The 57,671-nt window shown below is 60.6% G+C and carries 50 protein-coding genes, 2 rRNA genes and 1 riboswitch (2 of these 53 cut by a window edge); of the genes, 35 read left to right on the forward strand and 17 right to left on the reverse strand.

The annotated features are described in order from the left end of the window. The 3 genes from ABIE52_RS31905 to ABIE52_RS31915 all read left to right on the forward strand — a co-directional run. Positions 1 to 1,408 (forward strand): 23S ribosomal RNA (locus ABIE52_RS31905) (it extends 1,728 nt beyond the left edge of the window). A gap of 153 nt (positions 1,409 to 1,561) precedes the next feature. Beyond that, a 5S ribosomal RNA gene (gene rrf, locus ABIE52_RS31910) occupies positions 1,562 to 1,678 on the forward strand. 521 nt (positions 1,679 to 2,199) lie between these two features. After that, complete coding sequence (locus tag ABIE52_RS31915) at positions 2,200 to 3,489, forward strand: plasmid pRiA4b ORF-3 family protein (protein ID WP_238592677.1); 1,290 nt, start codon at positions 2,200 to 2,202, stop codon at positions 3,487 to 3,489. Positions 3,490 to 3,570: 81 nt separating this feature from the next. Here ABIE52_RS31915 and ABIE52_RS31920 read toward each other — a convergent pair whose 3' ends face one another. After that, a complete protein-coding gene (locus tag ABIE52_RS31920) occupies positions 3,571 to 4,146 on the reverse strand; it encodes a TerD family protein (protein WP_003940660.1) in 576 nt (191 codons plus the stop codon). Between the two features lie 113 nt (positions 4,147 to 4,259). Then, positions 4,260 to 7,442 (reverse strand): DEAD/DEAH box helicase, encoded by a 3,183-nt coding sequence (locus ABIE52_RS31925; RefSeq protein ID WP_064444046.1) that lies wholly within the window; start codon positions 7,440 to 7,442, stop codon positions 4,260 to 4,262. A gap of 112 nt (positions 7,443 to 7,554) precedes the next feature. Between ABIE52_RS31925 and ABIE52_RS31930 the strand changes: the two genes are divergently transcribed. Next, positions 7,555 to 8,682 (forward strand): alpha/beta hydrolase, encoded by a 1,128-nt coding sequence (locus ABIE52_RS31930; RefSeq protein WP_031333643.1) that lies wholly within the window; start codon positions 7,555 to 7,557, stop codon positions 8,680 to 8,682. A gap of 52 nt (positions 8,683 to 8,734) precedes the next feature. Here ABIE52_RS31930 and ABIE52_RS31935 read toward each other — a convergent pair whose 3' ends face one another. Together ABIE52_RS31935 and ABIE52_RS31940 are read right to left on the reverse strand one after the other, a co-directional pair. After that, positions 8,735 to 9,094 (reverse strand): excalibur calcium-binding domain-containing protein, encoded by a 360-nt coding sequence (locus tag ABIE52_RS31935; RefSeq protein ID WP_003940648.1) that lies wholly within the window; start codon positions 9,092 to 9,094, stop codon positions 8,735 to 8,737. Between the two features lie 172 nt (positions 9,095 to 9,266). Further along, positions 9,267 to 10,640, reverse strand: a complete 1,374-nt coding sequence (locus ABIE52_RS31940; RefSeq protein ID WP_003940669.1) for a dicarboxylate/amino acid:cation symporter — start codon at positions 10,638 to 10,640, stop codon at positions 9,267 to 9,269. A gap of 339 nt (positions 10,641 to 10,979) precedes the next feature. Here ABIE52_RS31940 and ABIE52_RS31945 point away from each other — a divergent pair, with 339 nt between their 5' ends. The 3 genes from ABIE52_RS31945 to ABIE52_RS31955 all read left to right on the forward strand — a co-directional run bounded on the left by ABIE52_RS31945 (position 10,980) and on the right by ABIE52_RS31955 (position 14,794). Further along, positions 10,980 to 11,885 (forward strand): phosphodiesterase, encoded by a 906-nt coding sequence (locus tag ABIE52_RS31945; protein ID WP_192713382.1) that lies wholly within the window; start codon positions 10,980 to 10,982, stop codon positions 11,883 to 11,885. Positions 11,886 to 11,963: 78 nt separating this feature from the next. Then, a riboswitch (SAM riboswitch) is annotated at positions 11,964 to 12,077 on the forward strand. After that, on the forward strand, positions 12,060 to 13,406 hold the full coding sequence (locus ABIE52_RS31950; protein ID WP_154100322.1) for an LLM class flavin-dependent oxidoreductase: 1,347 nt from the start codon (positions 12,060 to 12,062) through the stop codon (positions 13,404 to 13,406). It overlaps the preceding riboswitch by 18 nt. A 20-nt stretch (positions 13,407 to 13,426) precedes the next feature. After that, on the forward strand, positions 13,427 to 14,794 hold the full coding sequence (locus ABIE52_RS31955; protein WP_064444048.1) for an NtaA/DmoA family FMN-dependent monooxygenase: 1,368 nt from the start codon (positions 13,427 to 13,429) through the stop codon (positions 14,792 to 14,794). Between the two features lie 51 nt (positions 14,795 to 14,845). Here ABIE52_RS31955 and ABIE52_RS31960 read toward each other — a convergent pair whose 3' ends face one another. Next, positions 14,846 to 16,339 carry a stealth family protein gene (locus ABIE52_RS31960; RefSeq protein ID WP_020970156.1) on the reverse strand — a complete coding sequence of 498 codons (1,494 nt, stop codon included), beginning with the start codon at positions 16,337 to 16,339 and terminating at the stop codon, positions 14,846 to 14,848. Positions 16,340 to 16,618: 279 nt separating this feature from the next. Here ABIE52_RS31960 and ABIE52_RS31965 point away from each other — a divergent pair, with 279 nt between their 5' ends. Beyond that, positions 16,619 to 16,852, forward strand: coding sequence for a hypothetical protein (locus ABIE52_RS31965; RefSeq protein ID WP_064444049.1), 234 nt, complete (start codon positions 16,619 to 16,621; stop codon positions 16,850 to 16,852). A 3-nt stretch (positions 16,853 to 16,855) separates the two neighbouring features. Here ABIE52_RS31965 and ABIE52_RS31970 read toward each other — a convergent pair whose 3' ends face one another. Then, a complete protein-coding gene (locus tag ABIE52_RS31970; RefSeq protein WP_238592678.1) occupies positions 16,856 to 17,404 on the reverse strand; it encodes a nuclear transport factor 2 family protein in 549 nt (182 codons plus the stop codon). Positions 17,405 to 17,515: 111 nt separating this feature from the next. On the opposite strand from ABIE52_RS31970, the gene ABIE52_RS31975 reads away from it, so the two are divergent. Then, positions 17,516 to 18,490: a TauD/TfdA dioxygenase family protein gene (locus ABIE52_RS31975; protein WP_003940665.1), complete on the forward strand. Its 975-nt coding sequence runs from the start codon at positions 17,516 to 17,518 to the stop codon at positions 18,488 to 18,490. Here the strand turns inward: ABIE52_RS31975 and ABIE52_RS31980 are convergent, their stop codons facing one another. Together ABIE52_RS31980 and ABIE52_RS31985 are read right to left on the reverse strand one after the other, a co-directional pair. Next, positions 18,491 to 19,333 carry a hypothetical protein gene (locus ABIE52_RS31980; RefSeq protein ID WP_064444050.1) on the reverse strand — a complete coding sequence of 281 codons (843 nt, stop codon included), beginning with the start codon at positions 19,331 to 19,333 and terminating at the stop codon, positions 18,491 to 18,493. It lies immediately after the preceding gene. A 31-nt stretch (positions 19,334 to 19,364) separates the two neighbouring features. Next, positions 19,365 to 21,158, reverse strand: a complete 1,794-nt coding sequence (locus tag ABIE52_RS31985) for an alanine racemase (RefSeq protein WP_064444051.1) — start codon at positions 21,156 to 21,158, stop codon at positions 19,365 to 19,367. A 160-nt stretch (positions 21,159 to 21,318) separates the two neighbouring features. On the opposite strand from ABIE52_RS31985, the gene ABIE52_RS31990 reads away from it, so the two are divergent. Beyond that, positions 21,319 to 22,764: an amino acid permease gene (locus ABIE52_RS31990; protein ID WP_007729264.1), complete on the forward strand. Its 1,446-nt coding sequence runs from the start codon at positions 21,319 to 21,321 to the stop codon at positions 22,762 to 22,764. Then, positions 22,761 to 23,681: a universal stress protein gene (locus ABIE52_RS31995; protein WP_003940649.1), complete on the forward strand. Its 921-nt coding sequence runs from the start codon at positions 22,761 to 22,763 to the stop codon at positions 23,679 to 23,681. Before ABIE52_RS31990 ends, ABIE52_RS31995 begins: the two co-directional genes overlap by 4 nt. Before the next feature lie 42 nt (positions 23,682 to 23,723). On the opposite strand, the gene ABIE52_RS32000 is transcribed toward ABIE52_RS31995, so the two are convergent. Then, complete coding sequence (locus ABIE52_RS32000; RefSeq protein WP_058037188.1) at positions 23,724 to 24,725, reverse strand: MBL fold metallo-hydrolase; 1,002 nt, start codon at positions 24,723 to 24,725, stop codon at positions 23,724 to 23,726. 296 nt (positions 24,726 to 25,021) lie between these two features. Here ABIE52_RS32000 and ABIE52_RS32005 point away from each other — a divergent pair, with 296 nt between their 5' ends. From ABIE52_RS32005 to ABIE52_RS32035, 7 genes are all read left to right on the forward strand, one after another. After that, on the forward strand, positions 25,022 to 26,122 hold the full coding sequence (locus ABIE52_RS32005) for an LLM class flavin-dependent oxidoreductase (RefSeq protein ID WP_054825837.1): 1,101 nt from the start codon (positions 25,022 to 25,024) through the stop codon (positions 26,120 to 26,122). A gap of 109 nt (positions 26,123 to 26,231) precedes the next feature. Next, positions 26,232 to 28,355 carry a hypothetical protein gene (locus tag ABIE52_RS32010; RefSeq protein ID WP_238592679.1) on the forward strand — a complete coding sequence of 708 codons (2,124 nt, stop codon included), beginning with the start codon at positions 26,232 to 26,234 and terminating at the stop codon, positions 28,353 to 28,355. Then, positions 28,348 to 29,865: an ATP-binding protein gene (locus ABIE52_RS32015; protein WP_064444053.1), complete on the forward strand. Its 1,518-nt coding sequence runs from the start codon at positions 28,348 to 28,350 to the stop codon at positions 29,863 to 29,865. Before ABIE52_RS32010 ends, ABIE52_RS32015 begins: the two co-directional genes overlap by 8 nt. Beyond that, positions 29,862 to 32,786, forward strand: coding sequence for a Z1 domain-containing protein (locus ABIE52_RS32020; protein WP_064444054.1), 2,925 nt, complete (start codon positions 29,862 to 29,864; stop codon positions 32,784 to 32,786). Before ABIE52_RS32015 ends, ABIE52_RS32020 begins: the two co-directional genes overlap by 4 nt. A gap of 33 nt (positions 32,787 to 32,819) precedes the next feature. Continuing rightward, positions 32,820 to 33,674: a ParA family protein gene (locus tag ABIE52_RS32025; RefSeq protein WP_042447943.1), complete on the forward strand. Its 855-nt coding sequence runs from the start codon at positions 32,820 to 32,822 to the stop codon at positions 33,672 to 33,674. Then, a complete protein-coding gene (locus ABIE52_RS32030) occupies positions 33,671 to 34,162 on the forward strand; it encodes a hypothetical protein (protein ID WP_042447940.1) in 492 nt (163 codons plus the stop codon). The genes ABIE52_RS32025 and ABIE52_RS32030 overlap by 4 nt, the downstream gene beginning before the upstream one ends. A gap of 175 nt (positions 34,163 to 34,337) precedes the next feature. Continuing rightward, the gene (locus ABIE52_RS32035; RefSeq protein WP_054825839.1) at positions 34,338 to 35,333 is read left to right on the forward strand and encodes an HNH endonuclease; all 996 of its coding nucleotides are present in this window, start codon (positions 34,338 to 34,340) and stop codon (positions 35,331 to 35,333) included. Between the two features lie 45 nt (positions 35,334 to 35,378). Here ABIE52_RS32035 and ABIE52_RS32040 read toward each other — a convergent pair whose 3' ends face one another. Continuing rightward, entirely contained in the window at positions 35,379 to 35,969 is a 591-nt protein-coding gene (locus tag ABIE52_RS32040) for a T3SS (YopN, CesT) and YbjN peptide-binding chaperone 1 (protein ID WP_042447934.1), read from the reverse strand. Between the two features lie 381 nt (positions 35,970 to 36,350). On the opposite strand from ABIE52_RS32040, the gene ABIE52_RS32045 reads away from it, so the two are divergent. The 5 genes from ABIE52_RS32045 (at position 36,351) to ABIE52_RS32065 (ending at position 42,144) form a co-directional block, all read left to right on the forward strand. Then, positions 36,351 to 37,607, forward strand: a complete 1,257-nt coding sequence (locus ABIE52_RS32045) for a plasmid pRiA4b ORF-3 family protein (RefSeq protein WP_192713388.1) — start codon at positions 36,351 to 36,353, stop codon at positions 37,605 to 37,607. A gap of 388 nt (positions 37,608 to 37,995) precedes the next feature. Beyond that, positions 37,996 to 39,648, forward strand: coding sequence for a sodium:solute symporter family protein (locus ABIE52_RS32050; protein ID WP_172827044.1), 1,653 nt, complete (start codon positions 37,996 to 37,998; stop codon positions 39,646 to 39,648). Between the two features lie 27 nt (positions 39,649 to 39,675). After that, entirely contained in the window at positions 39,676 to 39,807 is a 132-nt protein-coding gene (locus ABIE52_RS32055; protein ID WP_003941363.1) for a putative transporter small subunit, read from the forward strand. Between the two features lie 85 nt (positions 39,808 to 39,892). After that, on the forward strand, positions 39,893 to 40,354 hold the full coding sequence (locus ABIE52_RS32060) for a MarR family winged helix-turn-helix transcriptional regulator (RefSeq protein ID WP_080726576.1): 462 nt from the start codon (positions 39,893 to 39,895) through the stop codon (positions 40,352 to 40,354). Continuing rightward, positions 40,351 to 42,144 (forward strand): AMP-dependent synthetase/ligase, encoded by a 1,794-nt coding sequence (locus ABIE52_RS32065; protein ID WP_125051541.1) that lies wholly within the window; start codon positions 40,351 to 40,353, stop codon positions 42,142 to 42,144. Before ABIE52_RS32060 ends, ABIE52_RS32065 begins: the two co-directional genes overlap by 4 nt. Here ABIE52_RS32065 and ABIE52_RS32070 read toward each other — a convergent pair. Then, positions 42,141 to 42,521: a helix-turn-helix domain-containing protein gene (locus tag ABIE52_RS32070; RefSeq protein ID WP_064444057.1), complete on the reverse strand. Its 381-nt coding sequence runs from the start codon at positions 42,519 to 42,521 to the stop codon at positions 42,141 to 42,143. The two genes, ABIE52_RS32065 and ABIE52_RS32070, sit on opposite strands and share 4 nt — an antisense overlap. A gap of 222 nt (positions 42,522 to 42,743) precedes the next feature. On the opposite strand from ABIE52_RS32070, the gene ABIE52_RS32075 reads away from it, so the two are divergent. The 3 genes from ABIE52_RS32075 to ABIE52_RS32085 all read left to right on the forward strand — a co-directional run bounded on the left by ABIE52_RS32075 (position 42,744) and on the right by ABIE52_RS32085 (position 45,023). Continuing rightward, the gene (locus ABIE52_RS32075; RefSeq protein ID WP_020908376.1) at positions 42,744 to 42,989 is read left to right on the forward strand and encodes a hypothetical protein; all 246 of its coding nucleotides are present in this window, start codon (positions 42,744 to 42,746) and stop codon (positions 42,987 to 42,989) included. A 124-nt stretch (positions 42,990 to 43,113) separates the two neighbouring features. Next, complete coding sequence (locus ABIE52_RS32080; RefSeq protein WP_192713380.1) at positions 43,114 to 44,703, forward strand: FAD-dependent oxidoreductase; 1,590 nt, start codon at positions 43,114 to 43,116, stop codon at positions 44,701 to 44,703. Next, positions 44,700 to 45,023 (forward strand): 4Fe-4S dicluster domain-containing protein, encoded by a 324-nt coding sequence (locus ABIE52_RS32085; RefSeq protein WP_134999619.1) that lies wholly within the window; start codon positions 44,700 to 44,702, stop codon positions 45,021 to 45,023. Before ABIE52_RS32080 ends, ABIE52_RS32085 begins: the two co-directional genes overlap by 4 nt. Here ABIE52_RS32085 and ABIE52_RS32090 read toward each other — a convergent pair. After that, positions 45,013 to 46,068 (reverse strand): 2,3-butanediol dehydrogenase, encoded by a 1,056-nt coding sequence (locus tag ABIE52_RS32090; protein WP_003941279.1) that lies wholly within the window; start codon positions 46,066 to 46,068, stop codon positions 45,013 to 45,015. The genes ABIE52_RS32085 and ABIE52_RS32090 overlap by 11 nt on opposite strands. Positions 46,069 to 46,244: 176 nt before the next feature. Between ABIE52_RS32090 and ABIE52_RS32095 the strand changes: the two genes are divergently transcribed. The 4 genes from ABIE52_RS32095 (at position 46,245) to ABIE52_RS32110 (ending at position 48,053) form a co-directional block, all read left to right on the forward strand. Then, positions 46,245 to 46,739 (forward strand): DUF3558 domain-containing protein, encoded by a 495-nt coding sequence (locus ABIE52_RS32095; RefSeq protein ID WP_192713379.1) that lies wholly within the window; start codon positions 46,245 to 46,247, stop codon positions 46,737 to 46,739. A 30-nt stretch (positions 46,740 to 46,769) separates the two neighbouring features. Next, positions 46,770 to 47,123, forward strand: coding sequence for a hypothetical protein (locus ABIE52_RS32100; protein ID WP_270008971.1), 354 nt, complete (start codon positions 46,770 to 46,772; stop codon positions 47,121 to 47,123). A 68-nt stretch (positions 47,124 to 47,191) separates the two neighbouring features. After that, positions 47,192 to 47,683, forward strand: a complete 492-nt coding sequence (locus tag ABIE52_RS32105; protein WP_257216585.1) for a DUF3558 domain-containing protein — start codon at positions 47,192 to 47,194, stop codon at positions 47,681 to 47,683. A gap of 43 nt (positions 47,684 to 47,726) precedes the next feature. After that, the gene (locus ABIE52_RS32110) at positions 47,727 to 48,053 is read left to right on the forward strand and encodes a hypothetical protein (RefSeq protein WP_058227705.1); all 327 of its coding nucleotides are present in this window, start codon (positions 47,727 to 47,729) and stop codon (positions 48,051 to 48,053) included. A gap of 1 nt (position 48,054) precedes the next feature. Here the strand turns inward: ABIE52_RS32110 and ABIE52_RS32115 are convergent, their stop codons facing one another. The 3 genes from ABIE52_RS32115 to ABIE52_RS32125 all read right to left on the reverse strand — a co-directional run bounded on the left by ABIE52_RS32115 (position 48,055) and on the right by ABIE52_RS32125 (position 51,601). After that, positions 48,055 to 48,408: a UBP-type zinc finger domain-containing protein gene (locus ABIE52_RS32115; RefSeq protein ID WP_058227704.1), complete on the reverse strand. Its 354-nt coding sequence runs from the start codon at positions 48,406 to 48,408 to the stop codon at positions 48,055 to 48,057. 70 nt (positions 48,409 to 48,478) lie between these two features. Then, positions 48,479 to 49,915, reverse strand: a complete 1,437-nt coding sequence (locus ABIE52_RS32120) for an ATP-binding protein (protein ID WP_192713378.1) — start codon at positions 49,913 to 49,915, stop codon at positions 48,479 to 48,481. A 9-nt stretch (positions 49,916 to 49,924) separates the two neighbouring features. Then, positions 49,925 to 51,601, reverse strand: a complete 1,677-nt coding sequence (locus ABIE52_RS32125) for an NAD(P)/FAD-dependent oxidoreductase (RefSeq protein WP_019749255.1) — start codon at positions 51,599 to 51,601, stop codon at positions 49,925 to 49,927. 180 nt (positions 51,602 to 51,781) lie between these two features. Here ABIE52_RS32125 and ABIE52_RS32130 point away from each other — a divergent pair, with 180 nt between their 5' ends. Both ABIE52_RS32130 and ABIE52_RS32135 read left to right on the forward strand, forming a co-directional pair. After that, entirely contained in the window at positions 51,782 to 52,309 is a 528-nt protein-coding gene (locus ABIE52_RS32130) for a DUF3558 domain-containing protein (protein ID WP_270008973.1), read from the forward strand. 160 nt (positions 52,310 to 52,469) lie between these two features. After that, a complete protein-coding gene (locus tag ABIE52_RS32135) occupies positions 52,470 to 52,676 on the forward strand; it encodes a hypothetical protein (protein WP_270008974.1) in 207 nt (68 codons plus the stop codon). 56 nt (positions 52,677 to 52,732) lie between these two features. Here the strand turns inward: ABIE52_RS32135 and ABIE52_RS32140 are convergent, their stop codons facing one another. Next, entirely contained in the window at positions 52,733 to 53,194 is a 462-nt protein-coding gene (locus tag ABIE52_RS32140) for a 6,7-dimethyl-8-ribityllumazine synthase (protein ID WP_007726074.1), read from the reverse strand. A gap of 46 nt (positions 53,195 to 53,240) precedes the next feature. Then, a complete protein-coding gene (locus ABIE52_RS32145; RefSeq protein WP_003941343.1) occupies positions 53,241 to 53,753 on the reverse strand; it encodes an Lrp/AsnC family transcriptional regulator in 513 nt (170 codons plus the stop codon). A gap of 219 nt (positions 53,754 to 53,972) precedes the next feature. Between ABIE52_RS32145 and ABIE52_RS32150 the strand changes: the two genes are divergently transcribed. The 3 genes from ABIE52_RS32150 to ABIE52_RS32160 all read left to right on the forward strand — a co-directional run. Continuing rightward, positions 53,973 to 55,088 (forward strand): Glu/Leu/Phe/Val family dehydrogenase, encoded by a 1,116-nt coding sequence (locus ABIE52_RS32150; RefSeq protein WP_030536821.1) that lies wholly within the window; start codon positions 53,973 to 53,975, stop codon positions 55,086 to 55,088. A gap of 129 nt (positions 55,089 to 55,217) precedes the next feature. Further along, complete coding sequence (locus ABIE52_RS32155; protein ID WP_192713377.1) at positions 55,218 to 56,336, forward strand: methyltransferase; 1,119 nt, start codon at positions 55,218 to 55,220, stop codon at positions 56,334 to 56,336. Positions 56,337 to 56,449: 113 nt separating this feature from the next. Further along, positions 56,450 to 57,671, forward strand: partial view of an acetamidase/formamidase family protein gene (locus ABIE52_RS32160; protein ID WP_192713376.1) — the 5' portion only. Its footprint extends 146 nt past the window's final position; the window shows 1,222 of its 1,368 coding nt (coding positions 1-1,222); it begins with the start codon at positions 56,450 to 56,452; its stop codon lies off the right edge, out of view.

Below are 57,671 nucleotides of genomic sequence, written 5' to 3' on the forward strand. Positions count from 1 at the left end.
ATCCGGGTCGCACATAGCCTGAGACGTGATGCGTAGCCGATTGAGGCGAATTCAGTGATCCTATGCTGCCGAGAAAAGCCTCTAGCGAGCTTTCACACGGCCCGTACCCCAAACCGACACAGGTGGTCAGGTAGAGAATACTAAGGCGATCGAGATAACTATGGTTAAGGAACTCGGCAAAATGCCCCCGTAACTTCGGGAGAAGGGGGGCCCTGTCTGGTGACGACATTTACTGTCTGAGCTGGGTGGGGCCGCAGAGACCAGTGAGAAGCGACTGTTTACTAAAAACACAGGTCCGTGCGAAGTCGTAAGACGATGTATACGGACTGACGCCTGCCCGGTGCTGGAAGGTTAAGAGGACCGGTTAGTTCCTTCGGGAGCGAAGCTGAGAATTTAAGCCCCAGTAAACGGCGGTGGTAACTATAACCATCCTAAGGTAGCGAAATTCCTTGTCGGGTAAGTTCCGACCTGCACGAATGGCGTAACGACTTCTCAGCTGTCTCAACCGTAGACTCGGCGAAATTGCATTACGAGTAAAGATGCTCGTTACGCGCGGCAGGACGAAAAGACCCCGGGACCTTCACTACAGCTTGGTATTGGTGTTCGGTTCGGTTTGTGTAGGATAGGTGGGAGACTGTGAAACGGTGACGCCAGTTATCGTGGAGTCGTTGTTGAAATACCACTCTGATCGAATTGGACCTCTAACCTCGGACCATGATCTGGTTCAGGGACAGTGCCTGGTGGGTAGTTTAACTGGGGCGGTTGCCTCCCAAAATGTAACGGAGGCGCCCAAAGGTTCCCTCAGCCTGGTTGGCAATCAGGTGTCGAGTGCAAGTGCACAAGGGAGCTTGACTGTGAGACTGACAGGTCGAGCAGGGACGAAAGTCGGGACTAGTGATCCGGCACCGGCAAGTGGAAGCGGTGTCGCTCAACGGATAAAAGGTACCCCGGGGATAACAGGCTGATCTTCCCCCCAAGAGTCCATATCGACGGGATGGTTTGGCACCTCGATGTCGGCTCGTCGCATCCTGGGGCTGGAGTAGGTCCCAAGGGTTGGGCTGTTCGCCCATTAAAGCGGCACGCGAGCTGGGTTTAGAACGTCGTGAGACAGTTCGGTCTCTATCCGCCGCGCGCGTTAGAAACTTGAGGAAGGCTGTCCCTAGTACGAGAGGACCGGGACGGACGAACCTCTGGTGTGCCAGTTGTTCCGCCAGGAGCACCGCTGGTTAGCTACGTTCGGAAGGGATAACCGCTGAAAGCATCTAAGCGGGAAGCCTGTTCCAAGATGAGGTTTCTCACCCCCTCGAGGGGGTAAGGCCCCCGGCAGACCACCGGGTTGATAGGCCAGAACTGGAAGTGCAGTAATGCATGCAGGTGACTGGTACTAATAGGCCGAGGACTTACCACAAAGAAGCTACGCGTCCACTGTGCGGTATCTGAAACAACACACAGATACTGATGAGAAACCCTGTTTTCTCCATCCCCCAACACCAGAAACTGGTGTTGACGGGTGGTGAAACCAGGTGATCAGAAGAAGGTTACTGTGACAGTTTCATAGAGTTACGGCGGTCATAGCGAAGGGGAAACGCCCGGTCCCATTCCGAACCCGGAAGCTAAGCCCTTCAGCGCCGATGGTACTGCACTCGACAGGGTGTGGGAGAGTAGGACACCGCCGAACACACATTAGAGAAGCCCCCCAACCAGTACTGGTTGGGGGGCTTTCTCGTACCCAAAACACCCCACCCCGCCAACACCCGAAAGCACCCCCGCCGGCACCCCCGACTTCGAGCGAACAGCACTGTCGTCGCCTCAGATCGACCGAACGTACCGTTCGCACGATCGAAGGGGGAGCATCCCCGCTGGCATCCCCGCATCGAGTGAACGGCACTTTCGTCGCCTCAGATCGACCGAACGTGCCGTTCACCATCAGGGCAGGAATTGGGCGAGGAAGATGCCGCCGCCGACGCACGTAGCGACTTGTTAGCCAAGGTATTAGGTTGTGAACCGTCTCATAAGTCCGAAGTACTCTCCGATTTTGTGCCTTCGTCCCTAGCACTTTGGCCTAGGCTGAGTCTCATGGTGGGGTTGAGCAGCTCGAGGGTGTCGCATTTGCGACTCGTTCCGACGGAACCTGAAGAACTGCAAAGGTTTGTACAAGAAGCTGGCGGAGGGCGTGGGGGCATTCAGATTGCGCGATCGTTGCGTTCGAAGAGACGCGCGGTACCGGCGCAATACGCGATACGTATCAGTGTCGACAATGTTTCCACTCAGATCTGGCGACGAATCCTCGTCGCGTCGGATCTGAATCTGGATGACCTGCATTCGGTGGTTCAACGGGCAATGGGGTGGAGTGACCGTCAATCGCACGCGTGGTCCAAGTCCGGCAGCCGATTTCCCGGCGAGGTCGAAGAGTACGTAGCTTCCGGGAGCAACGCAGAGCAGCGTCGCGCCGGCCGAGCCGCGATCGTAGAGTCCGCGGTACGCCTGGACGAGGTCATGGTCTCGCCTGGCGATGAAATCAGTTATCGCTACGGACGCTTCGGGAACTGGCGCCACACGCTGACACTTGAATCTTCCGAAGTACTGCCCGACGGGTTCCAAGTTGTGTGTGCCGCGGGTCGCGGTGCTTGTCCGCCGGAGGAATGTGTCGGACCTGACGAGTACGAGCAACTCCTCGGTGTTCTCGCTTCGGAGAAGCTGCGCTCCCATGAATGGACCCTCGAATGGCCGCAAACTGAATTCGAGCCGACACGATTCGAGATCGCTGAGGTCAATAATCGACTGCATAGTCCTAAACCGGACGAGATCGCTGCGTCGTACGACATTGCAAAGCTCGTCGAATGCCTGGGACCCTCGCGAGTCCCGGAACTGCACGCGGTCCTCGCCCAAGCAGGCATTGACGATCAGTCGGCAATCGGGGAGTTGGTCCACGTCGAGGCGGGCCAACGCATTCAAGCGGTTCTGGCTCTGATCGGTGTCGAAGGGATCGGTGCCGATGATTTCTTCACGACGGTCGACGCGATGCTCGACGAACCTGAACTGGGACCTGTAAACCTTCCACAAGGGCGATCACTCTTCGCAGTGCTCAAGAAGTTCGGCCTGGTGCGAAAGCACAAAGGGCAGATTGTTCTGACGAAGCGGGGACAGTCGGCAGAGCGGGACGCGTCAATGACGTGGTCGGTGATCGTCGAGGGAGTTCCGGTTGCGCCCGGCGGCTCGCAGAGAGCGGTGGAACTCCTCGTCCTCCTTGCCGTAGCCGCCGGCATGTCCCCGGCGGATCGTCATCGTTTCGTCGCGGGAGCGCTGGAGTCGATTCGGTCGTCGAGCATCCTGATGGCTGGAGCTCAGACTTCCAGACGTGACACGTCCGGGAGCACCGTAGAGGTGCTCGGATTGATCGGCGCTACGGGGTACGAGCTGGGGAAGTTCGGCAGCAAAGCGGACTCGCCCTGGGCTGTTCACCTCGCGAGGGCGATCCTGCGGCGTTAACTCGCGCGTCGACGCAGACAACCGAAACGGGGTTCGATCCGGCAATGCCGAATCGAACCCCGTTTCGTGTACCGATAGAGATCAGATGTTCACGCCGTAGTCGCGGGCGATTCCGGCCAGTCCCGATGCGTATCCCTGTCCGACTGCACGGAACTTCCATTCGCCATTGTGGCGGTAGAGCTCACCGAAAAGCATGGCTGTCTCGGTGGATGCATCTTCGGAGAGGTCGTAGCGTGCCAGTTCGGAGCCGTTCGACAGATCTACGACGCGGATGTAGGCGTTGGTGACCTGTCCGAAGGACTGGAGTCGCGCATCGGCGTCGTGAATCGAGACGGGGAAGAAGATGTTGGTGACGTTGGGCGGTACAGCCGGGAGGTCGACGTTGATGACCTCGTCGTCGCCGTCACCTTCACCGGTGAGGTTGTCGCCGGTGTGCTCGATGGATCCGTCGGGCGAGCGAAGGTTGTTGTAGAAGACGAAGTGAAGGTCGGAAAGGACCTTGCGTTCCGGGCCGGTGACCAACGCGCTGGCGTCGAGGTCGAAGTCGGCACCACTGGTGCTGCGTGCATCCCAGCCGAGACCGACTGCGACCTTGGTCAGATTGGGTGCGGCCTTCGACAGAGATACGTTGCCGCCCTTGGCAAGTGTGACGCCCATTCAGGTTCCTCTCGTTCGAACGAAGTGGATTTCTTCGTTCGGGAGTTCTGTGTTGTCCGTTCGCGACTCACATTACCGTGAGCGGGTAGGTGCGGTTCGACCGAATAGGCACCTCACTCGAACAGCGCGCGAAGATCCTCGGCGTCGAGTCCGGTGCCCAGTGTGCCTTCGGCGTCCATGACATTCGAGAACAATGCCGACTTCTTGGCTTTGAGCGCCATGACCTTCTCTTCGATGGTGTCTTTGGCAATGAGGCGGTAGACCATGACGTTTCGTGTCTGCCCGATGCGGTGAGTACGGTCGACCGCTTGTGCCTCGGCGGCCGGGTTCCACCAGGGGTCGAGAATGAAGCAGTAGTCGGCCTCGGTGAGATTGAGGCCGAAGCCACCAGCCTTGAGGCTGATCAGGAAGACGGGGACTGCACCAGACTTGAACTCCTCCAACACTTCACCGCGATTGCGCGTCGAACCGTCGAGATAGCTGTACGGAATTCTTTCCTCGTCGAGTCGGTTGCGGACAGAACCGAGGAACCCGGTGAATTGGCTGAAGATCAACGCACGGTGTCCGCCGGCAATGACGTCGTCCAATTGCTCGACGAGAGCGTCGACCTTGGCCGATGGGACGGGTCCGCTTTCCTCGTCGACCAGCGAGACGTCGAGACTGAGTTGGCGTAGCAGCGTCAGCGATTGCAGGATCGTGAACCGATTCTTGTCGACGTCGTCGAGCAGTCCGAGAATCTTCTGCCGTTCGCGTTGCAGGTGGGTGTCGTAGATCGCGCGATGGCTCGGATGCAACTCGATCTCGAGTACCTGCTCCTGCTTGGGCGGCAAGTCCGCAGCCACCTGTTCCTTGGTGCGCCGCACCATCAGCGGTTTGACGCGTCGTCGCAGTTGCGCCAATCGCTCTGTGTCGCCTTCCTTTTCGATGGGAGTGCGGTAGAAATCGGTGAAGGTGGTGGGGCTGGGAAACAGTCCTGGTGCAGTGATTGCGAGGAGCGACCACAACTCCATGAGATTGTTTTCCATGGGTGTTCCGGTGATCGCGAGTTTGAAGGGTGCGTTCACTGCCGTCGCACACTTGTGGACCTTGGACTTGTGGTTCTTGGCGAATTGGGCTTCGTCGAGCACCAGTCCGGACCAGCGGCCGGCGGAATACGCATCGGTGTCGAGGCGAAAGAGAGCGTACGACGTCACGACGATATCCGCCCCGTCGACGAGTGTTGCCAGGTCGGTTCTTCTGCGCCGCAGAGTATCCGTGATGACAGCGGTGTGGAGGGTCGGTGCGAACTTCGCCACTTCGGACTTCCAGTTGGAGACCACGCTGGTGGGAGCGACGATCAGAAAGGGAGGCGCGGCCGGATTCGATTGCCTTGCAGCGCAGATCATTGCGAGGGTCTGCAGGGTCTTGCCCAGGCCCATGTCGTCGGCGAGTATGCCGCCCAAGTTGTGCAGTCGGAGGAAATTGAGCCAACGGAATCCGTCGACCTGATAGGGACGTAGCGTTGCCGTCAACGTGTCCGGGACTTCGACGGGATCGATGCCCGAACTGCCGAGCAATCCTGCGATCTGCTTCTTCCAAGCTGCTGCTTGATGTTCCACCCTTCCGAGCGCCGTCAATTCTTCCCACAGTCCGGCCTGAAATTTGCTGATCCCGAGTTTGCCGGTAGGCCGATCGAGTAGCGACCGCGCTTCGGTGATGAGACGGTGCAGGCCGAGTAGTTCAGGTGCGTCGAGCCGAAAGAAGGCGCCGTCCGGTAGCAGTATGTGAGTCTCGCCCTTGCTCAGAGCAGAGAACAGTGTTGTGAACGGAACGCTTTGTCCCGCAACATCGACGGTGACATCGAGGTCGAACCAGTCGGATCCGCTGTCCCCGTCGGGGGCTGATGTGCTGAGGCCGATCACGACAGCGTCGTCTGCAGGCCGGTAGTCGGCGGGGGTTCCTGCAACCGTGAGGTCGATGGCGTCGTGCGCTTCGAGTTGGGGCAGGAGGTCGAGTGTGAACTGCATGGAATCGAGGCCGGTCAAAGTTCCCGCGAGAGTGGCCTTCGCCGCGGCCGCACCGAGGCTCTTGGCAATGGCATCTTCGGCAACGTGGTTGCGGATCTCGGACTCGTCGGTGGTTGTGTCTGCGGTAGAAATGATCAGTTCGTCGGCATCGACGGTGTACTTCCATGCCGATTCGATGTCGATGCGGTGGTTGTCCGCGTAAGTGGCCATCAGTTGTAGCCGAGGACCGGACACAGTCGGTGGGTTGTAAGCACCGTCGGAAGATATGACGGGAGCGAGGTTTCCGAGTTTGAACACGAACCGCGACGTGAATGCATCCCGATGCTCGGCGGGTATGTCGACCGATTTTCCGGAGTCGATCAACTGCCTCAATTGGTGAGTTATCGGCGTGTGCAGTGGTGCGAGAGTGATCGCGTTGGCGGCGTCGAGCGCGAAGACGCCATGTGCCGGCGTGCCGACCAGTCCCCAGTCGGAATGAGTCACGATGTGCCCATCGGTCTGAATTCGGGGAGTGAGACGGAGGTTGTTGTCTTCCGCTCCGTGGACGTCGAGGCAGATGTTGGCGTCGTAGAGTAGGGAGATGTTGCCGAGGCCGGCTTTCGAGTGAACGAGTGAAACGCCGACGCTGAGGGCCTCACGAAGAAGCGACCAGAGTTGCGGGCTCGCGAACCCGGCAAGATCGATTTCCGCGGCATTTTGATTTCGGTAGTAGTTGCCGGCGCTGTGGAGGAGATGTATGTCGCGTAGAACCCGGAGGTGATCTGCGGGGAACTGAAAAGTGCTTCCGAGTTTGTTCCAGGCGAGCCCGCCGGAGATCCACCCTCTCGCTCCTGGTTGTACGGGTTTGATGATGAGCCTTGTCGATGCGCCCTTGGTTCGGGTGGTGAATTGAATGCCAAGTCCACGTGTAGTGCGGCCGGCCAGGTCTGGTCGGAGCAACTCCTCGAGCGAGCTGTCCCATCCGAGGTGTTGTGGAGTCTTGTTCGCCTCGGCAACCGCTGCGAGCACCAACGCGACTACGTGCTTGCAGTTCATCCGCACGGGACACGTGCAGAGGCCACGCGTGAACGTTGCTGTACCGGCCGCGCCGCGACTTACCGAAATCGTGCAGGTGTACGGCTCTCGCGCAGTTCCCGATACAGCGCCGGTCAAGATGTCAGCGGTGTCGTTCCATCCGATGGATTCGACTGCATTCTCCCGCAGGTAGACAAGTCCGCGGTCGTAGGTGGTTGTGCCCACGACAGCGCGAATTCGGTCGAGGTCGAGGGCCCTGACTGAATCCGGTTGCACGGGGGCCAGCCTAGTAGCGGCGACCGACAGATCTTGTCGTGGTCGTTTGTCCAAGAAAGTCCGAACTGCACGGTATGTTCACGGAAACATCTTTGACTGGTTTGGGAGTTTCATGAGGACTGAGCGGCGTGCGTGGATTCGATCTGCGCGCACAGGTGCGGTGTGTTTGGCCGTCTGTGCACTTTCTTTGCAATTGGGCGGACTGTCGACGGCAGCGCCGAGTTCCGGAAGCTCGGGTAGTTCGGGAAGCTCGGGAAGTCTGGGCAGCGTCGAGGGAAGCGTGAGCTCGGGGTCGACGATCCCGGGACCACTTCAGGAGGATCCGGGCCCCAAACCGGACCTGCGCGACGACATCGTCGTCCCGGCCATCGTCGGCGAGAAGGTGACCGCACCACAAGCGATCAGGCTGACGGTGGCGTCGCCCGCACTTCGACGCGAGGTCGGCGTCGAGATTTTGCTACCCGCTGACAATTCGGTTCCGCGCCCAGCGCTGTACATGCTCGAGGGTGTCGACGCCGGAGAGAAAAGCAGCGGATGGATGACGATCGGCGGCGCCCCGGCGTTCTTCGCCGACAAGAACGTCAACGTCGTGATGCTCAATGGCGGAATCGCGAGCCTGTACTCGGACTGGGAGAATCCGGATCCGCGGCTGGGACTGCACAAGTGGGAAACCTTCATCACCGAGGAGTTGCCACCGCTGATCGACGCGCGACTCGAGACCAACGGAATCAACGCGATTGCCGGCAATTCCATGGGCGCGATGGGTGCAATGATGCTCGCCCAACGCTTTCCGGACATGTATCGCGGCGTTGCCGTGTTCAGCGGCTGTTATTCCACGATGGATCCGCTCGGCCGAACTGCCGTCCAGGCCACGATTTCTTCTCGAAGCGGAGATCCGGCCAACATCTGGGGTGTGCCAGGGGGCCCGGAGTGGGAGGCACACGATTCGTTGATCAACGCAGAGAAGTTGCGTGGCAAGGAAATCTACGTGTCGACGGCAAACGGTCGTCCCGGATCTGACGAGACGCTGCAGACTCCTGAACTGCTCGAGCGTCTGGTGATCGGCGGCGGCATCGAGGTTGCCGCCCACGCCTGCACCAAGATGTTCGACGCTCGGTTGCAGGAGCTGAAGATTCCGGCGCAGGTGGATTACGAGCCGAACGGCACGCACGCGTGGGCGTATTGGCGTGAACGACTGCCGAAGGCGTGGCCGACTCTGTCCCGGGCATTGGGCGTCTGACGGTTCGACAACAGTGCTCGGGTTGTGGATGCACCACAACCCGAGCGTTGGATCACTCGCAGGCGATGCCGTCGTTGTCGCGGTCGAGATGCGGGGCGTATCCGTTCTGGCCCCGGTACAACGGAGCTGCGCCGGCATTACGAACGGCTGTGCAGTTCTGGTAGTACCGCGCTGGTGCGGGAGTGTTCTGCGGCGCCGGCTGGTTCTGGGGCGCTTGCGGAGCGGGCGGCGCCGGCGGTGCGAAGACCGGGGGAAGGAACGGCTGGACTGCGTCGGCAGAGCCAGTCGGAATCATGCGTGCGATCTCGATCGGTAGGAAATCGAAAACCGTGGATGCCTGAGCGGCGGGTGCGGCAACCAGAGTGATTGCGGCGCAACCTGCGACGCTGAATGCCAGACGGCGGAGCTTCATGTGACCTCGTGTTCAACTGGGCAGCCCTTCCACTTCTGAGGGCTGTGCCGGCTGAGCATACTGGTCATAACGACCAAATGGTTTATTTCGGTAAGGGTGAAATCTGGGGTGAAAAGCAGCGTCCCCGCACCGTATTGCTCAGGTGCGGGGACGCTGCTGTTGTCATCGAGGGTTACGCGTCGACAAGTTCCTCGGCGAAGGGATCACCGTTGCGGGGAGCGTCGAAGCGCTCCTTGTCGAGGATTCCCTCACGCTTTGCGACGATGACCGGAACCAGAGCCTGGCCGGTGACGTTGACTGCGGTGCGGCCCATGTCGACGATCGGTTCGACTGCGAGGAGCAGTCCGACGCCGGCAAGGGGAAGACCCAGGGTGGAGAGCGTGAGTGTGAGCATGACTGTCGCACCGGTGGTTCCGGCCGTTGCTGCCGAGCCGATGACCGAAACGACGACGATCAACAGGTAGTCGGTGAAGGTCAACGGAACGTCGTAGAAGCCTGCGACGAAAATCGCCGCGATCGCGGGATAGATTGCGGCGCAACCGTCCATCTTCGTGGTGGCACCGAGCGGAACGGCGAACGAGGCGTACTCACGAGGAACACCGAGGTTGCGTTCGGTGACGCGTTCGGTCAGAGGCAGAGTGCCGATCGACGAGCGCGAGACGAAGCCGAGTTGAGTTGCGGGCCAGACACCGGAGAAGAAGCTTCGGACCGAGAGGCCGTGCGCGGCAATCAGGATGGGGTAGACCACGAAGAAGACGATGGCCAGACCGATGTAGATGGCGGCAGTGAAGACGCCCAGCGAGCCGATTGCATCCCAGCCGTAGGTGGCGACAGCGTTGGCGATCAGTGCGGCCGTACCGATTGGGGCGAGGCGAATGATCCACCACAGGACCTTCTGGACGATCGCGAGCAGCGAAGCGTTGAACTCGAGGAACGGCGCAGCCTTGGGACCGATCTTGAGTGCAGCAATACCGATTGCACCGGCGATGACGAGCAGCTGCAGGACGTTGAAGCTCAGCGATGTAGTCGCCACGCCTTCGGCGACGGAAGTCTTTGCACCCAACCCCAGGAAGTTGTTCGGAACCAGTCCGGTGATGAACGCCCACCACGAGCCGGAACTCTTGGGTTCCTTCGCGGCTTCGGCGGCGACGTCGGTCCGTGAACCGGGATCGGTGATCAGGCCGACGATGATGCCGATGATCACAGCGATGAAAGCGGTGATCGCGAACCAGAGCAAGGTCTGCACGGCCAGACGAGCGGCGTTGGCGACCTGGCGCAGATTGGCGATGGAGCTGACAATGGCGGTGAACACCAGCGGGATCACCGCAACGGTGAGCAGCTTGACGTAACTCGAACCGATGGTCTGCACGGTGCCGACCAACCAGTTGACATTGCCGTCGGCCGCATCAGGCATTGCCCGGGCGACGAGACCGATGATGACACCGAGTACGAGACCGGCGACGATCTGCGGTCCGAATGCCGTCGCCCAGGACGGAAAACGGGACGTGGACTTTTCCGGCACGCCGGTGGAGGTGGAGCTGGGCATGACTATGCCTTTCGAAAATCAAGGGAGCGAAACGCAGCGCGGCACCAGAGGCCGGGCAGATTCGAAGAAATGTTTCCTGGTACGCGTCAGGTCAGAGCGAGCGCGTACACATTGCGCTCGCCTGCAGGCGAAGGTCGACGTAACGCCGACTGGTCAGGAACAACACTGTCCACACACTACTCGCAGCTTCAACTACTCGATCCCGAGGGTCGCCGCGGGAGTTCGCTTCGTGTTCGTCGGGCGTGCCCCGATCAGTCACTGTTGGTCGGTTGACTAGTCTCGACGATCAGTAGGTGCCGCACCGGCGCCTACGCGTCGGCAAGCGGAAGCGAGAGACCGATGAGCGTTCGGAATGCCGAGTACCCGCGTCCGAAGCATTTCCTGGTGCACCTCAGTGACACGCATCTGGTGGCTCAGGGGGAGTTGTACGACGCCGTGGATGCGTCGACGAGATTGCGGGAAGTGCTCAGCGGGATCGTGGCCTCGGGCGCACGCCCGGATGCACTGATATTCACCGGCGACCTGACCGACCAGGGACACCCCGACGCATACGCGGAACTGAAAGCCATCGTGGAACCCGTGGCGGCCGAGATCGATGCGCAGGTCGTCTGGGCGATGGGCAACCACGACGACCGCCCTACGTTCAGATCTCTGCTGTTGGGCGAGGATGCCACCGATCATCCCATCGACAACGTCTACGACCTTGACGGACTGCGGGTGATCACCCTGGATTCGTCGGTTCCCGGTCATCACTACGGTGAGATCTCGGATCGTCAATTAGACTGGCTACGAACAGAATTGACGGTGCCGGCGCCCGACGGAACAATTCTGGCGCTGCATCATCCGCCGGTTCCGTGCATTCAGGATCTCGCGGTTCTGGTGGAGTTGCGCGATCAGTCCCGGTTGGCAGACGTCTTGCGTGGCAGCGACGTCCGGGCGATTCTTGCCGGGCACCTGCACTATTCGACGACGGCGACGTTCGCCGGCATTCCGGTTTCCGTGGCGTCGTCGACGTGTTACACCCAGGACTTGAACGTGGAAGTCGGTGGTCAGCGTGGTCGTGACGGGGCTCAGGGGTGCAATCTGGTGCACGTGTACGACGAGACAATTGTTCATTCGGTCGTTCCACTCGGTGCGCACATGACGGTCGGTGAGCCCGTCGACGCGGCCGAGGGTGCCCGGAGGCTCAGTGCTGCCGGCATTCGAATCCTCGAGAGCGAAAAGGCGGCACGCTCGATCATCTGAGGTCGCAGGCGGTTTCCGGCACCCACGCGCAGTTCCGGGTGATTGCCGGGCGGTCGCGTACTCACTACCGTCGAGGTAGGTGCAGAGCTCCAGCAACAAGGACCGGCTAGCTGGACGGCAACCCTTCATGCCGATGGGGTGCCCCGGAATCACACCTGGCGATACGCGCGGTGCGTGTCGCAAGCGGCAGTCGCCACGAGAACCGTCAGTCGGGTGCTGACGGTTTCTGCGGTCGGCACTGTGCGCTCCCGAGTAGTTCTCGAACAGGAGTATGCGCCGATGACCTCCACCCCTTCTTCTCATCTTGCTCCGTTGCATCTCGCCGTAGCGCTGGACGGTGCCGGTTGGCACCCAGCGGCCTGGCGAGAGCCGCACTCGCGCCCGAGTGAGCTGTTCAGCGCGTCGTATTGGACTGACGTGGTGACGATCGCCGAGCGTGGTCTGCTCGATTTCGTCACCATCGAGGACAGTCTCTCGGTGCCGGCCAACCCACTCGAGCCCGTCGACGACGCGGTTGATCGGGTGCGCGCTCGGCTCGACGCGCATCTCGTAGCCGCCCGACTGGCACCGATCACGAGCAACATCGGCTTGATCCCGACCATCACCACCATTCACACCGAGCCGTTTCACGTGTCCAAAGCCGTTGCCACGCTGGATTACACCTCACGCGGTCGCGCCGGATGGCAGGTGAAGGTTTCGGCGTCGGAATCCGAGGCAGCACAGTTCGGGCGTCGCGACATCCCAGCGCTCACCGATGCCGACCGTCAGTCGATCGTTTCAGGCGTCCTCCCGGACTTCGTGCGCGACCTGTTCGACGAAGCTGCGGAGGCGGCTGACGTAATCCGGCGACTCTGGGACAGTTGGGAGGACGACGCCGAGATCCGTGATGTCGAACAGCGTCGATTCATCGACCGGGACAAGTTGCACTACATCGACTTCGAGGGAAAGTACCTCTCGGTCCGTGGACCGTCGGTGACCCCGCGCCCGCCGCAGGGGCATCCCGTCGTTACCGCGTTGGCACATCAGCGGGTCGCGTACGAACTGGCGGCGCGGACGGCCGATCTGGTGTTCGTGACGCCGTTCGACGAGGAGCAGGTCACGGCAATCCTGGGTGAAGTGCGAGCAGCCGAAGAACACGTGCAGCGCACCGGCGAACCTCTTCGGGTCTTCACCGACATCGTCGTCTTCTTCGATACGCCGGAAGAAACCGGAAAGGAACGGCTCGCTCGCCTCGACGCGCAGGCCGGCGCCGAATACCGTTCGGACGCACTGACCTTCACCGGCTCTGCTGCGGAGTTGGCGGATCTTGTTCTCCGGTGGCAGCAGTTGGGAATCGACGGCTTCCGTTTGCGGCCGGGCGTTGTCGTGGACGACCTCGACGCCATCGCAGGTGAGCTGGTGCCTGAATTGCAGCGACGCAACGTATTCCGCACCGAATATCCGCAGGCGAATCTTCGCGGACTCCTTGGTCTACCCATCGACGTTCCCAACCGCTACGCCGCCGGTACTCCGGCCGCCTGACAGACGAGGAATAGATTCTCATGAGTTCTCAGAAGCGTAAGCAGGTCATCCTGGGTGCCTACCTCGGCGGCGTCAACCATCACACTGCGTGGTGGGATCCGCAGGCGGGCAGCCAGATAGAGTTCGATACCTTCGAACACACCGCTCGAACCGCCGAGCGTGGGAAGTTCGACTTCTTCTTCCTCGCCGAAGGCCTCGCCCTTCGTGAGCGTGCGGGACAGATTTTCGACCAAGACATCATCGGTAGGCCGGACACCTTCACGGTCCTTGCATCGTTGGCGGCGGTAACCGAACACCTCGGATTGGCCGGCACTATCAATGCCACGTTCAACGAGCCGTACGAACTGGCCCGCCAATTCGCGACGCTCGATCAGTTGTCCGGAGGGCGTGCCGCCTGGAACGTCGTCACCTCGTTCGACGCATTCACCGGCCAGAACTTTCGCCGCGGCGGATACCTCGACCGCGCGCAACGATACGAGCGTGCGGAGGAGACCGTAGCGCTGGTGCGTGAACTGTGGGATTCGTGGCGAAGCGACGACATCGTGGCAGACAAGGCATCAGGGCGCTTTCTCGCGCGACCGGATGCCGGTGAATTCGTCTTTCATGGATCGCATTTCGACGTGAACGGCCGATTCACAGTGCCGCGTAGCCCGCAAGGGCGCCCGGTTATTCTGCAGGCCGGGGTGTCGCCGCAGGGGCGCGATTTTGCTGCCGGCAATGCCGACGCGATCTTCTCACCGTACGGTCAGTTGCCCGAGGCGGCCGATTTCTATCGCGATATCAAAGCACGTGCCGTCGCGGCCGGACGTGACCCGGGTGACATCAAGATCCTGCCGTCGGCGAGTTTTGTTCTCGGCACCTCGGAGGCAGATGCGATCGAGAAGTACCGAGAGATTCGCGACCAGCAGGTCACCGGCCAGACCGCTTTGGTTCTGCTCGAACAGATCTGGAATCTCGATCTGTCGAAGTACGACCCCGAAGGACCACTACCCGATATCGCTCCGGATCCCGAGGCTCCGCCGATCATCCAGGGCCGCGCCTTCATTCACCAAGATCGTTTCGCGACCGTCGCAAAACTGCGCGCGGTAGCGGAGAGCAAGAAGTTGAATCTGCGCGAAGTGGTGATCGATCAGTTCGAGCGTGGACCGATCGTCGGTACACCGCAGCAGGTTGCCGAGAAAATAGATTCGTTTGTCAGCAACGACGGTTCGGATGGGTTCATCCTCGGGTCGCACCTTGTGCCGACCGGCCTCGACGAGTTCGTCGACGACGTGGTGCCGCTGCTGCAGGATCGAGGTGTTCTCCGCAGTGACTACGAAGGAACGACGTTGCGTGACAATCTCGGTCTGCCCATTCCGGTGCAACGGGAGCATGTGACAGCACGCTGATCGACCGAAGTAGCAAGGGCCCAGCCGAAATCGGCTGGGCCCTTGTTTCGTCTAGGCTTCCCAGGGCGCCGGGATGGGGTAGTAGCTCTCCAGGAACTCCGTGATCTTGCGTGTCCGAAGTTCCAGATCGATCTCCGGAGCGCTGCCGTCGTTGAGGCAGAAGAAGTCCATGGAGCGCTTGGCGAGCAGTGAGTCCATGTCGCGCAAACCGGCCTTGACCGTCGTGTCGACGTATTTGACGGCGGCGGACTTCTGCACCACCGACCGTCCACTCATGAGCGTGTAGTAGTGGTACAGCGAATTGGTCACCGAGATATTGGAACTCGCGCGGAAGGTGCTTGCTGCAGTGGCCGCGAAGTCTTCGGCGAACTCGCGTTCCATCTCGGCCATCACGCTCTTGCGTAGTGGCGTCGCTGCGTGCTCCAGATGTCTGGTGGTCATCAGACCGAAGCGGTCCTGTAGCAGACGGCGGTTGACGCGAGCCGCATTCTCGAACCCGCTGCGGTCGTTGTCGTTGTGTCCCAAACCGATTCTGGTGTCGGCCTCGATGAACATGCTGATCCCGCCGGGGGAGAAGAACATATCGGGGCCGACGGGGCGACCGAAGAACATGTCGTCGTTGGAGTAGAGGAAATGCTCCGCCAGACCCGGAATATGGTGCAGCTGGCACTCGACAGCTTGAGAATTATGGGTGGGCAACACACTTGGATCGGCGAAGAACTTTTCGCTGGGCATGAACGTGACTCGCGGATCGTCCGCAAGCCAGTCCGGACGATCGGAATCGGTTGCGACGAAGATCCGCCGGATCCACGGCGCGTACATGTGGATGGATCGAAGCGCGTATTTGAGCTCGTCGATCTGACGGAAGCGCGCTTCTGATTCGTCGCCCTCTCCGACGATGTAGTTCTGCATGCGCTTGGCGCGCTGAGCCTGAAACTCCTTGGAAGAGCCGTCGACCCAGGAAAAGACAAGATCGATATCGAAGCTGATATCGGAGGCATGATCGGCGAACATGTTCTCGATGGTCGGCCAGATCCGGCCGAATCGCTCGACGGTTCCTCGGACCGCTTCTTCAGGGAGGACGGTTCGTCGTGTCAGTGAGTTCTCGACGGGTAGGACGATTTCTTCGTCGGAAATCGACCACAATTCGATTTGAACGCCGATGTTCGCGCCGTAGTTCATACCGCTTGCGACGTGAACCCTCGGACGGAACAAGCGGAAGATCCGTGACTTGTTGGTTTTCGACAGGGCACCGTCCGCGACAAGGAGAGCTGGGCTCTTCTTCGCGTCGACGGTTTTGGAATAGAAGGGTGCGTTTGCGCATCCCTCGACAAGTGCCTGCCGCAGGTTTTTGCGCTCGGTCCAGCTCACCGCGATCACGGGGCGCTCGTCGTTTCCGCGGACGAGTAGATACTCGATTCCTGCGGCGTCGAGGATGTCGCGGATGAAGAGGAGATCTTCGACCATCGCCTCGAGCGGCGTGGTGGTCGTGATCGCGAGGGCAAAACGATTCTTGAATCGGACGGTCTCGGGTAGCTCGCCCATCCGTGCGCGTGACGCGGCCGACGCCGGCTCCACAGGATTGGGGCTGTCCTGCTCCGGGGGTACGAAGTAGATGTCGTGCGGAGCGGGAGATTCTGTAATGGGATGCCTTCCGATTCTGATCCAGCTGTGTATCTGTCGCCCCGACGCTGCGAGAGCGTGGTGGCGACGAGCTCAGTCTATGCCGTCGGCGCCGAAAGTCGGACATGAGTGACGGCGATGGGTAGGGCGGGCCGAGTCGGGTACCCCGAGGACCGAAGCGAGAGTGAAGGAGGAGAACCGATGCGTGTGAAAGCGATGGTCGGAACAGGCGCGATGGCGGTTGCGCTGGCCGCCGGCCCAGTTGCGACAGCGTCTGCGGAGGGAACCGAGGCAGCGGGGTCGGAGGGTTCACCGGAGATGCTGACCTGCGAGGTGGTCTTCGATGCACTCGAAGACATGAGCCCCGAATGGACGGAAGAGGGGATCGATCAGGTCGAAGACTGGTGTGAGGCGATCACCGGCGAAGAAGACTGAGCGTCAGCCGCGCGAAATCACCCGTCGCGAGAGTCGCCACCGCCCATCTTCGAGTTCGAACTCGTCCGCGTAGCTCCCGACGCCGCTGAGCTTGGGGGTTGTGGTCGTGTCGACGTAGAACGTCCACACCGCATCCGCGCGGGCTGTCGTTTCCGAGGTCACGTCCACGGCGATCGCCGTGGTGACGTGGCGTGTGAATGTGCCCGGGCCTTGTATGCCGGCGGCTCGACGCTCGACTACTCCAGCAGCAATTTCTTCGCGGCCACGTCGTACCTGTGCGGGGATACCGCGATCGGGATTGGCGGGCATGTTCCATTCGGCCTCGCGGGTGAACTGCTCCACGTAATCCTCGACCGAGCCGGTGTCGGCAAGATGCGCGATGCGAGCGAGCGTTGAACGAATCTGTTCGGCAGGGCCCTCGGGTTGCATGCTGTCCTCCGTAGACGTGGGTGCGGCAGATCGCACGCTACAGCTCATGACGACAACGACGACGGCCTCGTCCCAGTGAGCGGCAGTATTCTCCGACGAGGGAGCGGTGAACTTTGAGATCACCTCGAGTTCAACCGTATTCGAGCCCGCAGCGTAAATGATTGAGTGTTCACAGTAGGCGGCGCCATGACGACTGCCGCGCCCGTAGGCTTGACCGACTCACAGGAGATCGCCATGTCCGTCACCGAACTCGAACGTGTCACCCAGACCCCGGAGCAGATCTACGCTGCCGGCGGAATCACTGTCCACAAGGTCGGTGAGCTGATCGGCGCCCGCATCGACGGCGTACACCTCTCGGGGGATCTGTCCGAAGAGACCGCCTACGCGATCAACTATGCGCTGGCAGCGCACAAGGTTGTGTTCTTCCGTGGGCAGCATCATCTCGACGACACGTCGCAGTACGAATTCGCCGGAACCCTCGGCACCCAGACCACCCCGCATCCGACGGTGAAGTCCAGGGGCGACAAGCTGTTGGTGCTCGACCGAGCCGCCAACAGTTGGCACACGGACGTGACGTTTGTCGACCGCATCCCGAAAGCCTCGATTCTGCGAGCGACGACCATTCCCGAGTACGGCGGAGCGACCACGTGGGCGTCGACCACCGCCGCGTACGACCAACTGCCGTCTTCACTCAAGGTCTTGGTCGAGAATTTGCGGGCCGTTCACACCAATGCCTACGACTATGCCGAGGTTGTCGATCAGGCGAACCCGGTAGACGCGCAGCGCCAGGCCTACTACGCCGAATTCACCCGTGAGATCTACGAGACCGAACATCCGGTGGTGCGTATCCATCCGGCGACGGGGGAGAAGACCCTCCTGCTCGGTCACTTCTTCAAGGAGTTCGTCGGGCTCAAACCGTCGGAGTCGGTAGCTCTTTACCAGATCCTGCAGGCACGAATCATCAAGTTGGAAAACACTGTTCGATGGAACTGGTCGGCCGGCGACCTGGCGATCTGGGACAACCAGGCGACTCAGCATTACGGTATCGCCGACTACGGGACTCAGGCGCGCAGTGTGCACCGAGTGACATTGGCCGGCGACGTCCCCGTCGACGTCCACGGCGAGCAGAGTCGAATCCTCCAGGGTGACGCCGCGGAGTATTCGATCATCGCGGACATCGATCGGCTTCCCGGCTTCGCCGCGAACTGATCAGTCGTGCTGCGGGTGATCCGGCGGGAACATCTGTCCCCATGAGTGACTGCACGCTCGGCACGTCCATTCCGGGGTGTCCGGTCCCACGACGCAGCCAGTTACGGCGAGCCACGGTAGGTGATCGAACGGATGGACCGGCATCCCCGGTGCACACTGAGCGGTTCTGTGTGCACCGCAGAGTGGGCACGACGGATTCTTCGCCAGCATGTAGTCGATGAAGTTGGTGTGCCCAGACGTGGCCATCCTTCCGGTGCACTTGCGGCACAGGACGGCTGGGTAGTCGTCACCAGGTTCAGCCTGCCTGAAGATCCGTGATGCGGAATGAAAGTGAAGGCGATCGCTGCTGTTGAACTTTCGCAACGGCATCGGTGAGCTGCAACCTGTGCAGTTGCCCCGCTCGTTCATCAACGTTCGGGCGTGGGCAGCTGTGGACGTCGGATCCAGCGTGTCGATGTCGCCGAAGTAGTGCGCATAGTGTGACTGGCCGGCCGTGAGAATCCGGTCGGCCAGTGCGTCGTCGACCGGCCCAGGATCCGTGGGAAACGTGATGGACCATCGTTGTTCGAGTTCTGGAACGGTGGGCAAACCGTGGAGTTCGTACGGGCGTTCATCGACTTCCATCGGCGACGTGCCGTCGAAGGGCGCAGCCACGGTCTCGATGCAGAGCACCGCGCGAGGAGTGGTGTCGAGAACCGTGACCAGCAGGTCACCGATGGCCATCTTTCCGCGCATGATCCAGGGATCGACACGGGCCCGGGGTTCGAGAAACGCGACCACAGCATCGATCCATGGCGTGCCGAGTGCGATGAATACGTGCTGACCGGGGCTCCGCATGATCATCGAACGATTCTCGCAAGGGCTGCCGACAACGTCAGGCTTTGACCACCTTGCGCCCGAGCAGCGATGCAACCAGTCCGTCGACGAAGGTCGCCTGACGGCCGAGAGGATCGGAATCCGCTGCCGCGACGCTGCCGATCGAAATCGATCTCGTCAGGCCGGTCTCGCTGATGAATTCGGCGGCGAGGTGAGCCTCTCGGAACGTGAGGCCGCCCAGATGTGTCGTGTCGTCGACTCCGAGAACACGTCCGTCGATGATGTCCATGTCGAAGTGGACGTGGACGCCGTTCACACCCTGTCCCGCCGCGGCGAGAACGCGAGGCATCAAGGCCGCCATGCCATGGCGATCGATCTCGTCGATCGTCACCAGCAATACCCCGTACTCGTCGAGTGCGCGCTTGTGATCGACCGTGGCGTCCTTGACGCCCACCAAGACGGTGTTCTCCAAACTGGGGCCGTGCAGATCCGCCGCCGACGACAGCAATTGTTCGATATCGCCGTGGGAGGCGAAAATGATTGCACCCAAATCGGTTCCAGGTTCGGTGGCGATCGGAATTCTGGTGTTCTGCCAGGCTTCGGCAGTGAGCCACAGCGGCAGCGTTGTGAGATCCGCAGCGGCATTCTCGGCTTGAATGCAGTCGAAACCGATTCCGGACATGTCCTCACGTAGGCCGTGATCGAGGAGATGGCTTGCCAGCCCGGTAGTTTCGAGGTCGATCAATTCGACGGTCGCATTGGCATCGATCGGTTCGGTGCCCAGGACGTAGCGCTTTTCGACGTAGGGCGATGTCATCGCCATCAAGAGCGCGCCGTAATCGATCGTGAAGTCGACGGTGCCACCCAGTCGGTATTCGTCGCCTGTTTCTCCGGCGTCGACGAGGAGGTGATCGCTACTGGCGCTGATCACCTTCAGACGCGGATCGATCGGGGTCAAGCCTTCCGGCGAGATGTCCTCGCGGCCGATGGACAAGATCAGGCGTCGGCTCGGCTTGTCCTCGTTGTCGAAGACGGGGCGTCGGCCGAATGCGTCTTCGCCTGAGACGCCGTACGGCCGCGACGGCTTGACCTTGGCCTCGATGATGTCCGCGGTGAGAGTGAAGGCATCGTTGTTCAGCAGTTCGTACAGTCCGGGGGGAGTGGGTGATTCGGCCAGTACGATGCTGGCGCCCAAACGCAGATGGTTGATCCCCTCGGGCATCGTGCCCGTCTCGAGTAGTGGCAGCGAGAACGTATTGCCGCCGGAAACGATCGGCAGTTCGATCGAGAACCGCTTCGTGATTTCGTCGGCTAGGTAGACCAGATTCGACAGGTTGTCGACGGTCGGTTGGATGCCACCGACGCACGCGAGGTTCGCGCCGATTCCGATCAGTCTGATGCCCTCGATAGGAAGGATTTCAGCGACTACGTCCAGCGCCTCCGCCGGCAGGATTCCTTCGCGGAGATCTCCGAGGTCGATCATCAGCACGATGTCGTGGACTACGCCTCGCGTTTGTGCTGCTCTGCCCAGAGCAGCAATCGTCGTCAACTCGGAGTTGAGGCTGATGTCCGCGTAGCGGATCGTGTCGTCGATCTCGTTCAGCGACGGTGCGCGGATCAGCATCAGGGGAACGGTGATGCCGTCGCGGCGAATGCGGGCCAGGTTGTCCAGGCGGGAGTCGGCGATCTGCGTGACGCCGCCGCGGACCATTGCTCGTGCCACCTTGGGGGATCCGCACGTAGATTTGCTGACACCGGCCACCGATATACCGTGAGCGCTGGACGCCTCGACGAGGACGCGCGCATTCTGTTCGATACGACGCAGGTCGACGGTGATGGTCGGTCCGGTCATGATCTCCCCGTTTTCTCCGAAGGCGGTTCACGATCCGGGCTTTCCAGACCGGACGGTTGGCGTGAGCTGGACAACTTTGCTCCAACAGTTGTGTCGCAGGACACTTGCGTGCAGTATGAGGATACAACAGTTTCCTACCAGGCACTCTAGAGGAGCGTCGATGGCTACTCTCGTCAAACACGTACTTCGGCGCAAGCCGGCTTTGCAGATAGACCAGGAGACCGGCGCAGATACCAACGGCGGCGAGCTGACCCGCAGTATCGGTTTGGCGCAGTTGTCCATGTTCGGCATCGGCGCCACGATCGGCACCGGTATCTTCTTCGTCCTCTCGCAGGCAGTCCCGGTTGCGGGTCCGGCGGTCATCATCTCCTTCGTTGTTGCCGGTGTCGTCGCGGGACTCACGGCGATCTGTTACGCGGAGTTGGCCGGAGCTGTCCCGGCGTCGGGCTCGTCGTATTCCTACGCTTACGCGACGCTCGGAGAGCTTCCGGCCATGGCCGTCGGAGCGTGTCTGCTTCTCGAGTACGGAGTATCGGCCGCGGCGGTGTCCGTCGGATGGTCGCAATACTTGAACCAGCTGCTTGGCAACCTCTTCGGGTTCCAGATTCCCGACGCGTTGTCACAAGCGCCGGAGCAGGGCGGCATCATCAATCTGCCCGCAGTGATCCTGGTGTGCCTGTGCGGTGTTCTGCTCATCCGCGGCGCCAGTGAATCGGCCAAGGCCAACGCCATCATGGTCTCGATCAAACTCGCAATTCTGTTGCTCTTCATCGTGGTCGGCATCGCCGGATGGAACAGCAATCACTTCGCCGACTTCGCACCGTTCGGATTCAGTGGCGTCATGTCCGCCGCCGGAATCATCTTCTTCTCGTACATCGGCCTCGACGCTGTGTCCACCGCCGGCGAAGAAGTGAAGAACCCTCGTCGCAATCTCCCTCTCGCGATCCTCATTGCGCTCGTGTCTGTCACCGCGATCTACATCGCTGTTGTCGCCGTCGCGATCGGTGCACAGGATTCCGCTTCGTTCGAAGGTCAGGAAGCCGGACTGTCCGCCATCCTCGAACAGGTGACCGGATCTACCTGGCCGGGAACACTTCTGGCCGCCGGTGCGGTGATCTCGATCTGCAGCGTCACGCTCGTGGTCATCTACGGTCAGACCCGGATCCTGTTCGCGATGTCACGCGACGGCATGATTCCGTCGATCTTCCACAAGGTGAACCCGCGGACTCTGACGCCGGTGCCCAACACCATCATCGTCTGCGTCGTCATCAGCATTCTGGCCGGTTTCATTCCGATCAACTTCCTCGCCGAAATGACCAGCATCGGAACTCTGGTGGCCTTCCTCGTGGTCTCGGTCGGGGTCATCATCCTGCGGCGCAGTGACCCGGACCTGCCGCGCAGCTTCAAAGTTCCCGGCTATCCGGTGACGCCGATCCTCTCGATCCTGGGCTGCCTGTGGATCATCAAGGACCTCCGAACCGTCACGATCTACGTATTCCTCGTCTGGGTGACCGTCGCGATCATCTGGTACTTCGCCTACGGTATGAAGCACTCGCGCCTCGGGGCGAAGAACCGCGCCGAACTGGGATCGGAGTCCGAGTCATGACGTTGCTCGCGGGATACGCACCCGACGGTGACAGCTCCGGAACCGTCCATCTGGCAACGCTGTTGGCGCGCTCGTCCGGTGAACCGCTGGTGATCTGCGCGGTGATTCCCTCGCCGCCACCGCCCGGGATGGCGCGTGTCGACGCCGAATACCACCAGCAATTGCGAGCCGAAGCCGAAGCGGCACTGGCGAAAGCGCGGGCAGACATGCCCTCCGACGTCGACGTAACCTATGTCGTGCATGAGGCTCAGTCGACGTCGAGTGGCCTGCTCGATCTCGTTCACGAGCACGAAGCCAAGATGATCGTCCTGGATTCGTCTACGGCCGGGGTGTTCGGTCACGTGGCTCTCGGCAGTGTCACCTCACGCTTGCTGCACAGCTCCGACGTTCCGGTCGCCCTGGCGCCGAGGGGATTTCGAACCAAGCCCGGTGAGGTGGTTCGCCGCGTCACCGCCGCATACTCGGGCACACCCGATCAAGACGATCTGGTGCTCGCCGCCGCGACCGTGGCTGCGCGTGTCGATGCCGGACTCAGACTGGCGGCGTTTGCAGTTCGCGCAAACGCGCAGTACACGACCACGCTCGGGACCGAGGGGGATTCACCGATCATCTCTGAGTGGGCCGAGGTGGTCGAGCGCGAGACCAACGCTGCCTTCGAGCGCGTGCGTGCACTGCCCGAAATACCCGACGTCATGGAATCGGTTATCAGCCATGGTCGTAACTGGGCCGAGGCGCTCGAGGGCGTCGAGTGGGACCGAGGTGACGTTCTGACTGTCGGCTCGAGCAAGGCAGGTCCACTGGCGCGGGTGTTCCTCGGCAGTCGGGCGGCGAAGATCGTGCGGTACTCACCGGTTCCGGTGGTGGTGGTGCCGCGATCGGCGTCGACCCGAATAGTCGATCAGGCCGAAGCGGAATAGAGATCATGGCCGACGAGCGGAGTGCTTGTCGGCCCTGATCTTTCAGACGGAGCGAGCGAAGAGCGCTGGCTCGGAGCCGGGAACCTGAGAGACCTGCTCTCGGGCAACCAGATGGCGAAGGTGAGCTGCGCCCTCGGAGAGCGCCATCGTCTTTCCCATCGGGGAGATCTCGGCCCACGGCTTGTACCACTTCATCTTTGCCGCGACGTCCCACACCGTGAGCTTGTCGTCGGCGAACTCCTGCAGCAGGTGATCGAGTCGCTCCTGGTGATGCTCGATCAGCTCGCCGGCGCGACCTCCGACGTCGTCGATCGGAATGCCGTGTGCGCCGAGACCGCGGGTGATGTTCATGTTCTGCACCCGTGCGAGCGAGTCGAGGAAATCGGCGAGGGCATCACGCTCGTCGAGGGGGTACACGAAGTTGCCGACGTGTGGTGTGGTCTTCTGCAGGACGTGGTCGCCGGTGAACATGACGTCGGCGTCGTCGAGGTAGAAGCAGACGTGACCAGGCGTGTGGCCGGGGGTGTAGACAACGCGGAGGCCGCGGCCGGTGAGCGCGATGATTTCGTCGTCCGCGAGAAGGCGGTCGGGAGCGGACTCGGGGCCCACCGGAGACTCACCCGCGGCAGCCAGTCGGAATGCATCACGGTCAGCTGCGGGCGCTCCGGCACGTTCCATGTTGTCGAGCTGGTACGCCATCCACTCCTCGTTACGCGCAGTGGCCATCTGATCGAACAAGTAGTGGTCGTCCTCGTGCATGGCGATCCAGGCGCCGGATGCCTCGCGGACCCGTCCGCACAGGCCGGTGTGGTCCGGATGGAAGTGCGTGACCACGACGCCCTCGATGTCGGTCACCGAATGCCCGATCTCGGCGAGCCCGGCGTTGAGGCCCTGCCAGCCGTTGTCGTCGCCCCAACCAGCGTCGACCAAGATCAGTCCGCCGGGGGATTCCATGGCGTAGACGAGCGTGTGCCCGAGCGGGTTGTCCGTGATCGGGACAGGAATCTGAAATATGCCATCACCGATGGCTGCCGCACCGTTCATATCAAGTACCTCTTAACGATAAGGGAACGCACTCTTAGTACTTCATGTTTACCGTGCGCTCGTTTGGTTGGTGACACAGGTCCTGCCTGGCGGGAGTGCGGCATGTTTTCGGTCGACTTCGGATCGGGGAGAGTTTTATCGACCGAATGATGCCATTGAGTCGAAAGTAGTTGTTGAATAGGGTTTTTCGTGATTTCGCCGTGTCAGGGGCGTCCTCGGATGGCGGATCCGTCGACGAGTCGCGCACTAGCCTCCGAGGGACAGGCGCGCTGTGCGGTTATCGAGAAAGACGGGTCATGCGTTTTCAGGTTCTGGACATCATTTTCAACCCACCCCATCCAGTGACCGGCGAGGAAGTTGCCCCGTCCGATCGGCTCAACCGCGTCGTCGAACTGGCGGTTCTCGCCGAAGAACTGGGTATCGATTCGTTCTCGGTGGGTGAGCGCCATGCCGGGCCGGTTCTTTCGTCGGCGCCAACCGTCGTTTTGGGGGCGATTGCGCAGGCCACGGACAGAATCCTGCTCTCGACGGGTGTCACGGTCCTTTCGCTACTCGACCCGATCCGAGTCGCCGAAGATTTCGGAACCATCGATCAACTCAGCCGGGGACGCCTCGAGATCGTGATCGGCAAGGGCAACGAGGTTCTTCAATACCCGCTCCTCGGTCTGGACATCGCCAAGCAGTACGAGTACCTCACCGAGAACTACGAACTCCTCAAACTGCTGATCAGCGAGGAAAACGTCAAGTGGGTGGGAACGCACCGGCCTTCGCTCGAGGACGCGACGACGCTACCGCGTCCTTTCGACGGCCCGTTCCGTATCTGGCACGGATCGGCTACCTCGTTCGAGGCCGTCGAACTCGCGGCGAAGTGGGGTGACCCCATCGTCACCGCCAACGCCTTCCAGCCTCGTGAGAACTACAAAGTGCTGATCGACCACTACCGCGAGCAGTACCTGGCGTACGGACATGACCCGGCCAAGGCGTATGTCGGTTCGGGTTCGGGCGGATTGTTCCTCGCCGACACGACCGAGCAGGCCATCGAAGAGTTCCGTCCGATCTACGAAGGCGCCGTTGCGCAGGCCGACAAACGCAAGCACGATCCCAAAGCGGTCGGAAAGTCGACAAGCTTCCGGACCATCGAGGAAGCCGTCGACCGTGGGCCGGCATTGGTCGGGTCTTCGGAGCGAGTCGCCGAGAAGATCCTCGATTATCACGAGAGCTACGGCCACGATTTCCAATCGGTGTCGGTCAATCACGTGCTCGACTTCGAGCAGCAGAAGGACACCCTGCGCCGATTTGCGGAAGAGGTTATCCCGCTGGTGAAGGCCGAACTGTCGACGACGCTGTGGACCTCGGCCGACAAAGATCGGGCGAAGGGTTTCACCGCCGTCGACTGAGCGGAGAAGTCTGACTGTCGGGTAAGCGGGTCCGGCGCTGCGACCGCTCACGAGCTGCAGTAACTTGTTACCGACATCGCGGTCGGTTTTGACCGCAATGAAGGTATCCGTGAGTGGGAGTAGTGCGTTGACGTTGGGTGTGAACTCGCTTCCCGCGAACGAGCTGAGTCAGACGCTGTGGGTCGATCTGTTTCCTTGGCTGGACGACTACGTATCCGATCGTGCTGCGCTGCTCGAGCCGCTGGCACCGTCACCTGATTGGTGGTTCAGCGAAGCGCCGTCGTTCACTGTTCTCGAGGTCGATCTCGAGAAGGTTCTCTCCGAGCTGGCGTCCCTCTACATCGCTCACCACGCGGCAGCGGTATTGAGAGCGAGCTTTCCGCTACTTGGTGAAGATCTCCCGTTGGAGGTGTTGAGTCTCGATACTCGCGCAGTGACTGCACTGTCTCGGCTCACCACCGACAAAGCAATCGGCGGACTGCTGATGCACACGACCGCTGAGATCTTCGGCGTGCGCGGAACGAGCGAACAGACGGTGCACGACATAGTGCTCAACCTGTTGGTCTGTGCGGTCATGACGACTCCGCTCGCCCGCGTCGAGGCCAATGAGGAAGCAGGTGCCCCACCCGCGATCACAGCGCTGCTCGACGATCTCGCTCAGCTTGCTATGTGGCGACGGGTCCGAGGTCAGGACAGCAGACCACTCGTCACCGTCGAGATCGACGACGAATCTCCGGCCTCGATTCAGGAAGTCGCCGCCCGGATCTCGGCTCTGACGCCGAACGACTTGCCCGACACCGACCGTACCGACGCGATGGACGAAATCGACAATCTCTTCTCCCAGTTGGACGAGCGGGAGTCGTTGGTGTTGCGTGAGCGGATCGTAGCGCGAGTGCCGCAGCGTAGGGGAGCGATCGGAGCCAAGCTCGGAGTGGGCTCGGGGCGGGTCGGGCAGATCGAGGCCGACGTGAAAGCCAAACTCAACGCGGCGTGCGGATTCGGGACAGCCGTGGGGAACCTGCTTGCCAGCCTGCGCGTCGAGATTCAGCCGGTAGCTTCGCTTGATCGCCTCCTCGACGTGCATCCGAGCATCGCGGCGGAGGTGCCTGGTTACGGAGTTCCGCTGTGGTTGGTTCTGGACCGTCTCGACGACTACTTCGAGGTGACTGACGGTTGGGCAGCCGCTCCGGGCGTCGCGGCGGCCAAGAAACGCACTCAGACCTTGCTGGAAGACTTTGAGTCCCCCAACGGTGTGGTTGCACTCGACGACGTCGCCGAAGTTGTGTCGATGTCACGCGGCGAACTGGAGAAGTGGCTTGCGTGGTGCGGCGTTGTCGTAGTGGCGGATTCTGCGCTGACGCGTGCGCGTCGGATCTCCGATCTGGCAGTCGGCGCGCTCGAAGCCGTCGGATCGCCGAAGTCCGTCGTCGAGCTTGTGGAGTTGCTGAAGTCCGATCGCAGTGACCGGTCGATCGAGCGCGCGCTCGAGGCCGACGATCGCGTGGCGCTCGACGGCGCAGTGTGGCGGCTGCACGCCTGGGGAAGCGCGGATTCCGTTGGGGAGGAATCGGTTTCTTCGGGAGAGGCTGAAGAAGCCAGTGAGTTCAACATTGGTGGTGACGGGATCGTCCGGCGCAAGCGGACACGTAAAACTGCGAAGACGCCAGAGTTGACTCGCCGCCTGTACCGGTCAGGTAGTACGTGGCGGTATCGACTGACCGTGACCTCCGATCATCTACGGGGTTCCGGGTTTGCGGTGCCCGCCGGTGTTGCGGTCGCTGCGGGCTGTGTTCGCGGTGAGACCATCGAGTTGGAGAGCCACCTCGGCGTTCAAGCAGTTCGGTGGACCGGAGCGCAGCCGACGTTCGGCACTATCCGCCGATTCCTGCGTGAACTCTCCGCTGTCGAGGGCGAAGACGTGTTGCTCGAGCTGTGGCAAGACGGAACCTTCCGCGTGGTCCGACCGGCGATTGTCCACTCTGACATCGACCCACTACGTCAGGCACTCGCAGAGGTTGGCAATCGCGAGCCATTGCGAACTGCCGAGAGACATGTGGTGCGGATTCTCGCCGAAGCAGTGTGTCTGGACGGCGAAGACCGTCCACGAAAGATACTGCGCGCGTACGAAGATCGTGGTGAAGACGTGGTTCTGGACTTCCTGGAGGCGGCATGGCGGCGCGGCGAAGCATCCGAAATCGACGAGGTAGACGGTAAGGATGCATCCCATGACTGACGTCGCGGACACCCGCATAGTGGCCACCAAGATCCTTGCTGCGGACGAGTCCCTCGCCGGCGCCATCGGCTTGCACCACACCATCGCGACAGCGCTCGCCGATCTGATCGACAACAGCCTCGACGCCGCGGCCTCCCACGTGCTGATCAGGTTCGTTCAGGACGGCACACGGATCGTGTCGATGATGGTGATCGACAACGGCTCCGGCATGGACAGTGACACCATTGATTCCGCGATGACCTACGGCCGCCGACGCGACTATGCCGCCGAGGACCTCGGTCATTTCGGTGTAGGGATGAAGGCGGCGTCGTTGAGTCAGGCTCGGTTGCTCCGAGTGTGGTCTCGAAAGTCCGGGCACCCGACGCAGGGCCGCGAGATCGACTCGGCCTCAGTGCAGGGGCGTCAGTCAGTTTCGGTGATCGAGGACCGGCAAGCCGAAGAATTCTTCGACGCAGTCACGCCCCGCTTTCCCTTCGACACCGGAAGTGTTGTCGAATGGCGCGGCATCACAACATTTCTCATGTCCGCGCACGCGGACGAGCAGACCAGCTGGCTCGAACAGACCATCAACGACGTGCGCAGTCACCTCGGCGTCGTATTTCACCGTCTCATCGAATCCGGCCGGATCGCTCTGACTGTGGATGTCTTCGACGTCGAAGCGGGACGCGCCGGCGCGCTGCGCACAGTCAGTGCCATCGACCCGTTCCGGTATCCGCGCACCGGCGACCCCAACTACCCTCGGACACTTACCGTGTCGATCGCCGGTGCCACAGTAACCGCCGAAGCTCACCTGTGGCCCGCCCGGAGCAATGCACCGGAATTTCGCATCCACGGCGCCCCCGGCCGCGACCAGCAGGGGCTCTACTTCTATCGGCACGATCGACTCCTGCAGATCGGCGGCTGGAACGCGATAGTGCGGGGCCGACCGGACTACGGATTGGCACGAATTGCTGTCGATCTGAACGATTCTCTGCTGCAGCACATCACCATCAATCCCGAGAAATCGGGGGTGACGCTCGACGCCACTGCGTCGGCTGCCGTCGACGGGGCCGTCTTCACGGATTGCAACGGTGGATTCCGTTCGTATCTGACCGATGCCGAGCGCGTCGTGCGGGCAGCCCGAAGTTCTGCACCTCGGCCGATTAGCGTCATCGAGCCGGCATCCGGCTTTCCGGAAGACGTGCTCGATTCCTTCAGCGACGCCTTCGAATTCAGCGTCGGTGATGATCCTGTTGCTGTGGGTTGGCGAGCCTTGGCGCGTGATCAGTTCTTCGAAGTCGACCTCAAGACTCGGACTTTGTGGATCAATGCGCGTTTTCGGCGTGATCTGCTCGGACGTCGCAGTCTCGACCCGGCTGATGCTCCGGTGCTCAAGACGCTTGTCTTCCTGTTGGTGAGTGAGATGTTCGAAGGAACGAGAATCGGCGCTCGTCAGAGGGAAAAGATGCAGGCGTGGCAGGAAGTGTTGATTTCCGCAGTGGCAGCGCACCGGGAGCAGGTAGTGCAGTGAGTGATGAAGTATTCCGTGCGGTTGCGCGTGAACTCGGTGACGGGTTTCCGCCCGAGAACGTGCTCTACCCGGTCAACGCGCGCCTGCGAGCGAGCTATCCGGATGGCCTGACCATCGCGGACATCATCGATGTGTTCCTCGATGAGAGTGCTGTCGGTGTACGAACGGCGCTCACCTCGCGTCTACGGCAGTGGGATGCGGAAAGTGTCGAGACGTGGGTAGGCTCGACTGTTCCGCAAAGTCCGGAACGGCGGGCTCGGATCTACGACTTGTTGGGATTGCCGGTCGACGCCCACGCCGAGATGGATGCGCACTTCCTTCGCGAAGGTGGGCCCGTTGTCATTGCGGCTCAGCAGCCGTGGGACCCCTGGTACACCTCCGAACGCCGCCGCGAGCACGACTTCTATTGGCGCGCTTACAAGCGAGTTCTAGCCGACAAGAACTGGGACGAGGCGACAATCGGAAAGCTGGACATTGCAACCACTGAGGTTGTGCACCGGCTTGCGGATCCGACGCGGCCCGAGCCGTATCAGTCCAAAGGTTTGGTGGTCGGCTACGTCCAGAGCGGGAAGACGGCGAATTTCAGCGGCGTGGTGGCCAAGGCGATCGACGCTGGGTACCGCTTGGTCATCGTGTTGACCGGCACGATCGAGATTCTCCGGAGCCAGACTCAGCGACGCCTCGACATGGAATTGGTCGGTCGTCAAAACATCAGTGCCGGTGTGGACGACGACTACGCCAACGACGAGGACTGGCGGGACGGGAACTTTCTCGAACACGAAATCGATCCGAACAAGACCAATGAAATCCCGGCTATCCGTCGACTCACCACCTCGACCTTTGACTACAAGAGCCTGCTCGCGGGCCTGAGCGCACTGCACTTCGAAACCGTGGATCACTCCCTTCCGCTGAATGATCCGAAGAATCTGTACCCCAGCAATATTCGCATCGCGGTCGTGAAGAAGAACGTCTCCAGCCTCAAGAAGCTGGTGGCCGATCTGAAGAAAGTGCCGACCGAACTCGATCAGATTCCTGCCCTGATCATCGACGACGAAGCCGATCAGGCATCGGTGAACACGATCGATCCGAAGAAGATGAAAACCGAGCAGGTCGAGCGGACGGCGATCAACGGTCAGATTGCTGAGATCCTCGGTCTACTCGAGCGTGCCCAGTACATCGGTTACACCGCAACACCTTTTGCCAATGTGTTTGTCGATCCGGAAGACAGCGTCAACGTCTTTCCTTCGGACTTCATCGTCAGTCTCGAGCGGCCCGGCCCGTACATGGGTGGTGCGGACTTCCACGATCTAGACGATCTCGAAGACGACGACAAGACTCCGGCCAATTCGAACCAGAAAGCGTACGTACGGGATCTCCGGGCCGAGTGCGACGAGGATCGCTCAGCCGAGCAGTTGCGAGCGCTCGACTCGTTTGTCCTGACCGGGGCGATCAAGCTATTCCGGGAATCGAAGGGCGCCAAGCCGTATCGGCACCACACGATGCTGGTGCACGAATCGGTGAAGCAGGCCGAGCATGACGCCGTAGCCGACGACTTCAAGGCCTTGTGGAAATCGGCCGGATACAGCCAGGCCAAGAGTCTTTCCCGGCTGGACAAGCTCTGGGCCGAAGACTTTGCGGTGGTGAGTGCGGCTCGGGGCAGTGAACTGGAGAATCCTGGTTCGTTTGCCGAGTTGGAGGATTTCATCGGCGCTGCCTACGACAAGATTTCCGAGGGAACCAGCCCCGTTATCGTGGTCAACGGTGCGGCCGAGAAGGACTACAAACAGGATTCCCTCGATTTCCAGGAACGCGGCGTGTGGAAGATTCTGGTCGGCGGCACGAAGCTGAGTCGCGGCTTCACGGTCGAGGGCCTGACCATCACTTATTACACGCGTCGAACGGGTCAAGCTGACACATTGATGCAGATGGGACGATGGTTCGGATTCCGCCCCGGGTACCGAGACTTGGTGCGCCTGTTCATCGGCCGCACGGTTGGCGGACCCGCCGGCGCGGACTACGACATGTACAAGGCGTTCGAGGCGATCGTTCGGGACGAGCAGGAGTTCCGGAACGAGCTCACTCGGTTCAGCGGCGTGAACGAGAAGGGCGAACCGTGGGTCACTCCACGCGATGTGCCGCCGATGGTGTTTCAGCAGCTGCCGTGGCTGAGGCCAACGGCTCGAAACAAGATGTTCAACGCCGATCTGGTTTATCGAGGCATGGGCGGTGAAAGTTTCAGCTTCACGATGCAGCCCCCGCGAGGTGACGGTTCGATCAACGCTCGGCACTTCGACGCGGTTGCACCATTATTGAAGTCGTTGGGCGAAACAGGGTCCTTCAATTTCGTTGACAAGGATGATGTTTCGCGATCGTTCACTGCGCGATACGGCATTGTCCCTGCCCATGTGGTGTTAGAGGCCGTCGACCAGTTCGAGTGGGCGAACGGGTGGGATTTCGGTCCCCACCGCGAAGCGCTTTCGACCGCAATCGAATCCGGATTGCTCGAGGATTTTGCAGTTCTGCTGCCGTACCCCAAGACCCGGGAGCCGATCGAGATCAAGGGTTGGCACGAGAAACTTCCGATCGTCAATCGCAAGCGTCAGGAACGCGATTACCGAACAGGTTTCACCGGTACGGCCGTCCGTGAGCGCGATGCGATCGAGCACATTGCGGGCAGCCCGAAGAAGAACGGTGGACCGCTTGCGGGTGCTCTTCATCGGAAGACTCGCGGTGCATTGATTCTGGTATTGGCGAACGATCCGGCTCCTCGTCAGTTGAAACGGGCACAGGCTGGTCCCGTGGACTCGCGCGATTTTGCGACGTTGTTCTCGTACGCGCTTCCGCACGCGGCGGAGCCGTTGGGGCGAATCGGTTTTCGGGTGAAGCAGTCAGGGACAGGGGCGATCGTCGATGCGAACTAGGTGTGTTGTGGTGGGAGACAGGAATGGGTTCTGATGGCTAAGACGATTGCGACGATCAACCTCAAGGGCGGCGTCGGTAAGACGACGATCACCGCGGGGTTGGCCGAGTTCATGTCGCTCGAATTCGGTCAGCGCGTGCTGTTGATCGACCTCGATGCGCAGATCAATCTGACGACGATGATGATCAGTGAGGATCACTGGCTCGAACTCAACAAGCAAGGGCTGACCAGCGCAACCATTTTCCGCGACGCCGTCGATGGCACGTCGAACTTCGATCTTGAAGCCTCGATTCAGCGCGGAGTTTCTCCGGTCAAGCGAGTGACGGGTGTGGATCTGCTTCCCTCATCTCTCGATTTGATCGAGCTACAGGAGGAGATCAGTGCCCTTCGGGTTGCTGATCGGAACTCCACCAAGCCGGTTGAATTGTTGAGGGATGCCGTCACCCCGGTGATGCCGTACTACGACTACGTTCTGATCGATTGCCCGCCGAATCTCGGGCCGATCACACTCAACGGATTGGCCATGGCTGACGGCTACGTGATCCCCACGATCCCGGATGTGCTCTCCACGTACGGCATTCCGCAGATCCAGACGCACATCGCGAAGTTCGGCAAAGAACTCGGCCGTGAACTCTTCGAACTCGGGTTGGTGATCACCAAGTACAAGTCCAACTCGGCGGTGCACCGCACGACTGTGCGAAATCTTCGACGCGATCCCAACGTCCCTCACGTATTGCCGGAGTATCTCGCGGAGTCGAATCAGATTGCCGCGTCGGCGGAGTTTCACCCGTACAGCACTTTGAAGGTGAAGTACGGCAATGCAGGTCAGTTCGATCAGATGCGTGCAATTACGCAGAACATTCTCACGGAAGCGCAGGCGAAGCTATGAGTGCGGGTATCGATGAGGCGCGTCGTCGCGTGCAGGTGCAGGAAACCGGTGCAGCGCTCCTCAAGTTGGGAGCAACCAATGCCTCGGCATCGGTGTTGCTGGCCAAACTGGTTCAGGTAGTTGCAGAGGAAGCTGCCCGTACCCCGCGCTTCGCGAAGGCAATCGAAAGCGCTTTCGCAGTTCCGTCGGATGGATCCGCCGTTGTGGTACCTGCTTCTGCGCCGGCGCCGCGTCGTCGTGCTGCTGTACCGAAGGTGAAGCGGGAGCCGGGGGCTTTCGACCCGTTCGACGTCTTCAAGGTCGATGGGGAAGCAGCGCTGCTGGAGCGTCTTTCAGCCCTCGATGCAGACGGGATCAAGGACATCATCGCGGAGCAGGAGATCGACACGCACAAGGAGACCGGCCGTAAACGGAAGGTCGATGTGCTGGCGGTCTGGACCGTCGAGCGGGTGAAGGCACTGACCTCGAAGGGCAGTGCGTTCCGGTAGGGGCTCCTCCTCTCAGCGCGCCGTTGTGGTCCTTGGGGCCGCCAGATTGGCGCACTGGTTCGCCGGACTCCTTCATCAGTGGATGGCGATACCACACGAGTGGCTTCGAATGATTCCGCGCGGCGCCGGCTAGTGTGTGAACTTGCGGGTTGGACGCTTACCAGGAAGGCGCATAGTGGCACCTTCGGTGATCTCCGAGTTTCTTGACCCATCGCCCGCCGCGCTGGAGGCGCAGTGGAAATCGGTACTCGCACGTCAGGAGGTACCGAAGGGAAGCCGACAGGTGCCGTTCGTTCCGAGCGAGGTCGTGTTGTCGCTCTGCGCATCGCTGTTGGTTGACCATCGCCGGTTCGGTAGCTCTTCTGCACATCGAGCGGGAATGCCGGTCCAGCATCTTGCGAGTTTGTTCAAGCGTCCGCCCACGAGCTTTATCGCAAAGATGGCGAACCTGGATGGAACACGTAGTCATGGCGGGCGATATGAGGTCGAAGTCGCGTCGTTGATGCTTTCGGACAGCGTGTTGATGCAGGACGTATACCTTCGAATTCTGCGGTCGGCGCGTTCCCACGGAATTGACGAACATGCGTTGCCAGACTTCCTCGAATTGGAAAACGGCGAAACGCTGTGGTTGGCGGGACAAGAAGAGTTAGTCCAAAGTGAGATCGAGAGATCCTTGGAGCAGTCGCTCGAAAAGTGGTCTAGCGAGCGTAAAGATATCCCCATCGCGACCACCCAGCGATTGCTGACCTCGAGGGTTCGGATCGGCCAGCATCGGTTCGCCGCTGGCGTACTCAGCAATCACGAGCACCGCTGCGTGTTCTGTGGCCTTAGCGCGAACATCGGTGGCCGACGCCGGCCGCGCCTCCTTACTGCAAGCCATATCAAGCCCTGGCGAGACAGCACTGACAAAGAGCGACTTGACCGTCGCAACGGCTTCACCGCGTGTCCGACACATGACATTGCCTTCGATACGGGGCTCATCACCGTCGATGAGGACTTGAACCTCCATTACGCGCCCGGCGTCGAGAGCGATATGGAGATCGAAGGTCCGCTTCGCGCCGCACTCGGGAAGCCACCTCTGAGAGACCGATTGATCTTGCCGGACAAGGCGGAGCGTCCGGATGTTGTCTATCTGGACTGGCACCGCACGCAGATCTATGTCGCTTCGTGACTTCGCCAGCGAGCGCTCTGCGGAGCAGATCGAAGATGAGCCAGACTACTTAACTTGTGTAATACCAAGATCACCGTCGACGCCGTCTGCATCATCGCCGCACGCACAGTCACAGTCACCGCCGCAACCGCCGGGATTGCAGTCTCCGGCGTAGCTGTCGTCATCGGCGTCGCAGTCGAGGTCTCCGCCGAAGGATTCAGCAAAATCGTCGTCGAGTTCGTGAGTGAAGTCGTGAACCTCGTCGATCAGGTTCAGCAGATGCTGCGGAGCGAAGGGATCGGCGTCGAGCATCGTGGAGACCAGTAGGTGGTCGCCGCTGAAGGCGAAGCGGAGGCGCGGCCATTCCTGCGCGAGTTCGATGAGTCGAGTCGCAGCATGCGAGGGATTGCCGAGGCCGGTCAGAACCGAAGACCAAACGTTGATCTGGGGTCCGTCGTCGGCGACGGTCACGTAGACGACAAATCCGTGAACCGGCACGACAATGTCGCCGTCGTCATCGGTGGCAGGCTCACTGCCCAGCAGTTCGGCGAGGGTCTGGACGCACAGGTGAACCAACTCGTCGCGCTCGTCCGTCACCAAGGCAATTGCGCCGTTGATGTGGAGGGGCTGGTCGGCGGTCGTGTCTTGGTCGCTCATGGATCCTCATGTTCTGTGCCAGTCCGAGCAGGCGCTGGGCACTGTTTTCGTGCGGTAGCTGTCAGGTCTACGGTAATCGGCGCACACTATTGTCCGCGCAGTGGATGATCAAAGATGCCTGGGTAGGTCCGTGTTGATCTGGACTTGACAGCCGACCAGCGACAAGATGCGAGCCCCGACAAATCGGGCAACCTTGTGGCAGTGAGTATCTCGGCTGTCGGTAGGTAGATCTAGCCTCCATACATGACGGGTCAGCGAGTTCGGCGAGCTTCACATCTGCGTTTGGTACCTGCATATCAAGCGGCGCAAAGCCAGATGAAGGTCCTTACGCCGAGGCAGATGCGGAATCAGCGTCGACGGCCGGAGGTGGCGAACTTTGTCATGCGGATCGAACTCGATTGCATCACGCCGCCTATTTGGAGACGGTTTTCGGTCCCGTCGAATATCGAACTGGACCAACTTCATTCGATTGTGCAGGCGGTGATGGGGTGGGGAGATCAACACGCTCATCAGTGGGTGAGTGTCCATCATTCAACGGACAATGGCCCAGATCGGTATATCGCGCCAGAGGTGATCGAGCGCGACGGATACCAGGAAGACGAGTTTGGTGAGGACGAAGTCCGGATCGACGAGGCAGTTACCGCGGTCGGGGAGTACGTCCGTTATGAGTACAACGCCCGCGCAAGGTGGAGTCACACGTTGGTTCTCGAGCAGATTGTCGAAGACCAGCCGATTTCTGAGCCATCCTGTCTCGACGGCGAGAGAGCGTGCCCGCCGGAGGATTCTGGCGGTCCGATCGGGTATCGCGAGTTCCTGAACGTGCAGGCGAGTACCGGACTGTTCGATCCCGAACGTTTTGTTCCCGCAGAGTCCAATGCAGCAGTCACCATTGCAGTGGCATTGCATAAATCACCGCCCGTGGAAAGCTCGCTGTTCGAGAATTTCTTGCGCCGCCTGTCGGTTCATTCCGCGCCGAAACTGTTTGCCGCAGTTGCCAAATCGGAGCTTCGTGGCGGATATGACAACTATTTCGAGGTGATGCGTGAGGGAGCAAACTGCCAACTGCTGTGGCTGCTGAACTCCGCGCGAGGTGGTGGGATTGTTTTGACGGCGTCCGGGGCACTTCCTTCGGACCATGTTGCGGCCGCCCGAGACGAACTCGATTGGGGCAGCGACTGGATCGGTGTCACGGCAGGGAGTGACTCGCAATTAGCAGTACTCGTTGAAGTCGCAAAGACACTGAGATTTGTCCGGAAACTCCGAGGCACATTGCTTCTGACTCGACTCGGCGCGTCAGTGCTTGCATATGAAGGCGAGCTGTGGCGTCACATCGTGTCGGCCATGCCGTTGGGAAAGGGTGAGATGGCGCAGGAAGCCGGCCGAATTCTGTTCCTTACGTTGGCTGCCGGCTTGTCGGAGTCCGAACGTAGTGAAGTGATGATCGAAGGCCTCACGGCATTGGGTTGGTCGACAACAGACGGAACACGACTCGGGGACGACGATTGGACGTGGATGGTGCGAGACACTCTCGTGTACCTGCGAATGATCGGGGCGATTGTCTCCAATCCGCTGGACCAGCATGTTTCCGCCGATCCCGAGTGGGGCCGACGGTTTGCCAGGATGGTCCTGTCGAAGTAGCTGAGCGATCGAATCGAGCATCGATTTCAATCGATGCGGAGTTGTTATATGCGCTGGAAGAGCACGATTTTACTGCGGCGGAAACATGAATATTTTCGGGTGGGAAAATATCGGAGTTTTTGTTCGAAATTGCCATTATGCTATGGTCGATTCTCAGTTGTTGAATTGCGTGGTCGAGCCAAAAGCTTGCGCAGAAGATTTATTTTGTGGAGGTTGGGTTTCCGAAAAGACGAAGTGCGTGTTGCTAGTCAATTGAATATGTGACCGGTGTTGGTATGGCGGTCGCTCCTAGGGCGTGCAGAAACGAAGCGCAAAGATTCTGAACAGGGGTTTTGCGCTTTGCTCTGCCGATTATGTGCGAAGGATGTGGCATGTGACGGGGTCCGACATGGTCCAGTTCAGTACCTTGGTAATTGTTTCACTGCTTGTTGCTTTTTATGGTGGAACATTTCTGATTTCTCTTCGTATTGGTAAGAAACAGGAAAATGCCGACGGTTTTATGACCGCCGGAAACAAATTAGGATTTGGTGTTTCGGCCGCGAGCATGACGGCCACCTGGATTTGGGCGTCGTCGATGTACGCATCTGCCACTTCTGGCTACACCTACGGAATCTCCGGCCCCATTCACTACGGTTTGTGGGGCGCGTTGATGATTCTCTTCATTTATCCGTTCGGCCAGCGAATTCGCAAAGTAGCGCCGAAAGCCCACACCCTGGCTGAGGTCATGTACGCGCGGCACGGACGCTCGAGTCAGCTGATGCTCGCGGGCTCCAATATCGTCGGCAGTCTCATCAGTTTGATGTCGAACTTCCTCGCTGGTGGTCTGCTGATCGCGTTGCTTTCGCCGTTCAACTTCATCCAGGGTGTGTTCATCGTTGCGCTGGGCGTTTTGCTGTACACGTTGTGGTCGGGCTTCCGCGCTTCGGTGTTGACCGACTTCGTTCAGCTGATCGGAATGCTCGGTGCGGTAGCGGTTTTGGTGCCGTTCATCTTCTTTGCGGCAGGGTTCCCGGCAGCCTTCGAATCCGGGGCAGGCAACCTTACTGCTGAGCAGGGCAACTTCTTCTCGAGCGTTGCCTTCTTCGAGCAGGGCGCGCCGTACATCGCGGCAGTTCTTGCCTACGCAATCGGCAACCAGACCATTGCCCAACGTCTGTTCGCGGTCCGCGAAGACCTGATCAAGCCCACCTTCATCACCGCAACCGTCGGATACGGCGCAACGGTCATTGGTGTCGGAATGCTGGGTGTTCTCGCTCTGTACCTCGGAATCGAGCCGATGGATGGTGACGTCAACAACCTGATTCCCCAGATGGCCGCGTCGTACCTGCCCGGAATTTTGCTGGCCGTCTTCTTTGTCATGATCATCGGCGCGCTGTCATCGACGGCAGACTCGGACCTTGCTGCGCTCTCGTCCATCGTGATGACCGACGTTTACGGCCAAGCCGTCGCAGGCAAGGCCAATGCGAACCCTCGACGGATGCTGCTCATCGGCCGAGTAACGATGATAGTTGCCACGGCGGCGGCTATCTCCTTGGCAAGTCTGCAACTGAGCATTCTTGATCTGTTGGTGTTCGTCGGCGCGCTGTGGGGCGCGCTGGTGTTCCCGGTTATCGCGAGCTTCTATTGGGGAAAGGTCACCAACAAGGCCTTCACTGTGTCGGTTCTGGTGGCGCTTGCCGCCTTCTTGCCCGTCCGATTCAGTTGGGTGCCGATGGATGGGATGTTCGGGCTCTTCTCCGACATCGTTGCCGTTATCGGTATCGGAGTGGTGCTGGGACTCATGGTATTTGGATTCTTCGGTCTGAAGGTTGCGCAGATCGTCGGTGGCCTGGCGATCGTGCTGTCCGCGCCGTTCGCGATCGGCTTCCTGCACGATTACCCAACGCTCAGCGGATCTTTGGTGGCCTATGCCGTCAGTACCGTCGTGTGCTTTGCGATGTCCGTCAATCAGCGTGAGACGTTCGATTTCGAACTGATCAAGCAGCGGACGGGAGACTTCGACGATGACGAGCTTCCTGCCGTGGGAGCGTCCGGAAAGTAACCGTCGAGACAAGTGGAAGGAATACGAATGAGTACAGCTCTACTGACCATTTATGTTCTGATCTGGCCGGCGTTGGTCTTGGTCGTGCTGGGAGTCATCAGCAAGGGATTCTTCAAGGATTGGGCAACTGCTCGCCGCAACGGTGAGGATCTGGTCTAACTTTTCACGCCGCCACCGACGGACTTCTTGTCGGTGGCGGCGGTCATATTGCGTCGGACACTGGGGGCAGCGTTATAGTTGCCCAGTGCAACACGACGGAGCAATGGCGCTCACCGGTCCACCAGCCGTTCATGACGAGCTGGTGCACCTGACGCGGCAGTTGATGACGGGGGATCGGCATTCCGATGACCACCCGTCGATCGCCCAGCATTCGTTCCTCTCCTTCATCGGCCGCAATGACGGATGCAAGGCCACGGAGATCTCCGAAGTCTTCGGCGTCAACCGCTCGACCATCTCGCGCCAAGTGCGCGGGTGCATCGAGGCAGGCTGGGTATATGCCGATCCGGGATCCGTTCGTCAGGGCAATCCGCTGCACCTCACGGAGGCTGGCCGCAAATACCTCGACGCCGCCGACGCGCGTCGGCTCGACCAAGTCGCCGGCAGGCTGCACGATTGGACCGAGTCCGAGGTCGCAGACTTCGCCCGCGCACTCCACCGCTTCAGAACCAGCATCGAATCGCAGACCAACGGAGATGACACCCTGTGAGTGAGTACAGCGCCAAAGCCCAGTTCACCATCTCCGACAACGAGTCCGTGGTGCACACCGTCTTCACTCACGCCGAGCGCACGCCCGAACTGACGGTGTTCTCCCGCCCCAAGGGCGAGGGTTGGGTAGACGTCACAGCCAAAGAGTTCGCCGAGCAGGTCACCGGCGTCGCAAACGGTCTCATCGCCGCTGGCGTGCAGGCAGGCGACCGCGTCGCACTCCTCTCCGCGACCCGATACGAGTGGACGCTCTTCGACTTCGCCATCTGGGCGGCCGGCGCCGCTACCGTCCCGATCTACGACTCGTCGTCTCAGGGGCAGGTCAGCTGGATCCTCGAAGACTCCGAGGCCGTCATCGCAATCGTCGAAACCGGCGCGCACGAGCAGCTGTTCCAGGACGCGCCAAGCACTCTCAAAGCCGTCATGCAGATCGACGACGGAGCAGTCGAGAAGCTAACCGCACAGGGTGCCGACGTCGACGACACCGAGCTGAAGAAGCGACTCGCGGGCATCAAGGCCGACGATCTGGCGTCACTCGTCTACACCTCCGGCACGACAGGCCGTCCCAAGGGATGCATCCTCACGCACCGCAACTTCCTGTCCGAGGTGCGCGGGATTCTCACGGCATCGATCGGCAAGGTGGCGGTTCCGGGAAACCGAGTCCTGACCTTCCTGCCGCTCGCTCACGTACTGGCCCGCGCGGTGTCCCTCGCGACGTTCGAAGCTGGTGCGTCGCAGGCCCACTGGTCCGACTTTGCCACCATCACAACCCAATTCGAGCGATACAAGCCCAACACCATCCTCGGTGTTCCGCGTGTCTTCGAAAAAGTTCGTGACGGCGCAGCACGCAAGGCGGAGTCCGGTGGAAAGATCCCAGGCGCGATCTTCGCTTTCGCCGAAGCCACCGCCAAGGAATACAGCCAAGCGCTCGACAATGGCGGTCCCTCGCTGATCTTGAAGGCGAAGCACGCAGTGGCAGACAAGCTCGTGTATTCGAAGCTTCGTGAGGCTCTCGGCGGCGAGTGCTGGTTCGCGATCTCCGGCGGCGGCGCCCTGACTCCTGAGCTGGGGCACTTCTTCCGTGGGCTCGGAGTTCCGATCTACGAGGGTTACGGTCTCACTGAAACCACTGCGGCGCACTGCGTCAACGTCCCGGGTGCTCAGAAGATCGGAACCGTCGGACAGCCGATGGGCGGCAACGGGGTTCGCATCGCCGAGGACGGCGAGATCGAACTCAACGGCGGGGTTGTCTTCAAGGGCTACTGGAAGAACGACAAGGCCACCGAAGAGTCGTTTGTCAACGGCTGGATGCGCACCGGGGATCTCGGTGAACTCGACAGCGACGGTTACCTTTCCATCACGGGACGCAAGAAGGATCTACTGGTGACGGCGGGCGGCAAGAACGTCTCGCCCGGCCCGATGGAAGACCGTATCCGTTCACATTCCATCGTCTCGCAGGCAGTCGTCGTCGGTGACGGGAAGACCTACATCACGGCGCTGCTGACCGTCGACCCCGAGGTGTTCGAGAAGTGGAAGGCCGAGAACGGCAAGCCTTCTGGTGCCACCGTCGCCGAACTACGTGACGACAAGGACCTTCGAGCGGAGCTGCAGAAGGCCGTCGACGACGCCAATGCCGCTGTCTCACATGCGGAGTCGATCAAGAAGTTCGTCATTCTCGATCGCGATCTGACCGAGGAAGACGGTGAGATGACAGCGACGCTCAAGATCAAGCGCAATGTCGTCGTCGATCGGTTCTCGAAAGAGATCCAAGGAATGTACGCGAAGAGCTAGGCGCGTTTGGGGAACTGCTCGCGGTAGGCCATCACGTCATCGAGGCGGAACCTGCGGTGGGTGCCGCGTAGTTCGATCGGAAGTTTCCCGGCGTCGGCGAGTTTGCGTACATACGTGTCCGAAACGCCGAGGATCTCTGCTGCCTGCGAGGTGGTGAGGAGTTCTGCGACGGGCCCGAGGGCGACGCTGTCTCCGGCAGCGAGGTAGGTCAGGAGCTGCACGACGGCGTCGCCGACCGACGGCGGAATCTCGATGCTCACGCCGTCGAACACCAGCGTGGTCGTGTCCGTCGAGGTTTCAGCTCTCTGGGCCAGAGCCGTCTTGATCCGCTCGGCAGCGTCGCCGTCGACTGCGGAAACAATGTGGTCGATGCTCACGCGATTATCTCCGATCGAAGGCAGTGTTTCGCAAGCATAGACAGCGACAGTGTCCGTCGGCACGCTGGCTAGCGCCGTGTGCGTTGCATTACATGAGTGCCGTGAGTGGAAAACTATTTACCCACGTAGATCGGAATTCGAAGGTTTTGGCGCCCAAAGATATTCGACTCGACGCATTTGTAACTCACCAAATTTGGTGTACCCGCAAGTAACATCCTGAGCGTGGCTAGACGATCGGTAACGGTGAGATTCGACGTAGAGGAACTGAGGGCCCTAGAGACCCTCCAAGAGCTCACGGGCGCGGACATTTCCAGCGTCATTCGTGAAGCTGTGATCGAGCATGCTCGTCGATGTGTTGCACAGGGAAAGCCCCGCGACATCGCCGAGCGACGCAAATCGCTGACCTTGCAGGAAGCCTTCGCCAAGTACTCCGCGTTGTGCACCGACGAGGAGCGGGAAGCGTCGTAGCGCTCTGTCGATGCAACGGTGAGCGGTTGAGTTCACAGTGATTCTGACTGTGGCGCTGGGTAGTTCGTCCGAGGAATATTACGGCAACAGAAGTGTTGCGTAGACCTCTGACAGGAGCTGGCCAGTGACGGACGTCCTCGAACTCTCCACCGATGTATTGGTGATCGGTGGTGGCCCCGCCGGCGCGTGGGCAGCGTTGCGCGCGGCCAAAGCCGGTGCAGACGTCGTCCTGGTCGACAAGGGCTACTGCGGAACGAGCGGCGCAACGGCCCCCTCCGGAACGGGTGTTTGGTACGTCGAACCGGATACGACTGCCCGTGAGCGGGCAAAGGCCGGTCGTGAGGCGCTCGGCGGATATCTTGCCGACCACCATTGGATGGACCGCGTCCTCGAGCAGACCTACTCCAACATGGATCTCCTCGCGGTGGAGGGCAGATATCCGTTCCCTGTCGACTCCAGCACGGGCAAGCAGATCCGCACCGGCTTGCAGGGGCCTGAGTACATGCGACGGATGCGCACCTGGATTCGTCGAACCGGTGTGCGGATCCTCGATCATTCGCCGGCGCTGGAGTTGTTGGTGGACGACGCCGGGCGAGTTCGCGGAGCGGCGGGCTACCAACGCCACGAGCAACAGGATTACCGAGTCTCGGCAGGCGCGGTAGTGGTCGCCAGCGGAGGTTGTGCGTTTCTGTCCGGTGCGTTGGGTACCAACGTCGATACCGGTGACGGTGCATTGATGGCAGCCGAAGTCGGAGCGGAGTTCTCTGGGATGGAGTTCTCCAACGCGTACGGAATCGCAGCGGCCGGATCGACGATCACCAAGACGGCTTACTACGCGTACGCGACGTTCTTCCATGCAGACGGAAGAGTGCTCGAAGGGGCCGGTTCGGCGAAGGGGAGGTCCGTCATCGCCAGCACGTTGCGGAACGAGCCGGTCTTCGCGCAGATCGATCGGGCCGACGCCGAGGTGCAGCGTCGAATGAGACTGGGGCAACCCAACTTCTTCCTTCAATTCGATCGCCGCGGAATCGATCCCTTCACCGACAAATTCGAGGTCGGCATGCTCGCTGAAGGCACGGTGCGCGGCACTGGGGGAATCAACGTCGTCGACGACGATTGCGCGTCATCCGTTCCAGGTCTGTTTGCCGCCGGGGACGCAGCGACCCGAGAGCGAATCTGCGGAGGGTTTACCGGCGGGGGAAGTCACAACGCCGCGTGGGCGATGTCCTCTGGTTCATGGGCGGGAATCGGTGCTGCGCGCTATGCGCTGTCGGTCGGACGCGGGGCTACCAGTGGTCTACGCGGAGTTGGAACCGTCGGATTGCGTAATCCGGCACGAACCGGGTTTACTGCCGACTATGTGGTGAAAGCTGCTCAGGCGCAGCTGATTCCCTTCGACAAGAACTACCTCCGCAGCGGTGATCGGGTATCCGCAGCGCTCGCTGAGCTCGAATCGCTGTGGGGTGCAGTGAGTGCGGATCTGGGCGCGGATCCAGCAGGTCGGATGGCGGCGCGGCAGGCTGCCGCGATCACGGCCGTCGGTCGCTGGATGTACCACTCGACGTTGGCGCGGACCGAGACTCGGGGAATGAGCAAGCGTGACGATTATCCCGAACTCGATGGAACGCAGCATCATCACGTTCTCACCGGAGGTTTGGATTCGGTGTGGACCCGAACGTCGGAACCTGTCGGGTCTGCATTGGTGGCGTCATGATCGAGCTGGTGTCCGCGCCTGACTGCATCGGTTGCGACAAGTGCGTAGACGTTTGTCCTACAGATGTTTTCGACCGGACACCCTCGGGCGTCCCGGTGATTGCGCGCCAATCGGATTGCCAGACCTGCTTCATGTGTGAGGCATATTGCCCGACGGATGCGCTGTATGTGCATCCGCAATCCACACCGTTGGAAACGGCCGATGCGATCGAGAACGATCACATCGGCCGCTACCGAGAGAAGATCGGATGGGGCAAGGGGCGCGCACCTGGGTCGCTGACTGCGGTGGGTCCCGAGGTGCCCCGTCCAGTCACGACCTGACGAGAATCTTGACCGCAGTGTCGTTGTGCTCGATCAGAGTGGTGAATCCTTCGGAGATCAACTCTTCGAGCTGAATACGACCGGTGATGAATGGCGCCAGATCGACGACACCGTCCTGGACCATCTTGATGACCGCTTCATGGTCACGGACGTACGCGATGGTTCCGCGTAGATCGATCTCCTTGAGGACCAGCTTCTGCATGTCGATGGTCGCGGGCTTGCCCCAAATCGACACGTTGACAACAACTCCAGCAGGCCTGACCGTGTCGAGCATGGTGTCGAGTACTGCGTTGACGCCTGCGCACTCGAAACCGATGTCTGCGCCGATGCCTCCGCTGAGTTCGAGGACGCGCGCTTTGACGTCTTCGGTGGTGGGATCGATGACGTAGTCGGCGACTCCACTGGAGAGGGCCTTGGCTTTGCGGGCTTCGCTGAGTTCGGTGACGATCGTCGTGACACCCAGACCCTTGAGGACTGCCGCAACGAGGAGTCCGATCGGTCCGGCTCCGCCCACGATGGCGACGTTGCCGCTTTCGGCTCCACTGCGTACGACGGCGTGATGGGCGACGCTCAACGGTTCGATGAGAGCTGCCTCGTCGAGCGGGATGTTGCCGATCTTGTGGATCCAGCGACGGTCGACGACAACCTTCTCGCTGAGCCCGCCACCTCCGCCAGCCAAGCCGATGAACCCCATCTTCGTACACAGGTGGTAGTTGCCCGCCTTGCACGGGGCGCACTCGTTGCAGACGAAGTACGGCTCGACGACAACATTTTCGCCGACCTCGACGTCCGTGACACCTTCGCCGACCTCTTCGACGGTGCCGGAGAACTCGTGGCCCATCGTGACCGGCGCATTCTCGTGTGAGAGAGGATGCGGGTGTCCGGGTGCGGAGATGAAGATCGGTCCCTCGAGGTACTCGTGGAGATCGGTGCCGCAGATTCCGCACCATGCGACCTTCAGCTTGACTGTTCCTGGCCGCAATTCGGGCTCAGGGATCTCTTCGATCCGGATGTCTTTCTGCCCGTGGAACCGTGCTGCCTTCATTGATCCGCACCTCACTTCGTTGTGAATCCCCTGGTAGATCGACGTTAGGCCGATTATCGGCGTGGGTGAAGGGTTGCAACGGAATGCAATGTCGTGGAACCGATCTGTGCTGGGGAGCGTCCAATACTGTGAGCGGGTCGCGAATCAGGGGGAGTGCTGTGGGAGTGAGGGGTGCAGTGGTCTTGGTCGCGGCCACGCTGTTGGTTGGGGGTTGTTCCTCGACGGTCGAGGGGCATGCAGTACGAGCCGACGAGGCTGTTGGGCTATTTGACCCTTGTAGCGGCATTAGCGACAGCGCCTTGCGGTATGTCGGCGTTGATCCGGCGACTGAGGAAGGCGGGATTCTTGGAGTTCAGATTCCACGATTTGAAATCTGCTCATGGGATGGGACGGGAATCTCGCTGAGCGTCTGGTCAACTGACCACACTCTCGACGAAGTCGAAGCGAACACCAACAATGCCGATGTAAGGGCTGCGAGTGTTCATGGCGGCCCTGCTATCAAATTCGGGCAGCGTGACGATGCGACCGGACAGATTTGCTCAGTAGCTTGGCCGACCAATCAGGGGGTGCTGATCGTTCGGATCGCCCCAGATTTCGGTGAGACGCCGATCGACCCGTGTGACCTCGCCTCGACGATTACCGACAAACTCTTCCCGGAGCACCCCAGATGAATCGCTCGCTTGATGAAGGTGGTGCTACGCATGGGTTCAAATGAGGACTCCGGGACCGAGGTTTCGTTCTCGCTGGATCCGGACACGGCGCGATTGCTAGTTACGGCATGCGGCGAATACCAAATGACGTTGGAGCATTTGTCTGTTGCTGCTGCGAAACTGAGTTGGGTTGGTGGTTTAGGGACGCTCGCATCAGGTCGAGCGCTTCAGACGAAGTTCGAGGAGAAGGCCGTCGGTGGCCACGACGCGCTCGTCGATGTGTTGGCGAGTCATATCGCGGTCGTGGAGGCAATGCAGGCTCAGTTTCAAGCCTGCATCGACAACGCATTGGATCAGGAGTCGTCGAACGTCTCGACTTTGAGGTCGGTCGACCTGCCAAATTGAGGCAGCGAAGTGTCGCTGGAGTGTCCGGGCAGCGAATGAGGGGGAGTGCTGTGGGAGTGAGGGGTGCAGTGGTCTTGGTCGCGGCCGCGCTGTTGGTTGGGGGTTGTTCGTCGACGGTCGACGGTGAGGCTTTCCCTGTCGATGTGATTGGGATGTTTGATCCGTGTGAGGTTCTCGGCAATGAGGAATTGGAGAAAGTCGGAGTCGACCCGGCAACAAAAGAGGTTGACATCGTTGACACGCATATCGATGGTTTCAACATTTGCTCGTGGAACGGTGGGTGGTACTTCTTGTCTCTGACATCGACCGATCATCCGCTCGTAGAGGTCGAACAGAATCCAGTCATGCGCGACCTTCATCGAGCCCAAATCGCCGGGCGCGAAGTCCTGATATACCAGGAACGCAATGACAAAACAGATTCTGCTTGCAACGTCGCGTTCGCGACCTCTCAATCCACCGCGATGATCCGCGTCGGCGCCAAGGTCGGTGCGGCGCGCGCCGAGACGCCGTGCACGCTGGTGGAACGAATTGCCGAGACAGTGATTCCATTGCTCCCGTGACAGCGGTCCTGATTGCAGCTACACCCTCGAACACAGGAGTCACATGTCGAATTTGTATCTCGATGCCAAAGTCGCCGGCGAGCTGATCGCGGCTTGCGCTGAACTCCGCGCGCAGTTCGAGGCAGCACTGAACTCCGCCGCACTACTCGGTCAATTGACAGGGTTTGGAACCCTAGGATCCGCACAGGCGCTACAGGCTAAGTTCGAGGAGAAGGCCGTCGGTGGCCACGATGCGCTCGTCGATGTGTTGGCGAGTCATATCGCGGTCGTGGAGGCAATGCAGGCTCAGTTTCAAGCCTGCATCGACAACGCATTGGATCAGGAGTCGTCGAACGTCTCGACTTTGAGGTCGATCGACCAACCGAACTGAGTCAGTGGATGTGTTGCTGCCAATCGGCTGGGACACGACCCTTAGGCCCCGGCGTCGGCTGATCTACGGGATGTGAAGTGGGCGCCGCCAATTCAGGTCCGTCGTACGCCTCGTTGGTTTCGAAGCTCCAGAACCAATCCTCACCGGGTTCGTAGCTCTGCATGAACGGATGCTTTGTCGCGGCCGCATGCTTGCTCGCGTGCTGTGACGGTGAGGAGTCGCAACACCCCACGTGACCGCATTGCGCGCATCGACGCAGGTGCACCCACCAACCGCCGCTCGCATCGCATTCGACGCATCCCGCGCCACTAGGCGGCACGCTCGGATCGATCCCCGCTGGAAGTCCGTCGGTCATGGTCCACCCTCTCGCTGACTGAAGTCGGTCATTTCATCGTGCGCTTTGCCTACCGGCCGTGCAAGGGCGACTAGTCGTCGCGCGTGTCCCGCGGTGGGCCCGCGATTGGCAACAAAACTCTGAACCGGGTGTTACCGGGCTCAGACGTGACCCGCAGCTCACCACGATGCTTGCCAACCACAATTCGCCACGAAATATCAAGGCCGAGACCGGTTCCCTCACCGACAGGCTTAGTCGTGAAGAAGGGTTCGAAGATCCTGTCGATGACGTCATCGGGAATCCCGGCGCCGGTGTCGCAGATCTCGATGCACACGCGGTCGCCATCGCGGCTTGTCCGAACGGTGAGTGTTCCCGATCCGTCCATGGCAGACACCGCATTGTCGATCAGGTTGGTCCACACCTGATTGAGTTCGGCGGCGTAGGCGTCGATCGGAGGCAACGCAAGGTCGTACTCCTTGACGACTTCGATTCCGCTTCCGATCTTTTGCCCCAACATGATCAACGTGCTGTCGAGCAATTCGTGGACATCGATGGTCTGGAAGGGAGCGCGGTCCATCTGTGAATACTGTTTGGCCGCACCGACGAGCGTCGAGATCCTCGTTGTGGAGTCGGCGATCTCGTTCATCAGGAGTTCGGATTCGATGGTGTAATTCAGCCAGCGAATTGCGCCTTCGAGTACGGACTCGTCAACGGCTGCAGCAACGTTCTCGAGCCAAGCGGTGTCGAGTCCAGCCTGCACGAAGGTCGGAGCCAGGTCCCAACCTTCTCGAATCGAATGATCCTCGAACCATTCACCCAACGAATCCTCTCGATCCGAGGCTTCGAGGGGAGTGAGCGTCGGCGCCTTGGCGACAACCTCTGCAACTTCCTCTTGAAGTCGCATGAGAGTGACGAGGGCATCGCGGTCGTAGGTGCCCGATGCAACCATTCCCAGTTTGTGGCGCATGCCTGCGACACGCTCACGCAACGACGCCGTCGCTCGAACCGCCGCAGCTGCAGGGTTGTTGAGCTCGTGAGTCAATCCCGCCGACAGTGATCCAAGCGCCAATAGCCGTTCTCGTTGGTCGATGATCTGCTGGGTGTTCTTCTTGCCGAAGAAAACACCTTCGAGTAGATGAACCGCCATCGGAAACCACTCGCGCATCGCATTGCCGAATTTGTCGGCGTCCAGGACGAAAAACGTCGAGGGCGTCGTCACCCGCATCGAACCGGCGTACACCTGCGGTACCCGATCGCCGAGATACGCCGTCCATCCTCCCGAGTAGACGCCGCGCTGGGTGGTCCTGTTGATCTCGATGTCTTCGCCGCCCGACAGCTTGGACAGCACCACCTCGCCCTCGATGAGGACGTAGAAGCAGGTGGCAGGCTCACCTTCGAGGTAGACCTGACCTCGATCGATTTCGGTGATATGGCCTACCTGGCAGAGTGATTCGAGCTGATCGTCGGTGAGCTTCTCGAACAGGAACAGGGTGCGGAGCAAGTCTGGGCTGCATTCAGGAATGGACATCGAATCTCCCTATTGTTGAGCGAGATAGCGGTGGACGAACATCACGGCCATCGCGCCCTCTCCGACGGCCGACGCGACGCGTTTGGCCGATTCGGCGTGTACGTCCCCGGCGACAAACACTCCGGGGACACTGGTTTCGAGATGATGTGGTGCGCGGTCGAGCGGCCACCCGTCCGGTGTGACGCCTTCGGACGGAAGGTCCGGGCCGGCAAGAACGAAGCCATTTCCGTCGCGGACCACCACGTCTCCGAGCCAGTCGGTCAGGGGAGCGGCACCGATGAAGATGAACAACCACTGAGCATCGACAGTGTCTTCTTCTCCGGTGGCTCTGTTACGCAGTGTAATTCGTTCGAGGTGATCGTCACCCTCAGCGCCGACTACCTCCGTGCACGTGCGCACGGTGATCTTCGGATTCTTTTCGATCTGCTGAATCAGGTAGTAGGACATCGAGGCTTCGAGCGAGTTGCCGCGAATGAGAATGGTGACGGACCTAGCTCCGCGGGAGAGATAGACCGCAGCTTGCCCTGCCGAATTGGCGCCGCCGACTATGTACACATCCTGCTCGCTGCACCGAGCGGCTTCGGTGACGGCCGATCCGTAGTAGACCCCTCGGCCGGTGTATGTATCGAGTCCCGGCGCCGAAAGCTGGCGATAGGAAACACCGGTCGCCAAGATGACCGAATGGGCGTCGACCGACGAACCGTCGTCGAAACGCACTGTGCGGGCCGAGCCGTTGATTTCCAAACCGGTGACGTCTCGCGCGGTGATGACCTCGGCGCCGAACTTGGTTGCCTGGCGCCTCGCCCGATCGGCCAACTGTGCGCCGGACACTCCGTCGGGGAAGCCGAGGTAGTTCTCGATTCGTGAACTCTGGCCGGCCTGACCGCCAGTCGCCCGCCGTTCGATGAGGACCGTCCGAAGTCCCTCCGAAGCGCCGTACAGAGCAGCGCCCAGACCCGCAGGGCCGCCGCCGATGACAACGAGATCGTAAAAGTCTTCGGAGAGGGTGGTACTCAACCCGAGTTTGTCGGCGAGTTCGGCGTCAGTGGGCTCGACAAGGACATCCCCATTGGATGCGATGACGACGGGAAGCCGCAGTTCGTCGGTACCGGCAGCCGAGAGCAGTCGTTGGCCTTCCGGCTCGTCTGACATGTACCAGCGATAGGCAAGTTGGTTGCGTGCCAAGAACTCTCGGACGTCGGATGATCGCTCGGACCAACGATGGCCGATCACCTTGGTTTCCTCGGCGGGGTGATGACTCGAACTTGCCCAGGCATCGAGCAGCGCATCGATGACGGGGTACAGCTTCTCTTCCGGCGGATCCCAAGGCTTGAGGAGGTAGTGGTCGAGGTCGACTACGTTGATGGCGTCGATCGCAGCATCAGTATCGGCGTACGCGGTGAGGAGAACGCGACGAGCTACGGGATACAGGTCCATTGCCTGTTCGAGGAACTCGATTCCACTCAAACCGGGCATGCGGTAATCGGCGACGATCACAGCGACTGCATCGCCGCGAAGTTTCATTTCACGCAAGGTTTCGAGAGCCTGGTCGCCGGACTCCGCACGAATGATTCGGTACTTCTCTCCGTACCGTTTGCGAAGGTCTCGAACGACGGCACGCGAAACACCAGGATCGTCGTCGACGCTGAGGATCGCTGGTTTGGCCGGGGCTTTCGGTGCGCTCACTCGGTGCCTTCCCGAAGTCGTAGTCAACCTCTCCAGTATGCGACTGCTGAGCTGAGCGTCAATCGCTGAAGATGCGCTCTGAGTGAACCGGCGAACCTGAACTGGGAATTTCGTGATTGCGGGAACCGATCGAGCCTCCGGTGCATCCAATACAGTGGGTCCACATCAACAGGGGGTGTCATGCGGGGGTCGGTGGGGGTTGGGCGACTGCTCATGGCTGGGGTGTTGGTGTGGGCTGCGGCAGGATGCAGCTCAGTCGTGGAGGGGGCGGCTGAGCCTGCATCCGGCCAAGAGGGATTGTTCGATCCGTGCAAGGACATTCCGGACTCGGTGTTGGAAGAAGTGGGGCTTGATCCGGCTACCGAGGAAGCTGGTGCGGCGGGCGTGGAGCAGCCAGGATGGAAGATCTGTGGGTGGAGCGGGTCCTGGTATTTCTTGACCGTGTATTCATCGTCGTACACCGTCGACGATGTTCGACGGAATCCTGATTTCCGAGGGTTCGAGGAACTCACTGTCGGTGGGCGGCGTGGTATCGAGTATCAGCGCGTCGACAACGAGGACAACAATGGTTGCTACCTTGCTTTCTCGGTCGAACACGGCTCAATCTGGTTCAACGTAGAACGAAAGCTGTCTGAGGCTCGGCAAGAGTCCAGTTGTGTTGTTGTGCAGCGTCTGTCGGTCAATCTTGAACCGACGCTACCGAAATGAGGTCTCGGTGAGTGGGTCTGATCGAAGCAATGGGTCTGACGACTCGCGACTGGAAGTTGAGCCAGACATCGCACGTGATGTGGTTGCGGCATGCGAAGGGTTTCTTGGCGAACTCGATCAGATGCGCAGAAATCTGTTCGTGATTGCGAATGTTTCTGGAATGGGAACGCTCCAATCTGGAATCAACCTGGCCGAGAAGTTCTCCAAGAAAGCTAAGGATGGTGAAGATTCGTTGGAGAAGTCATTGAACAGCCACATCCAGGTGGTCACCGAGATGCGGGACTTCTTCCAGCAATGCGTCGACCGCTACGGCGAAGTCGACGACTCGAATGTCTCCGCACTGGCAAGCGTCGACACCCCTCGATAGACACAAAAAATCTCGCTGAGTCGATGGCATTCGACTCAGCGAGACTTGGGTAACGACTAGTTGGTGGGCAGGGCCTTCAACGACTTGACGGTGGCGTCGACCGCGCGAGCAGCCTCGGCGCCCTTCTTCACGAAATGCGTGCTGAAGTAGTCGACGTGCTCGGCGTGCTCGTGGAAGTGATGCGGCGTCAAGACCACCGAGAAAACCGGAACGTCGGTGTCGAGCTGCACGCGCATCAGACCGTCGATGACAGCCGTCGCCACGAAGTCATGCCGGTAGATACCGCCGTCGACGACCAGACCTGCGGCAACGATGGCCTGGTAGCGGCCGGTCTTGGCCAACCGCCGAGCATGCAGCGGGATCTCGAAAGCTCCCGGTACCTCGAAGAAATCAACCGTGTCCTTGGGGTAGCCGAGCTCGACGATCGCGTCGGTGAATCCGTCGCGTGCACGGTCGACGATGTTGCGATGCCACGTCGCCTGAATGAACGCGATGCGCTGTCCCTGGATCTCACTCATAACCATGAAACTAGCGCACTGGGAAGCATCGACGCGACCACCCGTCCTAGTCCTGCTGACGGGGGAAGGCGGTCGAACGACCCCAGCCGGCGTCATTGGTGAGGTGCTCGAGGAGAGGCTGAATTCGATACGGAAGGGGATTGGTCAGAGCGATGGTCGTGGTCGAATGCGTGACGCCTGGAAGTGACACGATCTGCTCGGCCAACTTCTGCAGGGCCGCGTGCGTCGAGGTGGCGACGCGAACGAGCAAATCCTCGCGACCGGTCGTGGCGTGAATTTCGATCACCTCGGGCAACTCGGTCAGACTCCGAGCGACTGCGCTGATCTTGCCCTGCTCGAGTTCCAGACCGACAAATGCCTGAATCGGGATACCGACCTCGGGGAGATTGAGATTCGGCCGAAACCCGGTGAGAAGTCCGTTGGATTCCATGCGCTTCATTCGCGACTGGACGGTGTTGCGGGCGACGCCCAACGAGTTGGCCAACTCGGCCACACTCATCCTCGAGTCCTTGCTGAGCAGTCCGAGCAACTGGACGTCGAGCTTGTCGATGCTGAGCACTTTGTGAACCTCTCCTCAGTGATATGAGTCACTGGATGATCGAATTGACTAGTTCAAGAGATTTGCATTGACCAAATCGTAACTCAGGCAGAGCATTGGTTCCACGAATTGCTCAGCGGGATTCTCTTTGGGTTATTTGTCTCTAATAGTACCCAATGGCCAATTCGTCCCAATATTTCGACTGCGCCCCGTTTATCCTTCGGAAAGGTCTATCCCACAATGACTCTCACCGCCGAGCCCGTGAACTCCGTTGTTTCCCATGACGACACTGCGGGCGTGTTCGATCGCGCCGACTACCTGCGCGATTACCCCCACGAGCAGGTGAGCTTCTTCCAGGATCCCGCGAGCGGCCTCAAGGCCATCGTCGCCATCCACTCCACGACGCTCGGTCCCGCGCTCGGCGGAACGCGCTTCTACCCGTACTCCGACGAATCCGCCGCAGTCACAGACGTTTTGCGCCTCTCGCGCGGCATGACCTACAAGGCTGCGGTTGCCGGCGTCGACCTCGGCGGCGGCAAGGCTGTCATCATCGGCGACCCCGCAACGGCCAAGACCGACGAATTGCTCGGCGCCTACGCAAAATTCGTCCAGACCCTCGGCGGCCGCTACATCACCGCTGGTGACGTCGGAACCAACTCCAACGATCTCGACATCATCGGTCGTAACACCGACTACGTCGTCGGCCGCAACGCCACGGTCGGCGGTTCCGGCGACAGCGCTCCGATGACGGCCCTCGGCGTATTCCAGTCGATGCGCGCCGCGGCACAGTCGCATTGGGGCACTCCGTCGCTCGCAGGCAAGACTGTTGGTGTCGAAGGCACAGGCAAGGTCGGCTACGAGCTGATCAAGCTCCTCCTCGCAGACGGCGCAACCGTTCTCGCGACCGACGTCAACGCCGCAGCGCTCGACCGTGTCAAGGCTGACTTCCCGCAGGTGAGCATCGTCGACAGCATCATCGACGCCGATCTCGACGTTTACGCACCCTGCGCGATGGGCGCAACCCTCACAGACACGACCGCACGCTCGATCAAGGCCGAGGTTGTCTGCGGCGCTGCCAACAACCAGCTCACCGTCCCCGAGGTCGAGAACATCCTCCGCGACCGCGGCATCACCTGGACCCCTGACTACGTGGCGAACGGCGGCGGCCTCATCCAGGTCGCCGGCGAGCTGAAGGGCAACTCGGCCGAAGAGGTCAAGCTCAAGGTCGAGAAGATCTTCGACACTGTCACCGAGATCTTCGCGAAGTCGAAGAAGGACGGAATCCTCGCCGGCGAGGCTGCTGACGCGGTCGCCGAGGCTCGGATCGCCGAGGCAGCTCGCGTAGCCAAGGGCTGACATCCCTCTCGCAGTCATGTAGCGCGGCCGGTCCCGACTAGTGTGGACACCAGACGAGCAGATTTTGCAGATCTGGACCACATCAGCCGGTAGACCGGCCGCTATGCGTCGGACGCCGGAAGGGCTTACATGACTGAACAATTCGCTGTGTGGACCGAGAACGACGCCGAGCAATCGGCCCGTTGGGGTTCGACGAGCAACGCCCCGGCGCCCAAGCGCATCGTCGTCGCCGACGACACGATGAAGGCCGACGACGCCTATCGCTTGGCATGCGAAGGCACGGCGTTGTTGTGGCGCGGAGATTTTCAGAACGCTCGCCAACTGTCGAAGGCCGTCGCGTCGCGCATCGACCGCAAACCGCGCCGAGCCTCCGACGATCCCGCCAAAGCCTTTCATCTCCACCGGCAGACCCAAGGACGCCGCGCGCAGATCCTCGGCATGCTGCTCATTCCCTTGGATGCAGATCTGTCGATTCCACTCCGGCGAGCCCCGGGCGCGCAAGTAGCGTTGACCGAGGCTTTCGGGATTACCGGTGAGCCTTCGGTTCGCTCGTTGCGTGACATCCTCGGCGCGATCGGCGCTCACGAGTGGCACCGCAAAGGTGTTTTCATCGAGGCTCTCGACGCACGAGTGCATCCCGCCTTCGGAGTGTTCTCACCCGTCCGCGGGGAGTACGTCGATCTTGTCGCGTCTGCTCCGCTACCGTCGACGGAATCTGCTTTCGATATCGGAACAGGTACCGGCGTTCTTGCTGCCGTCCTGGCGCGGCGTGGAGTTCAGACAGTGACGGCCACCGACCAGGACCCCCGGGCATTGCAATGCGCGCGCACCAACCTGTCGCGGCTTGGCTACGGCGATCAGGTGAACGTGGTGGAAGCAGACCTCTTCCCCGAAGGCACCGCTCCGTTGGTGGTCTGCAATCCTCCCTGGATTCCGGCCAAGGCCACCTCGCCCATCGAGTACGCCGTCTACGACCCTGCTGGAGCGATGCTGAAGGGCTTCCTGACTGGTGTCGCAGCGCATCTGGACGACGGGGGAGAGGCGTGGCTGATCCTCTCGGACATTGCCGAACACCTCGGTCTCCGAACGCGATCCGAACTACACGACCTGATTGCGGCCGGTGGGCTCACTGTTGTCGATCGCATGGACGTCAAACCGACGCACGCAAAGGTCAGTGACCGAACCGATGCGCTTCACGCTGCCCGGGCACGAGAGACGACGTCGCTGTGGCGGCTTCGCCGTCGCTGAATTCATTCTCAGTCAACGGTATTTTCCTGCCATGAAATGGTAATGAACGAGTAACAAATCGGGTCTAGCTTTCTTCGCAGTCGCACATCGTCACGCACTCCGGAGGAATCTCGATGGAATACACTCTTGCCCGCAACGCAGCCGAAGACCTGACGAAAGGTCTTGGCCGACGCGGATTCATGAGGGCAGTCGCTGCCCTCGGTGCGGGCGTAGGAGTTGCCGGTGTGGCTTCGGGATGCGCGCACTCGAACGCGTCACCGGCTGGATCGTCCTCCTCTGCACTGCCGTTCGCCGATGGCATTCCGATTTTGCAACCGGGCAGCGGAAACGTCAGTGGCGATCACTATCTGAGTTCGGATCCGTCGGACGTCATGTGGGGTTATGTGCCCAACATCCATACCCGCGAAGTGATGCGGATGAAGTCGGGCCAGACCGTCACGATCGACGCCCTCTCGCACGAGGGAATTCTCGAGGATCAAGGGCGCAATCCTCTCGAATACTTCGGTAGCAAAGGCGTTTCCGAGAAGGACGTGCTCGAGGATGCGATTGCCGTTGCGGCCGAATACAACCGAACCGAACGAAACTTCGACAAGGACGGACCGCACGTCGTCACCGGCCCGGTCTTCGTCGAAGGCGCCCAGCCCGGAGACGTACTCAAGATCGAGACTCTCGAAGCCATTCCCCGCGTGCCGTACGGCGTTGTGTCGAGCAGACACGGCAAGGGCGCTCTCGCCATCACAGCAGACGGAACCGCTCCAGCGGGAATCACTCTGGACGAAGTCATGCCGCCGGTCGCCACAGACGGGCGCGCAACAAAGGACCCGTTGAAGTACGGCGGTGTTTCCACTTTCACGGCGATCGAAGACGGCAAGGGTGTGATGCCTTTCGGACAGTCGAAGGTGCGGTTTCCCCTGCGGCCCTTCATGGGAATGATGGGAGTTGCATATTCTGTGGATGCAGACCCGACATCCCCGTCGTCGAACTCCATTCCTCCGACCCTGGGCGGCGGAAACATCGACATCAGGCATCTCGGTGTCGGATCAACCTTCTATTTGCCGGTATTCGCTGAAGGCGCCCTCTTCTACGTCGGTGACCCCCACATGGCCATGGGTGACGGTGAGGCGGCGCTGACGGCGATGGAAGGATCGCTGCGCGGCACGTTCCGACTCAGCGTGTGCAAGAAGGATTCCGGTGACGCTCCATCGGTGGCTTTCGGATACCCGTTCGCCGAGACCGAGGAGGCCTGGATTCCGATCGGCCTGTCCGACCCCAACGGTTCGGTCGATGGGCAGAACAGTGACCTCAACGGCGCCATGCGGCGCGCGGTGGTCAACG

Source organism: Rhodococcus sp. OAS809 (genome assembly GCF_040546695.1).
In the GTDB taxonomy this organism is placed as follows: Bacteria; Actinomycetota; Actinomycetes; order Mycobacteriales; family Mycobacteriaceae; genus Rhodococcus_F; species Rhodococcus_F qingshengii.

Coding starts and splice junctions, on each gene's coding strand:
- ABIE52_RS31920 (WP_003940660.1), bottom strand. CDS start 4,146: ATGGGCGTCACACTTGCCAAGGGCGGCAACGTATCTCTGTCGAAGGCC.
- ABIE52_RS31930 (WP_031333643.1), top strand. CDS start 7,555: ATGAGGACTGAGCGGCGTGCGTGGATTCGATCTGCGCGCACAGGTGCG.
- ABIE52_RS31935 (WP_003940648.1), bottom strand. CDS start 9,094: ATGAAGCTCCGCCGTCTGGCATTCAGCGTCGCAGGTTGCGCCGCAATC.
- ABIE52_RS31940 (WP_003940669.1), bottom strand. CDS start 10,640: ATGCCCAGCTCCACCTCCACCGGCGTGCCGGAAAAGTCCACGTCCCGT.
- ABIE52_RS31945 (WP_192713382.1), top strand. CDS start 10,980: ATGAGCGTTCGGAATGCCGAGTACCCGCGTCCGAAGCATTTCCTGGTG.
- ABIE52_RS31955 (WP_064444048.1), top strand. CDS start 13,427: ATGAGTTCTCAGAAGCGTAAGCAGGTCATCCTGGGTGCCTACCTCGGC.
- ABIE52_RS31960 (WP_020970156.1), bottom strand. CDS start 16,339: ATGGGCGAGCTACCCGAGACCGTCCGATTCAAGAATCGTTTTGCCCTC.
- ABIE52_RS31965 (WP_064444049.1), top strand. CDS start 16,619: ATGCGTGTGAAAGCGATGGTCGGAACAGGCGCGATGGCGGTTGCGCTG.
- ABIE52_RS31975 (WP_003940665.1), top strand. CDS start 17,516: ATGTCCGTCACCGAACTCGAACGTGTCACCCAGACCCCGGAGCAGATC.
- ABIE52_RS31980 (WP_064444050.1), bottom strand. CDS start 19,333: ATGATCATGCGGAGCCCCGGTCAGCACGTATTCATCGCACTCGGCACG.
- ABIE52_RS31985 (WP_064444051.1), bottom strand. CDS start 21,158: ATGACCGGACCGACCATCACCGTCGACCTGCGTCGTATCGAACAGAAT.
- ABIE52_RS31990 (WP_007729264.1), top strand. CDS start 21,319: ATGGCTACTCTCGTCAAACACGTACTTCGGCGCAAGCCGGCTTTGCAG.
- ABIE52_RS31995 (WP_003940649.1), top strand. CDS start 22,761: ATGACGTTGCTCGCGGGATACGCACCCGACGGTGACAGCTCCGGAACC.
- ABIE52_RS32000 (WP_058037188.1), bottom strand. CDS start 24,725: ATGAACGGTGCGGCAGCCATCGGTGATGGCATATTTCAGATTCCTGTC.
- ABIE52_RS32005 (WP_054825837.1), top strand. CDS start 25,022: ATGCGTTTTCAGGTTCTGGACATCATTTTCAACCCACCCCATCCAGTG.
- ABIE52_RS32015 (WP_064444053.1), top strand. CDS start 28,348: ATGACTGACGTCGCGGACACCCGCATAGTGGCCACCAAGATCCTTGCT.
- ABIE52_RS32025 (WP_042447943.1), top strand. CDS start 32,820: ATGGCTAAGACGATTGCGACGATCAACCTCAAGGGCGGCGTCGGTAAG.
- ABIE52_RS32030 (WP_042447940.1), top strand. CDS start 33,671: ATGAGTGCGGGTATCGATGAGGCGCGTCGTCGCGTGCAGGTGCAGGAA.
- ABIE52_RS32040 (WP_042447934.1), bottom strand. CDS start 35,969: ATGAGCGACCAAGACACGACCGCCGACCAGCCCCTCCACATCAACGGC.
- ABIE52_RS32045 (WP_192713388.1), top strand. CDS start 36,351: ATGCGGATCGAACTCGATTGCATCACGCCGCCTATTTGGAGACGGTTT.
- ABIE52_RS32050 (WP_172827044.1), top strand. CDS start 37,996: ATGGTCCAGTTCAGTACCTTGGTAATTGTTTCACTGCTTGTTGCTTTT.
- ABIE52_RS32055 (WP_003941363.1), top strand. CDS start 39,676: ATGAGTACAGCTCTACTGACCATTTATGTTCTGATCTGGCCGGCGTTG.
- ABIE52_RS32085 (WP_134999619.1), top strand. CDS start 44,700: ATGATCGAGCTGGTGTCCGCGCCTGACTGCATCGGTTGCGACAAGTGC.
- ABIE52_RS32090 (WP_003941279.1), bottom strand. CDS start 46,068: ATGAAGGCAGCACGGTTCCACGGGCAGAAAGACATCCGGATCGAAGAG.
- ABIE52_RS32100 (WP_270008971.1), top strand. CDS start 46,770: ATGGGTTCAAATGAGGACTCCGGGACCGAGGTTTCGTTCTCGCTGGAT.
- ABIE52_RS32110 (WP_058227705.1), top strand. CDS start 47,727: ATGTCGAATTTGTATCTCGATGCCAAAGTCGCCGGCGAGCTGATCGCG.
- ABIE52_RS32115 (WP_058227704.1), bottom strand. CDS start 48,408: ATGACCGACGGACTTCCAGCGGGGATCGATCCGAGCGTGCCGCCTAGT.
- ABIE52_RS32120 (WP_192713378.1), bottom strand. CDS start 49,915: ATGTCCATTCCTGAATGCAGCCCAGACTTGCTCCGCACCCTGTTCCTG.
- ABIE52_RS32130 (WP_270008973.1), top strand. CDS start 51,782: ATGCGGGGGTCGGTGGGGGTTGGGCGACTGCTCATGGCTGGGGTGTTG.
- ABIE52_RS32135 (WP_270008974.1), top strand. CDS start 52,470: ATGGGAACGCTCCAATCTGGAATCAACCTGGCCGAGAAGTTCTCCAAG.
- ABIE52_RS32140 (WP_007726074.1), bottom strand. CDS start 53,194: ATGAGTGAGATCCAGGGACAGCGCATCGCGTTCATTCAGGCGACGTGG.
- ABIE52_RS32150 (WP_030536821.1), top strand. CDS start 53,973: ATGACTCTCACCGCCGAGCCCGTGAACTCCGTTGTTTCCCATGACGAC.
- ABIE52_RS32155 (WP_192713377.1), top strand. CDS start 55,218: ATGACTGAACAATTCGCTGTGTGGACCGAGAACGACGCCGAGCAATCG.